Below are 54,979 nucleotides of genomic sequence, written 5' to 3'. Positions count from 1 at the left end.
GACCGACTACGGCGCCTTGCCTGCCGGGCAGCGCAACATCCTGCGCGTGGTCTTCGGCAGCATGGCGCTGCGCCGCAAGATGCCCAACTGGGAGCGCGACTCGCGCTTCATCGTCGGCGCCTTCCGTGCCGACGTGGCACGCGCCGGCGCCGCTGCGCGCGTGCAGCCCATGGTGGACGAGCTGTGCCAGCTCGACCCCGAGTTCCGCGCCCTGTGGCGCGACAACGGCGTGCAGAGCGCTTATGGCGAACACCCCAAGCATGTGGTGCACCCGGTGGCCGGCCCCATCGACCTGGAGTACTCTGCCTTTGCCGTCGACGGCCGGCCCGACCTGGGCATGGTGGTCTACACCCCGGCCACGCCGCGCGACCTGGCGCGCGTGAAGGCGCTGATCGCGGCGGGCGAGGGCGCCAAGGCGGTTGCTGCCCTGCCAGCCGCGAAGCGGCCTCGCCAGATCGCACCGGCATAGCCCGGTTCTGTATCGTTCACCCAGCCAGTCCCGCCAGCCCCATCAGGAGACGAGCCAGATGACCACGCCGCCTGCCAACCCACCTGTCCACCCCAGCTTCGAGCAGTTCCAGGCTCGGTCGCTGGCCGATGGTTTCGATGAGGTGGTGGTGCGCGAATGGGCGCCCGATGCGGTGGTCCCCGAGCACCGCCATGACTTCGGTGTGAGCGCCATCGTCGTGCAGGGCGAGATGTGGCTCAGCTGCGCAGGGCGGGAGCGCCACCTCGTGCCCGGCGACACCTTCGCGCTGTACCGCAACGAGCCGCATGCGGAGCGCTATGGGGCGCAAGGGGCGACGTACTGGGTGGCGCGGCGCAATGCGGTGGGCTGAGCGACAGACAGAGGGGCTTTCAGCTCTTGCCAAACAGCGTGTCGAGCCGTGCCTGGAATTTGCCCAGCACCTCATCCGCCGAGGTGCCTTTCAACAGATCGGGGTCGAACATGTGGTCGCCGACATAGATGAGCGCATCGTCCTTGCCTTCCCTCGCAGCCCCGCCGGCCAGGGGAAAGGTGGGGTGGAGCCTGTAGGTCTCCAGCCGAAACACCCGCCCCTGGTACGTGGTGGTGTTCACTTCGCGCGAGATTTCCAGTCGGAATCGAAAGGCATCTCCGTTGCCCGCGTGGAATGGTTCCACGTCGATGGTTCGGACCAGTTCGCTCAGTTTTCGCATGGGTTTTCCATCAGCCGGCAAAGTTGTGCTGCCGCGATTGCTCGGCGGCAAAGGATGCGATGTCGGTATGGTGCGATTGCAAGGCGTGTGTGATGGGGGCGGGGTCGCTGAGGGCGATCCGGCGCGCCCCAGCCACGGCGAACCGGCGTTCGAGGGGCTCGGTGCTTGTCAGTGCCTGGATGATCCGTTCAGCCGCATTCGGGTCGGAGTCCAGTGCAGTCACCCAACGGGTCAGCACGGCGAGTTGCTGATTCGACTGTGGGCTGATGCTGCTGGCCAACTGCGCGGTGGATGCATGGGCAATGAATCCCAGCGCCTTCCAGCGAACCGCTTCGTCGTGGTCATTGAGAAGGCCTACCGCTGTGGCGAGTAGCGCCCCGTCCCGCGGGGTTGTGCAGACGAGCACGGCGTCGAGCGCATGGGCTCGGACGTACCGTGCAGGATGGCTCAGAAGCGTCGCGAACGTGTTCAGCAATGGAGCGGCATTTGCGCCCAGTTCAGAAAGAATCCAGGTAGCGGTTTTGGCAATGGCTTCGTCGCTGCTCAAGAGCAAAGGACGCAATCGCTCAACGGGGTATCCCCTGAAGAAGGCCGCCAGCAGGTCGTGAACTGCTTGGTCGGCATGGCCTTTGGCCACGGATTCGAGGGCGCGGTCACCGCGCTCCAAGGCTTCAGGCACCATGCCTTTTAGAGGGCTTTTGGAGAGCTTTGGGGGGCGGCATCGAGGGTGTTCTCCTTCCAAGCGGTCACATATCCGTCATTCATCGAACCGGCACGCTTCAAAATTTTCTTGCTGGATCGATCGGAAGTCGATCCATCGCTGTCGAGCCGTTCCATCGGTGTCCGTGCCGGGAATCAGGAAAGCGCCGAGGTTCCCGAAAGCCGCCACGATCTTTTGCTGGTCCATCAGGTGTGCCATCTGCAGGGGAGTCTCGCCGAACTCGTTGTGCATGTCTTGCCGGGCTCCGTGTTCCATCAGCAGTGCCACAGTGTCGGCGTGGCCGCCCAGAACAGCGTAGTGCAGGGGTGTCAGCCCCAGGTCGCCGAGGGCGTTGATGTCTGCCCCCAGAGCGATGAAGGCTTCGACATCCGTTGTAGACCCGCGAAAGGCGGCCAGATGCAGAACCTGGGAATCGAATGCGCCTCGGTGGTGCACGCCTTCGATCGCATCTCCCCCCAGGAATTCAACGTGTCTTTGGTATTGCTCGAAAAGCCTGGTCATGAAAGAGCGCAATGGGCGCCTGTGTGGTCGGGATTCTTACGCGGCGGCGGGTGGATGACGCTGTGGGCTGGTTCCCACGGATGGAACGCTTTGCGTTGGCAGACAGCAAGCTTTCCTGTCCCGGCTTTGCGTGCTTTTTTCACCCGCCAGTGTGCCCGGCCTGGCCCTGCCAACTGTTGCTCCCCCGCCTCATCCCCTGCAAATCCGCCCCGTCTTACGAAAAAACACGCTTTCCCTCTTGTCATTTTCCATAATTATGAGAAATTACACCCATGCGAGAGCAAAGCCAGCGTTTGCCGTCATTTGATGGCACGTTGGCGGCAAAAGCCGGTCCCTGGATCTGAGGGCCGGTGGCTGATCACCTGGAGTTCGCCTGAACATGCGCCTGGTATCCAATTCCCTGCACGACGAAGTCGCCTCGCGGCTGCGGGAGGAGATCTTTGCCGGGCAGCTCGCGCCGGGCAGTTTTCTTGACGAGGTGGCGCTGTGCGAGCGGCTCGCGATCTCGCGCACGCCGCTGCGCGAGGCGCTCAAGGTGCTGGTGGCCGAGGGCCTGCTGCGCCATGAGCCGCGGCGCGGCTGCTTCGTGGCCGAGGTCACGGCACGCGACCTGGACGAGATCTTCCCCGTGATCGCGCTGCTTGAAGGCCGGGCCGCGCACGAGGCCACGCGCCATGCCAGCGCCGCCGATGTGGCCGCGCTGGAGGTGCTGCACCAGCGCCTGCAGGCCCATGCGGCAGCCGGGCGCATCCCCGAATACTACGAAGCCAACCACGCCATCCACGAGGCCTTCATCACCCTGGCCGACAACCGCTGGCTGGCCCAGGTGATTGGCGACCTGCGCAAGATCCTGCGCCTGGCGCGGCTGCAGCAACTGCACGCGCCCGGGCGCCTGCAGCAGAGCCTGGCCGAGCACCTGGCGGTGTTTGCCGCCCTGAAGGCCCAGGACTGCGATGCCGCCGAGGAGGCCATGCGCACCCATCTGCTGCGCCAGCGCGAGGCCCTGCGCGACGTAGCCCGCACCCAGCAATCGAGGTTGACACGATGAACATGAACACCGCCCCCGAATGGATCGCCCGCAGTGTCTCGCGCCTGCGCTCCGCTGCCCCGGCCAGCGACAACAAGGCCCCGGGAGACAAGCCCGCGCGAGCGGCGGCCGACAAGGCCAATGTGACCGACGTGGTGGCCAAGGTGGCCGCGCCGCGCTCCACCAACGAGCGCCTGGCGGCCACGCTGCGCCGTGGGCAGGAGGCGCTGTCGCCGCGTGCCCTGCGCCGCCTGCTGGCCGACCTGCAGGAGGTGGTGGCCCCGCAGGTCAGCGAGATCGAGGGCGGGCGCCGCGCCCAGGGCGTGGCCCAGTGGTACGCCGCGGCCGATCCCGAGGAGCGGCGCGACATGTGGCTGCTGCTGTGTGAGCAGTTCGCACCCGATGCCACGCGCTTCAAGTCGGCGCGCCAGCGCTACGAGGCCGCGGCCGGCACAGCCGAGGAAGGCCAGGCCGAGATCAGCCTGCGCCGCGCCCTGGTGTCGCCGCGCACGCGGCTCTTGCAGCGCTTTGCGGTGTTCCCCGAGGGCATGCGCTTTCTGGTGGACATGCGCGCCGAGCTGCTGCCCCTGCTCAAGGCCGACAAGCGCCTGCTGGCGCTTGATGCCGAACTGGAGCACCTGTTCTCCACCTGGTTCGATGTGGCCTTCCTGGAGCTGCGCCGCCTGTCGTGGGATTCGCCCGCCTCGCTGATCGAAAAGCTCATCAAGTACGAGGCGGTGCACGACATCCGCAGCTGGGCTGATGTGAAGAACCGGCTGGACAGCGACCGCCGCTGCTACGGCTTCTTCCACCCGCGCCTGCCCAACGAGCCGCTGATCTTTGTGGAGGTGGCGCTGGTGGACCACATCTCGTCCAGCATCACCCCGCTGCTGGACGAGGCCGCCGCGCCGGCCGATCTGGCCAAGGCCACCACGGCCATCTTCTACTCCATCAGCAATACCCAGAACGGGCTGCGCGGCGTGAGCTTCGGCGACTCGCTCATCAAGCATGTGGTGGAAACGCTGAACGCGGAGTTCCCGCGCCTGCGCACCTTTGCCACGCTCTCGCCCATCCCCGGTTTTCGCAGTTGGCTGGGCAAGCATGCAGCGGCCATGCTGGAGAAGCTGGACGACAAGCGCCGCGCCGAGCTGGGCCGCGCCGTGGGCTTCGAGCCGCCGCAGGCCGCGCACCTGCTCACCGCGCTGGAAAAGCCGCTGGATCTGGAGCCCCGCTCGCCCGTGCGGCAGATGCTGCTCGAATGCGCGGCGCACTACCTGGCGCGCGAGCTGGCCGAGGGCAAGCCCGTGGACCCGGTGGCGCGCTTCCACCTGGGCAACGGCGCACGCGTGGAGCGGCTGAACTGGGGCGGCGATCCCTCGGCCAAGGGGCTCAAGCAGTCCTACGGGCTGATGGTCAACTACCTGTATGACTTGAAGCGCATCGACAAGCATCGGGGCCTGCTGGCGCAGGGCAAGATCCCCACCTCCGGCGACATCGACAGCCTGTGCAAAAACTGATTTGAAGAACCCGGGCGTGGCGCCGGTGCCTCGGTCTGCAGGCGGTTGGTGGCAACCCCTGCAGACAGGGGGTGCATCGGTGACACCCGTGTAGTGAGCCGGCGCTACCATGCGCCTCTTGTGTGTTGGCAAATTTCATTTCATTTTTATTTTTATTTTTATAAGACAGGAGACAAGATGAAAGACAACGACCTGCAGCGCCGCGACGTGCTGCGCGGTGCCGCCGCTGCGGCTGCTGCACTGGCCTGTGGCAGCGGCTGGGCCCAGGCGTCCGCGTGGCCGAGCAAGCCGGTAACCCTGGTGGTGCCGTTCCCCGCTGGCGGGGGCACCGATGCCTTCGCCCGGCCGATGTCCGCCCAGTTCTCCAAGACCACGGGCAAGACCCTGGTCATCGACAACCGCGGCGGTGCCGGCGGAACCGTGGGCGCGAGCTTTGCGGCCAAGGGCGCGCCCGATGGCTACACCCTGTTCATGGGCGCGGTGCACCATGCTATCGCGCCATCGATGTACCCCAAGCTCGACTACGACATCGAGAAGGATTTCATCCCCCTGGCCCTGATGGCCAACGTGCCCCAGGTGCTGGTGGTCAACCCCAAGGCCGTGCCGGTGGCCAACTACCAGCAGTTCCTCGAACACGTCAAGCGCAACCCCGCCAAGCTCAACTACGGCTCGGCCGGTGCCGGCACCTCGCACCATCTGGCTGGTGAGCTGTTCAAGCAGCAGACCAAAACCTTCATCACCCACATTCCCTACCGCGGCGCGGGCCCGGCGCTGCAGGACCTGATTGCGGGCAATGTGGACATGATGTTCGACGGCCTGGGCTCGTCGGCCGCGCACATCAAGGGTGGCCGCATCAAGGCGCTGATGGTGGCCGGCAACAAGCGCAACCCTGCCTTCCCCGACGTGCCCTGCGCCGCCGAGCTGGGCCTGCCCGAGTACACCGTGACCACCTGGTACGGCCTGTGGGCGCCCAAGGGCACGCCGGCCGATATCCAGGCGCGCATTGTCGAAGAGGTCAAGCGCATCGGCACGGCCGACGAGATCAAGACCATCTGGGCCAGCAACGGCGCCGAGTACGGCTCCCTGACCCCGCAGCAGTTCGGCGCCATGGTGAGCAGCGAGGTCAAGCGCTGGGCGGCTGTGGTGAAAGCCTCGGGCGCCAAGCTCGACTAAGACAAGAACGGCGACATGCAGGCAGCAGAAGTACAAGCGAGGGCCGAGGTAGTCGTGGCGAGCGCGCCCGGCCCGGCCGGAGAGGCCGGCGTGGTGCAGGTCACGCTGCGCCATACCGGCCGGCTCAACGCCATGTCGCGCGCCATGTGGCAGCAACTGCGTGCGGTGTTCAAGGACATCCAGCGCAGCCACGGGGCGCGCTGCGTGCTGATCGAGGGCGACGGCTCTGCGTTCTGCGCGGGCGGCGACATTTCAGAGTACCCGGGCTTTCGCTTCGATGCGGCGGCGCTGCGCGAATTCCACGAAGGCGATGTCTGGGGCGGGTTGTCGGCGATGCTCGACTGCGATGTGCCCATCGTCGCCCATATCGCCGGCGCCTGCATGGGCGCGGGCGTGGAGATCGCCAGCTGCTGCGATGTGCGCGTGGCCCATGCCGGGGCGCGCTTTGGCGCGCCCATCGCGCGCCTGGGTTTCCCCATGGCGCCGCGCGAGGCGCAGCTCGTGGCCGGCGCCGTAGGCGAGGTCACCGCGCGCCAGATGCTGCTCGAAGCCGCCACTTTCAGTGCCGACGAGATGTTCGCGCGCGGCTTCCTGAGCCGTGTGGTGGCCGGCAGCGCGGAGGATGCTCGCGCCGAGGCGCTGGCCAGCGCCTGCCGCATTGCCGCGCTGGCGCCCGGCGCCGCGCGCCTGAACAAGCAGACGCTGCGCGCGCTCAAGAGCGTGCCGCCCGCGGAACATGCCCCCGACCCCTATGCCTACGCGGACAGCGCCGAGCACCGCGAGGGCATCACCGCCTTTCTGGAAAAACGCCCCCCTGCGTTCTGAACCTTTGACCCGTTGCCTACCCGGATGACCGCACCATGAGTTCCACCTCCCAGCACAACCTGTTCAGCGCGCTGCGCGCTGCCTTCCCAGCCGACCTGGCCAGCACGGCCGTGGAGACCACCAGTGCCGATGGCCAGCCGTTGCTCTATTCGTGGAGCGACCTGGACCGCGCCAGTGCCCGCATGGCCAACCTGCTCGCCTCGCTCAAGCTGCCCGAGGGCAGCCGCGTGGCCGTGCAGGTCGAGAAATCGGTCGAGGCGCTGCTGCTGTACTTGGCCACGCTGCGCGCGGGCTATGTGTTCCTGCCGCTCAACACGGCCTACCAGAGCGCCGAGATCGAGTACTTCATCGGCAACGCCGAGCCCGCCGTGGTGGTCTGCACGCCCGGCAACTTCGGCTGGGTGAGCAAGATCGCCTTCACCCAGGGCACGCAGCATGTCTTCACCCTGGGCGACGACCGCACGGGCAGCCTGCTGGAGCGCGCCGCGCACCACGGCGACGAGTTCGCGACCGTGCAGCGCCAAGCCGACGACCTGGCCGCCATCCTCTACACCAGCGGTACCACAGGCCGCAGCAAGGGGGCGATGCTCACGCACGGCAACCTGCAGTCCAACGCCGAAGTGCTCAAGGACTACTGGGGCTGGAAGAGCGGTGATGTGCTCATCCACGCACTGCCCATCTTCCACGTGCACGGCCTGTTCGTGGCCATCCACGGCGCGCTGATCAACGGCAGCAAGATGATCTGGTTCAGCAAATTCGACCCCAAGGCCGTGCTCGCCGCCATGCCGCGCGCCACCGTCTTCATGGGCGTGCCCACGCTGTACGTGCGCCTGCTCGCAGAGGCCGGGCTGAACAAGGAGGCGGCGAAGAACATGCGCCTCTTCGTCGCGGGCTCTGCGCCGCTGCTGATCGAGACCTTCAATGCTTGGCAGCAGCGCACCGGCCACACCATCCTGGAGCGCTATGGCATGAGCGAGACCATCATGCTCACCTCCAACCCCTATGCGGCCGATGCGCGCCACGCCGGCCAGACCGAGCGGCGCGGCGCCACCGTGGGCTTCCCTCTGCCGGGTGTGGGCCTGCGCGTGGTGGACGATGCGGGCAAGGCCCTGCCCGTGGGCGAGATCGGCAACATCCAGGTGCGGGGCCCCAACGTGTTCAAGGGCTACTGGCGCATGCCCGAGAAGACGGCCGAGGAGTTCACTGCGGACGGCTGGTTCAAGACTGGCGATGTGGGCAAGGTGGACGAGCGTGACTATGTGAGCATCGTGGGCCGCAGCAAGGACCTGATCATCAGCGGCGGCTACAACGTCTACCCGGCCGAGATCGAGGGCTACATCAACGACATGCCTGGCGTGGCCGAAAGCGCCCTGGTCGGCGTGCCCCACCCGGACTTCGGCGAAGTGGGCGTGGCCGTGGTCATCGCCAAGCCCGGCGCGAAGCTTGATGGCGAAGCCATCGTGGCATCGCTCAAGTCGCAACTGGCCAACTTCAAGATCCCCAAGCGCTGCTTCGTGGCCGACGAACTGCCGCGCAACACCATGGGCAAGGTGCAGAAGAATCTGCTGCGCGATCAGCACAAGGGCTTGTTCGCCTGACGGCGAAAGCTCCCACCTCTGATGATCGAAAGGGCCTGTGGGCCCTTTCTTCTTTGGAGAGTGGGCGCCTGATCAGGGCATGGCCAGCGCCACGGGATGCTGCCGTGCAAAGTCGATGAAGCTGCGCAGCGGCACAGGCACATAGCGCTGCTGCGGGTAGTACAGGTAGGGCACGCCCAGGCCCGGCGCCCAGTCGGCCAGCACGCGCTCCAGCCGGCCGGCGGCCTCGTCGGCCAGCACATAGCTCTCGTGCACATAGGCCAGGCCTGCGCCGTGCAGGGCAGCGTTCAGGGCAATGTGCGCATCGTTCACTGTGAGCGGGCCGCGCGGCACCACGCTGGCGCTTTCGCCATCGCGCGCAAAGTGCCAGGTGAACAGCGTGCCGCCCGGAAAGCGCCGCCGTATGCAGCGGTGCGTGGCCAGATCGTGCGGCGTGGCGGGCCGCCCATGCTCGGCGAAGTACGCGGGCGAGCCCACCACCGCATAGCGCTGCGGCGGGCCGATGGGCACGGCGATAGCGTCCTGCGCCAGGTCGCTGGCAAAGCGCACGCCGGCATCGAAGCCGCCCTTGACGATGTCGGTCATGGCCGCATCGGCGCTGATGTCCACCCCGATGTCCGGGTAGGCCTGCTGAAAGCGCGCCACCAGCGGTGCCAGCACGAAGTGCGCAATGGGGCCCGGTGCATTCAGGCGCAGGGTGCCGAAGGGCATGTCGCGGTAGCGGTTGAGCCGGTCCACCGCGTCGGCGATCTGCGCCAGGGCGGGCTCCAGCTGGGCGAACAGCTCCTTGCCCGCATCGCTGGGCGCCACGCTGCGCGTGGTGCGCTTGAGCAGCACCACGCCCAGCTGCGCCTCCAGCCGGCGCAGGTTCTGGCTCAGCAGCGAGGGCGTCACGCCCCGCTCCAGCGCCGCGCGGCGAAAGCTGCCATGCCGGGCCACGGCGGCAAAGACTTCGAGGTCGGCCAGGGGGATGCGGTCCATTGCGTAGCCAGGGTTCATTGTTTGTGAATGATTATGGGGCTATCGCTTGACAGTGGGCGCTTTTACAGTCGCGCCCAGCATTCAACGAGGAGCCCGAACCATGCCCATGTCCACCCGTTTCCCCCTGCGCGCAGCGGCCCGTTGCGCCACCCTTGCGGGCCTGCTCGCGCTGGCGCCCTGGTCATGGAGCCACGGCGCACCCGCCGCGGCGGCCGCCACCTGGACCACCGCTGCCCCCGCCGGTGTGGCGCGCCAGGAGCTGTACCCCGAAGTGCTGAACGGCAAGATCTACGTGGCCGGCGGCCTGCTCAGCCCCAACACCGGCTACTCGGCCCACTTCGAGGCCTACGACCCGGCCACCGATGCCTGGACGCGCCTGGCCACGCTGCCGCAGGGGCGCCACCACATGACGCTCACGGCCATCGGCGGCCAGCTCTATGGCGTGGGCGGCTTCACGGGAGGCTTCCCGGTCTGGCAGGCGCAGCCCACCATGTTCATCTACGACCCCGTGCGCAACGCCTGGCGCCCGGGCACCGACCTGGCCACGCCGCGCGCTGAGGGCATTGCCGCCGCGGTGGACGGCAAGCTCTACCTCATCGGCGGGCGCGTGCGCGCCACGCCCACGGCCAGCCATTTCGACGACCACGTGGACAGCACCCTCAACGAGGTGTTCGACCCCGTGCGTGCGCAGTGGTCAGCCCGTGCCCCCGCGCCCACGGCACGCAACAGCGCGGCCTTTGGCGTCATCGGCGGCAAGGTCTATGTGGTCGGCGGGCGCCAGTACGGCAAGAACGCCGATGGCACGGCGCGCCAGGTGAACGTGCCCACGCTGGAGGTCTATGACCCCGTCACCGACACCTGGGCCACGCGCGCGCCCATGCCCCAGGCCCAGGGCGGCCTGGCCGCCACGGTGGCCGATGGCAGGCTCTACGTCTTCGGTGGCGAGCAGTGGGTGCCCGAGCAGAAGGTGTTTGCCGACAGCTGGGTCTATGACCCGGCCACCGACCGCTGGTCTGCCCTGCCGCCGCTGCCCACGCCGCGCCATGGCCTGGGAGCCTCCACCCTCGGCAATCGCATCCATGTGTTCGGCGGAGGCCTGCGCACGGGCGGCAATGCGGCTACGGCTGTGCACGAGGTGCTGGTGGTGGACGCCGGCAGCAGGCCCTGAGGTTCAGCCCGCAGCGTGTTGCAGTGCCAGCTTCAGGTAGTGGGGCACGTGCCTGGCCGCGATGTCCTGCACCGTGGTCAGCTTGATATGGCGCCGCCCCTTGCCCTGGCCCTCCAGCACGCCATGCGGGTCGGGCAGGGCCGCGCCTTCGCTGAACTCCAGCGAGACGTGCTTCGTGTACGAGAAGATGCCGCAAAACGGCCTGGCGGCACTGAACAGAATGCCGCCGTACTTCACCTCTTCGGTGATGCTGGCATCCAGCCCCAGCACGGTCTCGCGCAAGGCCTGGACCAGGGTGTAGCGGTCCGCGTCGTGGGCGCGGATGTCTTCGAGCAGTTGGGCAACGCGGTCTGCGGCAGTGGCAACGGGCATGGGGTCTCGCCAGGGAGGGGGGATGGATACAGGCGCACATCCTGCCATGCTTTGCTGCCGGTGGGGCGGGCGACTCAGCAGGCGCCACTGGCCGAATCGCAGATCCTGGCCAGCAGCTGGATCCCCAGGTACGTGACCGCCAGCAGGGCGATCCCTTCCAGATGGATCCGCAGCGCGAAGCCCGGCTTGTGCATGCGCGTGGCCATGGTGTGCGCCATCTTGCACCATGGCAAGAGGGGGCTGAGTACCACCCCGAGGTAGGCCTTCGCTTTCCAGCCCTGCAGCACGTAGCCCCACTCCTCTTTTTTGTTGCAATGGACGATGGCACCGTGGATGGTCAGTTCCCTGTATTCCCAGAACGCCACGCCGACGATTGCCACGGCCAGGGGCACCATGATGAACAGCCAGCACGCAACCCACTGGGCATCGTGCGGGTTCCAGGTGGTCTCGTCCTGGTCTGTCGGCTCGGTGGCCCTCCCGTTCACTGCCCGCGTGGCAGCGGGGGAGGGCGCTGTTCCCCGGGTGCGGATGACTTCATCGGCGGCATCGGCCACCATGTCCAGCCAGTACGGCCAGTCGCGCACCCGGGGGCTTTCGCCCAGGGTCGCCAGGTAGACGCATTCGCGGTCTACGCTGACCTGCCGGTGCGATGCGATGCGCGCTGCCGGCAGATACCATTCGTCGGATGCCTTGGGCAGCCGGACCAGGAAGACCGTGGTGGTATCTAGACCCTCGCTGAAAAGGCCCACCGCGCTGTGCCGCAGCTCGATGGCCATCCATTCGTAGCCGCGGTGCGTGCTGCGCACGATCCACTCCGGCTGGGCATTCGCCAGCTGCACCCGCGCCCACAGCGGGTTGTCAAACGAATCGAGCAGGCCCCAGGGTGGGGATTCCTTGACCGCCATGGTCAGAGCTTTTCCAGGTCGGCGTTGTCCTGGTCTTCGCGTTGGAAATGGATGAACACCGAAACGCCAATGAGGCCGGTGAACAACAGGTTCCACACCGTGGGAACGCCGAAAACGGCCAGCCCCAGTGCGACCAGGCCCAGCGTGATGGCCGCGCGCACGGGGCTCGGGACGATCTTGAACACGGTGACGAGCAGGAGGCCTGCGATCCCTACCGCGAGTGGCCAGAGGAAGATGCTGTACAGCAGAAGGATGAAGACCTCCTGGCCCGAGGACTTGCCGGCAATCCGGCTCCAGCCCCAGTTGACCCATTGGGTTCCCACGACGTAGGCGAGGGTGGTCCAGAGGTAAGAAAGGGAGGCGGAGCGGTCCGATAGGGGCATGCGGTGCAGTCGTGGGCGGAAGTGGCTGGCGAACGTCGCCAGGGCCTGTATGCCGCACTATGTCAGCAAGCGGGAGCATCGGTGGCTTTTTGCACGGGGCCGTGGTTTTCTTGCGCACGGCCGATCCGCTGCTACCGGGAGTAGCGTGCCGTGATACGGCAGGGGGTCTGGCCGGGAGTGCAGGTGCTAACGCACCGGGGCCTCGAGCGGCAGGCCCAGCGCGAAGGTGTTGCCCTGCTGCCCACCCAGTGGCCCGTTCGCGGCCTGCCAGGCGCATTCGGCACCGATGGCCAGCGCCCGGCTGCGCACATTGGCCAGGCCCTTGCCCAGGCTGCGTGCCGGACCCGCCTCCTGTGCCGGGCCCGCATAGGGCTGGCCATCGTCGCGCACCCAGACCATCACGAAGCCGGCCTGCGTGCCCGTGGCGATCTCGATGGTGCGCGCGCCGCTGTGCTTGACGATGTTGGTCAGCACCTCTTGCAGGATGCGCAGGATGTGCAGTGCGCTCTGCGGGTCCAGCCAGGGCAGGGGCGGCACATCCTCCACGCGCCAGTGCAGTGCCAGGCCGGCGGCCTGCAGGCGCGGCCCCAGGCGAAAGCGCAGGGCCGCCAGCAGGCCCAGCAGGTCGGTATCGGCATGCTCCAGCGAGTCGATGGAGAGCTTGAGGTCTTCGATGCACTCGGTGAGCACGCGCGCCATGTCCGCCCCGGTGAGCTGGCTCTCCTGCGCCATGCGCAGCGCGCTGAGCAGCGAGGAACCGATGCCGTCGTGCATCTCCTGCATCAGGCGGCGGCGCTCGGCGTCCAGCGTCTGCTGGCGCTCCAGCGCACTGAGCTGGTGGTAGCTGGCGGCCAGTTCGGCCTCGCGCTGCGACAGGCGGCGCTCCAGCTCGGCATTGGCCACTTCCACGGCGCGAATGGCCCCGACGTACTTGCGGTAGCCGATGGCCAGGAAAGTGGCCAGCGCGCCGATGGAGGTGTAGGGGGCCAGGTAGACATGGCCCATGTCCAGCAGGTAGTTCTGCAGCAGCAGGTCGTGCACGCCGGTGGGGATGAACAGCAGCATCCACACGGCCAGCAGCCGGCCCTCCCGCGTGCCCGCGCTCCAGGCCACGCGGCTGCCCGAAACCACGGCGATGGCCAGCATGAGCAGGGCCACCGCCGTGGCCAGGGGGAGCATGGCGTCGACCTGCAGCAGCCACGGCATGGGCAGGGTGGCCACCGAGGTGAGCGACTGCAGCATGACCATGCCGCGCTCCAGCAGTGGCCGGCGCTGGCCATGGATGCGCAGGATGAACAGGTAGATGAAGACCATGGACCAGCCCAGCGCATTCAGTGTGAGCCAGCCGAACCAGGCCTCGGGCAGCAGCAGCGGCTGGTCGCCCAGCGTGAAATGCACGGTGCGCAGGCCATGCGCCAGCGAGGCGGCAAAGAACAGCAGGTAGGGTGTGTCGTGCCGGCGCACGCACCAGACGGCCAGCGCCATCAGCCCCAGGGCCAGGTACACCGCGGAGACAATGGCCAGCAGGTCCACCTGCATCCAGCTGCGCAGCCGGTAGGAGGGGAGCAGTTCGGGGACCGGGCCCATCCAGGCCGCCGACAGGGCCCCGCCGACCCCGGGCTGGCTCGCCATGCGCAGGAGCACTTCACGTGGCCTGGGCGTGTCGGGCGCCATGGCCGGTAGCTGCACCCACAGCGGCCGGTTGAAGCTGTTCCAGACCCGGCTGCCGCCGTGGGTGCCGGTGCCATGGACCCGTTGACCATCCACATACACGGCGACGTTGCCGATGGTCTGCCAGCGTGGCAGGTACAGGGCCAGTGCGGTTTCGTGTTCCCTTTGCAAGGCATCCGGCACCGGCAGCCGGTACCACACCACCTGCGGCTGGGCCGTGAGTGACCCACCGGGTTCTGCCACCGAGCGGGGCCGTGCATGGGGCAGGGCGACGGATTCGCCAGCGGTGACGTCCAGATCGTCGCGCGGTACCGTGGCCGGAGCCTCCCATCCCGCCCCAGGCTGCTGGAACAGTACCGCTTCTCCGATGCGCAGATGGCGTTGCTCCGCGTGGGCCTGTGCCGGAACCACGGCGAGCAGCAGCCACAAGCCCAGCCAGAGCACCAGTGCCACAGCCAGCATCCAGGGCCGCAGGCCCGCCTTCGGCAGCCGCTCCGGGAGGCCGCCCTTATTGCGGCAGGATGCCATGCCGCTGCGCCTCGAGGATGGCCTCTGCCCGGGTGTTCACTTCCAGCTTGGCGTAGATGCGCCGCACGAAGGTCAGCACGGTGCTGGGCGATATGCCCAGTGCAGCGGCGGTCTCCTCGGCAGTGAAGCCTTTGCTGACGCGCAGCAGAACCTCGTGCTCGCGCGGAGAGAGCGCAACCGTGGGGCGTTGCCCCGCTGCAGTGCGTGCCGCCGGGGGCAAGGCGCCCGGCTCCCGGGGTGTCTGCCGCAGGGCCGTGCGCGCCAGGATCTTGCGCGCCACCATCGGGCTGATGGGGCTGCCACCCGCATGCACGCTGCGGATCTCGTCCACCAGGCCGGGCGCGCTCGCATCCTTGAGCAGGTAGCCCATGGCGCCGGCCTCGATGGAGGGCAGCACATGCATCTCGTCGCCGAAGATGGTGCTCACCAGCACGCTGCAGTCGGGCCATTGCCGGCGCGCCGCGGTGATCACATCCAGGCCCGAGCCGTCGGGCAGGCCCAGGTCCACCAGCAGCACGTCCAGCGGCGCGCGCGGCAGCAGCGCAAGCGCCTGCTCGCGGCTGGCGGCCTGCAGCACCAGCTGCATGTCGGCCTGGCCTGCGATCGCGCGTTCCAGGATGGCCCGGGTTTTGGCGTCGTCCTCCACCAGGCCCACACGGATGGTGGCAGCGGGCAGGGGCAAGGGGGCGGCTTCGGGGGCAGCAGGCATGGCCGCAATTATGGCCAGCGGGGCGGTGCTGTCTGTCCTCAGTTCTGGGGACATACAAGCGCAAGCGAAAAACCTAGCATCCCGGCCACATCGCATGTGCCATGCCTGGTGGGGCAGGCAGAAGTGCAGCTTGCAGACATTGTCCAGAGAAAGTGAGAACTGCCATGACACGCCCTTTGCCTTGCCACCGGGTGGCCCACCCGTGCCGCGCCCTGCTGTTGGTGGTGCCCCTGCTGTGGTGGATAGGCGCAGTGCATGCGGCCGGCGCGTGCCGGGTGGCGCCAGACGGCACGGGCAACGGCAGCAGCTGGGCCCAGGCGGCGCCGCTGCAGGGCGCGCTGGCCGACGCGGCCTGCTCGGAAATCTGGGTGAAGCAGGGCACCTACCAGCCCACGGCGGGCGCCGACCGCAGCGTGGGCTTTGCGATCGACCGGCCGCTCAAGCTCTATGGCGGCTTTGCCGGCACCGAGGCTGCGCTGGCCCAGCGCAGCAGCGATGCCAGCCTGACGGTGCTGTCGGGGGACATCGGCGTGGCGGGCGATGCCACGGACAACAGCTTTCACGTGGTGGTGATTGGCGGTCTGGGCACGGATGGCAATGGCGTCTATACCAGCAGCGATACTGCCATCGATGGCTTGAGCATTCTTGGCGGCAAGGCCGACCAGGCCACTTCCGACCGCGACAAGGGCGGCGGGCTGTACTGCAATGGCTGGGGTGCCGGCAAGCAGTGCGGTCCCGCCATCACCAATGTGGTTTTTCGCAGCAACTCGGCCAGCGATGTGGGCGGGGCCATCTACCTGACGGGGTCAGGCAGCCTGGACATTGCGAAGTCCTCCTTCCTGTCCAACGCGGCGCGCTATGGTGGCGCCATCCGCGTGGCAGGCAGGGGCACTGCGGGCAGCAATGCCACGGCCATCGCGCAGTCCACCTTCTCGGGGAACTCGGCTTCCCAGCAGGGCGGTGCGCTGTACCTTTCGGGTGACGCTTTTGCGGTCACGCAGTCCACCTTCACCGCCAACACCGCCCAGTGGGGGAGTGCGGCCGTGGTGGCCAACGGTGCAAGCCTCGGCGGCAGGTTCGAACAGTCCACGTTCAGCGGAAATTCGGCCAGCGACCGGGCCGCGATCCGTGTGCTCGATGTGGGGCCCATCGCGTTCGCCCAACTGAGCTTCAGTGCCAATGCGTCGCTGTGGCAGGGGGCGGCCATCTACATTGACGCTGGCAACAGCCATTCCATCGCGTCTTCCATCTTCGGCAAGGGGGGCGCCTCGTCCCAGCCCCAGGTCTTTATCAAGAATGGCTCCACGGTCCCCGTCCAGCGCAGCATCGTGGAAGGGGGCTGCCCGGCCCGCGTGACCTGCACGGACACCATCGACGCCGATCCCCTGCTGCAGCCCCTGGCCGACAACGGCGGCAGCACGCACACCCTGCTGCCGGGTGCGGGCAGCCCGGCCATCGACGTGGCGGGCTCCTGCTCCGCCCAAACCACCGACCAGCGCGGCCTGGCGCGCAATGTGCACGGCGCCTGCGATCTCGGCGCGGTCGAGCTGCAACCGCCTGGCGCCCCCACAGCGATCGCCGCCACGGCTGGCACGGAGCGGGCCAGCGTGTCATGGACCGCCCCTGCCAGCGACAGCGCCATCACCGGCTACACGGTGGCTGCCGTCGAGGACGGTACCAAGACCTGCACCGCCAGCACCGGCAGCCCGGTTGCCACGGCCTGCACGGTGACAGGCCTGGCCAGCGGCCGGGCCTATACCTTCACCGTGGTGGCGTCGAGCGCCCAGGGTGCGGGTGCAGTCTCGGTGGCCAGTGCCGCGGTCACGCCCACGGCCGCGGCGGTCGATCCGCTGCCGCCATCCCCCAGCCTGCCCGTGACCGGCCCCGGCACCACGACCATCACCGACCCCGCGTTGCCCGTGGTGGTGGGCCCGGGCGCCGGTGGTGGCACCATTGTTGTTCCGGGCACTGGCACTTCACCGGTCACGCTGCAGGTCACGATCAACGGCCAGGCATTGCAGGTGCAGGCCAACCCGGGCACGCAACTGCGCGTGGCCCAGGTCAACGGCCAGAGTGTGCTGGTGCTGGTGGTGCTGGAGGGCTGGGCGTCCATGACCGCCAGCGCCGAAGGCCAGCCCATGGCGCTGGCGGGGGATGTGCTGCTCAGCGCAGGCCGTGCCGGTACGGCCATCGAGGCCCAGCCGCTCACGGTGGCGGTGCTCACCGGGGCTTTGCTGCCGCCCCAGGGCAGCCTGCCCCAGCTGGGGCGCATGGGACTGCAGTCGGGTGAGAGGCTGCAGGTCAACGCGCAAGGGGCCGTGGTCTCCATTACGCTGGGCTCGCTCAAGGGCGATACCTCGCAGCCCGGCGATCCGATGGTGTTTGGCAACCTGCCGGCCTCGATCACGGTGGACGGCAAGGCGTTTGCCCGCCTGAGCGGCCCGCTGGCGCGCCTGTCTGGCGTGAACCTGGCCCAGGGGCTGGAAACCACTGCCTCGGGCGTGGTGCTGGTGCGCGACGGGGGCCAGGTGTTCCAACTGCTGCCCGCCATGCCCATCACCATCGACGCGACACAGCCCGATGGCCTGGCCTTCACCCCCTTGGGCCTGCTGCGCTGGGTGCGCGGCGGGGTGGTGGTGCAGTTTGCGCCGGCGGTGGCAGACCTTGCCGGCCTGGCGGGTGCCGTCACGGCGCTGCTGCCCGATGCGCAGACCAAGCTGGGTGCCGAGGGCGTCATCCAGCTGCGCACCGGTGGCCGCACCTACGTGCTCAGACCGGGCTGGACCGGTGCGGGACCGGCGGCAGGTTCACCCCGGATCGGTGTGGACGAACAAGGCCACATCTTCTTCCAGGCAGGGGCCGGCCCCCGGCAGTTGCTGTTGCCGGCACTGCTCAATGCCACCCAGGCCCAGGCGATTTTCCAGGTGGCCATCCCGGGCGCAGGGCTGACGGTGCAAACCGCATCCAGCGAAGGCGCCTTCACGGTGGCCCTGGGGGGGCAGACTTGGCGGCTGGTGCCGCAGTGGGTGCTGCCCGAGGGCAGTGCGGCGCAGGTGCCCGCACCGGCTGCGAACTGGTGGCTGGGCGGCGATGGGCTGTTGTACCTGAGGCTGGGCAGCCAGGTGCAGGGCGTGCGCGTGGCGCCTTGAAGGGGCAGGGCCCTGCGCCGCCATGGGCGGCTTCCCGGGCACAACCCGGAGCGCCTGAACGCATCCTGGCCCATGCCGGCGGCCTGTCCTTGTCACAAGTTCTAGGGACATACAGAACCGCTGGCGATCGGTAGCATGCAGGCATTGCCATGAATCCACTTCCTGTCCTGCGACGCCTGCTGCCCCGCCTGCAACGCCACCTGTTGGCGCTGTCGGGTGACATGCGCCGGTTTTGGCTGCTTTTTCTGCTCTGGGCGCTGGCCATGGCCGCCTCCCTGCTGGCCGGGCCTGTGGGGAGCCTGCAGGATGCGGCGCTCCCCGGCCTCAGCCCGCCCGCGCATAGCGCCCCGGCGCCAGCCCCACGTGGCGGCTGAAGGCCGTGCTGAAGGTACTGGCCGAGCCATAGCCCACGCGCTCGGCCACCTCGGCAATCGCCAGGCCCTGCTCGCGCAGCAGGCCCTTGGCCAGGGCCATGCGCCAGGCCAGCAGGTATTCCATGGGCGGCATGCCCACGGCGCGTGCAAAGCGCTCGTAGAAGGCCGAGCGCGACAGGGCAGCCGTCTGCGCCAGCTGGGCCATGGTCCAGGGGCGGGCCGGGCTGGCGTGCATGTGGCGCATGGCCTCGCGGACGCGCGCATCGGCCAGGCCGCGCAGCAGGCCGGGCGGCGCTTCGTCGCCCGATGAGGTCGATCGCAGGGACTCGATCAGCAGCAGCTCCACCAGGCGCGACAGCACCAGCTCGCGGCCCGGGCGGTCCGCCGCCGATTCCCGGCTGACCAGTTGCACCAGCGCCTGCAGGTGCTCGACCCCGCGCACGTGCATCAGCGCCGGCAGCAGCGAGACCAGCAGGGCCGCGTCGGGCGAGCCGAAGACGAAGTAGCCCCCCAGCAGGCGCACATCGGGCGGTCCGTCCTGCTCGCCATGGCGCAGCTCGGTGGTGGGCACGGATGCCGTCTTCGGGTCGATGAAACGCGGTGCCGCCGGTTCGGCCCCGCACATGGTGAAACCCGGCGTGGCGGGCAGCAGCACGAAGTCGCCTGCCATGAGGGTGATGGCGTCCTGTCCGTCCACCGCCAGCTGGCAACTGCCCTGCAGCACCACGCAAAAGCTCGGGTGCCCGAAATCCGCGTAGCGCACGGCCCAGCGGCCTGCGCCGCTGATCGCCTTGGAGAACACGGCGCGGGGTTGCAGGAGGGCAATGACTTCGGCAAGGGGATCGTTCATGGCAGGACGATTGCAAACAAAAACCGGATTTTCCATTGTGGATGGTCCGGTCATTGGTCCCTATCGTGGAGGCCTTGTCAACCCACCCTTTGCTTTTTCTTCAAGGAACCCACCACCATGACCTCCACCGTTCTCATCACCGGCTGCTCCTCGGGCTACGGCCTGGAAACCGCGCGCCACTTCCATGCCCAGGGCTGGAACGTGATCGCCACCATGCGCAGCCCGCGCGCCGACCTGCTGCCCGGCGGCGAGCGCATGCGCGTGCTGCCGCTCGATGTGACGCGCGCCGACAGCATTGCCCCCGTGCTGGCCGTGGCAGGGCCCATCGATGTGCTCGTGAACAACGCAGGCATCGGCCTGCTGGGTGCCTTCGAGGCCACGCCCATGGCGACCACGCGCGAGCTGTTCGAGGCCAACACCTTCGGCGTGATGGCCATGGCCCAGGCCGTGCTGCCGCAGATGCGCGCGCGCCGTGCGGGCACCATCGTGAACGTCACTTCCAGCGCCACCCTGGCGCCCATGCCGCTGGTGGCGGTATACACCGCGAGCAAGACGGCCATCGAGGGCTTCACGGCCTCGCTGGCCCATGAACTCGAAGCCTTCAACGTGCGTGTGAAGCTGGTGCAGCCGGGCTATGCGCCGTCCACCCGCTTCACCGCCAACGGCAGCGAGCGCATGGCGGGCCTGATCCCCGAGGCCTATGCGCCCTATGCCCAGAGCGTGTTCGCATCCTTTGCGCAGTCCGGTGCCGTGACCACCGAGGTCGACGTGGCCGAGGCCGTATGGCAGGCCGCCACGGACGCAGGGGCGCAATTGCGCTTTCCCGCAGGGGCCGATGCCGTGGCGCTGGCCCGCGCGCAGGTGCGGTAAGGGCGGCTGGCGACCCCCTCTGTGGCTTGGTGCTCTGGCCGTTTGTGGCACCATGCGCCGCGGGCCGGTGGGAGAGGACGGTGAGGCCGCCCGCGACCACAGACACAAATAACGAGGGGGCAAAAAAGATGGCAAAGACCAAACCAGCGCTGCTGGCTGCAATGTGCCTTGCATCCGGTGGGGCACACGCATCGGACATGGGGGCCCTGGCCTACATGCTGGGCTTTCAGTTCATCTACCTGGCATGGCCGCTGCTGCTGCCGGCCTTCTTCATCCGCAGCTACCCGCCGGGCGCCAGGTCTTATGCCATTCTGGTGGGGCTGGTCTATGCCGTCATCGGTTTTGTGCGCCTGCCGTTTTCCATCGTGGGCATAGTGGCGCCCTGGCTGGAAGTGCCCTTCCTGGGCATGGTGCTGGTCTTTGGTGAGCAACTGGTGGCGCTGGTGCTGTCGGTGCTTGCCGTCCGCATGTATGGCAAGGCGCTGGTCGGGGCCCTGCTGGCGCTCGGGGCGCCGGGCTGACACCTCGGCGGTTGCTTGTCGTGCCGTATACCAGCCTTGCCAGGCTGGCGCGGAGCATGTAGCCAATCTACAGGCAAATGCCTGGGCCGCTACAGCCTCTGGCGCACGCCGGGTGCTATTCTTTGAGCCAGCATTTTCAGGAGCATCCCTTATGGCAGTAGAAAAAGTAGCCCTTGTCACCGCCGGCGGCAGCGGCATGGGCGCGGCCGCCGCGCGCAAGCTAGCGGCAGACGGTTACCGCGTGGGCATCCTGTCCTCGTCGGGCAAGGGCGAGGCGCTGGCCGCCGAGTTGGGTGGCCTGGGCGTGACCGGCTCCAACCAGTCTGTGGACGATCTCGCACGGCTGGTGGACGAGGCCATGGCCCGCTGGGGCCGGGTGGATGTTTTGGTCAACAGCGCCGGCCATGGGCCACGTGCCCCGGTGCTGGACCTGACGGACGAGCAATGGCACACCGGCATGGATGTGTACCTGCTCAACGTGGTGCGCCCCACGCGCCTGGTCGTGCCGCACATGCAAAAGCAGGGCGGGGGCAGCATCATCAACATCTCCACCGCCTGGGCGTTCGAGCCGAGCGCGATGTTCCCGACCTCGGCCGTGTTCCGTGCCGGGCTGGCGGCCTTCACCAAGCTGTTCACCGACACCTATGCCAAGGACAACATCCGCATGAACAATGTGCTGCCCGGCTGGATCGACAGCCTGCCCGAGACCGAAGCGCGGCGCGAGACCGTGCCCCTGGGGCGCTATGGCAAAAGCAGCGAGATCGCCGCGACCATCGCCTTCCTGGCGTCGGAGGGCGGGGCTTACATCGCCGGGCAGAACCTGCGCGTTGACGGCGGGCTGATGCGTTCCGTCTGAGCCCGGCTCATGCCGCCACGGCACGGCCTGCCGGCGGCATCTGCATCTGCTCCATGGGCGCTGCCGGCAACCAGCGGCACGCCACCACGCCCAGCAGCGCTACGGCTGCGGCACAGCCCCACACGGCCTGCAGCGCGTGCGGCCCCGCCTCTGCCAGGGCGGCGGGATTCCCAGCCACCAGCGTGCGCATCATCTCGGCGAAAAGCGTGGTCAGCAAGGCCACGCCCACGGCGCCGCCCAGGCTGCGCAACATCACCGGCACGGCCGTGGCAATGCCCATGAGCGGCATGGGCGATGCGCGCTGCGACACCATGGTGATGATGGGAAACAGCACCCCGATGCCCGCACCCAGGGGCAGCAGGCAGGCCGACAGCACCAGCGGCTGGGCGGGCGCCCACTGCATGCCCGCGGCCAGCAGCGCAAAGCCCAGCACCACCAGTGCGCTGGCCAGCATGCCCATGTTGCGGGCTGGCACGCGGGCACGCAGCAGGCGCCCGCTGGCAATGGCGGCACCCGTGACCCCGGCCATCAGCGGCAGCAGGTGCCAGGCGGCCGTGGTGGGGGCCAGGTGCAGGGCGGTCTGCAGGTAGGCGGGCATGAAGACCACGGCCGCATACAGCGCCACCCCGGTCACCAGGCCGATGGTGGAGGCCGCTGCATACACGGGCCGGCCGAACAGCGACAGTGGCACCAGCGGGTGCGCAGCCCGGCGCTGGCGCAGCAGGAAGGCCGCGGTGCACAGCGCGCAGGCCGTGCCCAGCACGGCGGCGGACAGCCAGTCGGGCAATTGCAGGCGCTCGTGCTGCGTCATCAAGAGGGCGCTGCACAGCGCGCCGGTGAGCAGCAGCGCGCCCAGGTGGTCGATGGGCGTGCGCGGCCCGGTGGGCTGGTGCGGCAAGGTCCTGGCGAGCACGGCAAATGCCAGCAGCGCCAGGGGCACGTTCAGGCCAAAGGCCCAGTGCCACGACAGGTGCTCGGTGAGCCAGCCACCCGTGAGTGGGCCGAACATGGTGGCCACGCCGTACACCGCACCCAGCAGCGACTGGTAGCGCCCGCGCTCCTGCAGCGGGAACATGGAGGCCACGGTCAGCATGGTCAGCGTCATCAACCCCCCGCCGCCCGCCCCCTGCAGCGCGCGCGCCAACACCAGCTGCAGCATGCTCTGGCTGAGCGCGCAGGCCAGCGAGCCCGCGAGGAACAGGCCGATGGACAGCAGCAGCATGGGCTTGCGCCCGTACACATCGGCCAGCCGGCCATAGAGCGCAATCACCACCGTGGCGGCGAGCAGGTAGGCCGAGAAGGTCCAGGCCGGCGGCAGCGTGCCCGGCAGGTCGCGCGCGATGGAGGGCAGGGCGGTGGACAGGATGGTCTGGTCCAGCGCGGCCAGCACCAGCATGAGCATCAGCGCTGCCATGGTGAGCGCAATGCTGCGGCGGGTGGGCGGGGTGGTCGAAGTCGTGGTCGTCGTCATGGCCGGCAGTGTCCCGGTTGGGATGAATTCTGTACAGTGCAATGATCTGAATATACAGTTGCACCGTATGAAAACCTATGACCTCAATCTGCTGGTCGCGCTCGATGCCTTGCTGGCCACCGGCAGCGTGACGGCCGCGGCCGAGCGTGTGCACCTCTCCACCCCGGCCATGAGCCATGCGCTGGCCCGCATCCGCGAGGTGTTCGGCGACGCCATCCTGGTGCGCGCGGGCCGCCAGCTGGTGCCCACGCCCCGCGCGTTGGCCCTGGCCGAGCCGGTGCGCCAGTTGCTGGCCCAGGCCCGGGCGCTGCAGTCGCCCGGCGAAGGGCCGGGCGGCCTGGCCCAGGTGCGCCGGCATTTCGTGGTGCGTGCGCCCGAGGGCATGGCCGTGGTCTACGGCGCGGCGCTGTCGCAGGCCATTGCGCAGCAGATGCCGCTGGCCAGCCTGCAGTTTCTGGCCGAGAGCCACAGCGACCCCGCTGCACTGCGCGAAGGCCGGGTAGACCTGGACGTGGGTGTGTTCCGCAGCCGCGACCCCGAGGTGGAGTGGCAGGCGTTGTCGCAGCAGCAGTTGGTGGGCGCTGCGCGTGCAGGCCATCCCTTGCTCGCCAAGCCCCTGACCCCGGCGCGCCTGTCTGCCGTTCGCCACGTGGGTGTGACCTTGCGGCCTGGGGAGCCGAGCACGCTGGACGATGCGCTGGCTGCTTTGGGGTTGGAGCGCATGGTGGCCTTGCGCGTGCCCAGTGCGTTTGCTGCGCTGATCGCGGCGGCGCGCTCGGACCTTGTGGCCTGTGTGCCGGAGCGGGTCGCGCGGGGGATGTCGGCCTCGCTCAGGCTGGAGGTGTTTGCCTTGCCGCTGGCCTTGCAGAGCGATACGACGCGGATGGCTTGGCATCCGCGGTACAGCGCGGATGCGGCGCATCGGTGGTTGAGGGAGTGTTTGTTGAAGGTGTTGGAGGATCCGTTGATCAAGGGGCCGGATGTAAAGGCTCCTCGTCGGCGGCGGCAGTAAGCTTTGTTGGTCTTGGTTGCCGCATGCCTTTGCATGGGGCGGGAGCCGGGATGTGCGCCCGGCGGCGCAGTAACTTTCTCTTGGGCCGCCAAGAGAAAGTCACCAAAGAGAAGGCGGCCCCCAGTCTGCGTCCCCCGTTCGCCCTGTCGGGCGAACGGAGGCAACCTGCGGTGCTCGGAACTGGGGTGGCATCGCAGAACTCGCTGCGTTCTTCGAACTTCGCTCAAACATCTGCGATGAGCTAGACAACGAAGCGTGTGTGTCCTTCGGCACACACGCCCACCCCAGTTCCTGCGCTCCTCGGCGCAGCCAGCAGGGGTGGGGAGCGGGGACAAAGACGGCTGCTGCTTTCGCAGCTGCGCTGGGTGTCGGTTACGCGCTGCGCGCTGCCGACGCAACTGGCGCGGCGGCCCTGCCCAGGCCAAGCGCAGCGAGGCAGATCGGGCCGAGCGAAGCAATGGCCCGTGTCGGTATCCACCCCCTTCTGACCGTGCCGAGAAGCGCAGGGCCTGGGGTGAGCGCGTGCCGAAGGACACGCGCATCGTCATCTGGCTCGCCGAAGCTGTTTGACCGGAGCTGCCTTAAAGAGGCAGCGCAGGGAGTTCTTCGGCGCCACCCCAGGACCGAGCATCGCAGGCTGCCCCCTCGCCCCCGGCGAGGGGGACACGGGCAGCGGGGTCGTCTTTTCTTGGCCTACCTTCTTTTGACGAAGCAAAAGAAGGTAGGTGCGCCGCCGGGCGCACATCCCGGCTCCCGCCCGCGATCAAGGCATGCAGCAACCTTGGAGACCAACCTGCGCCCGGGAGCGGTGCAAAAAAAAGCTACCCCCGCAACAACTCCGCCACTACCCCCGCCACAAACCTCACCCCCGCATCCTGCTGCCTGCGCGCATGCCACGCCACATGCAACGCAAACCCCTCCACCGCCACCGGCGGCTCGAACACCGCCAGGCCGGCAAACGCACCGTCGTCGTCGCCTGTCGAAACAGGCAGGCACCGGCGCGGCACCATGGCGATCAGGTCGGAGCTGGCCAGCAGCGGCGGCACCAGCAGAAAGCTGGGCACGACCACGCCCACACGCCGCGTGCGCTGCAGCGCCAGCAGCGCCTGGTCCAGCGCGCCGCGTGTCTCGCCCCGGCCCGAGACCAGCACATGCGGGTACTGCAGCCAGCGGTCCAGGTTGAAGTCCTGCGCGGCCGGGTGGCCGGCGCGCATGCACACGGCGTACTCCTCGCGCAGCAGCTCCTCGCGGTGAAAGCTCGCGTCCACCACGGGGAAGACCGACACCGCCAGGTCCAGCCGGCCGCGCGCCATGGCGTCCAGGGCGTCGGCCGCGCCGTGCCAGGGTTCCACCACCAGGGCGATGCCCGGAGCGCTTGCGGCCAGGCGTGCATGCAGCGGGCCCACCACCATGACGGCGGGGTAGTCGGCCATGACGATGCGCACGGTCTGGCGCAGGGTGGCGACGTCCACCTGGGGGTGCGGGTCGATCACGCGCGCGGCGTCGGCCAGCAGGCGGGTCAGGGGCTCGCGCAGGGCCTCGGCCTTGGGCGTGAGGCGCATGCCGCCCCGGGCGCGCTCCAGCAGCGGGTCGCCGAAGAGGTGGCGGCAGCGCTCCAGCGCGTTGGACATGGCCGGCTGCGACAGGCCCAGCCGCTCGGCCGCGCGCGTCACATGGGCCTCGTCGAGCAGGGCCTGCAGCACCACCAGCAGGTTGAGGTCGATGCTTCGTAAATTCATGGAATCAATGAATCGATATACGAATTATCCGTTGGATTAATTATCGCCCGGATCGCATCCTCGGGGCATCCACCCAACCAACCGGAGTTCCTGATGACCGATACGACACCGACCACCACCCACAACGCCCCCGTCCGCACCATCGACACCCTGGTGCTGCTGTTCCACCCGCGCTTTGCGCAATCCGCCACCAACCGGGCGCTGACCGATGCGGCTGTGGCCGTGCCGGGCGTGCAGGTGGTGGACATGGCGGCGCTCTACCCCGAGGGCCGCGCCATCGATGGCGATGCCGAAGTGCGCCGCCTGCTCAGCGCGCGCCGCGTGGTGCTGCAGTTCCCCGTGCAGTGGTATTCCACCCCGCCGCTGCTCAAGGCCTGGCAGGACGCGGTGCTGACCCGCATGTTCTACATGGCCTATGCCAGCGAAGGCCGGCACCTTGAAGGCACGCCCTTGCTGGTGGCAGCCACGGCCGGCAATGTGCCCGAGGCCTACACCCCCACGGGCCAGAACCTGTTCTCCCTGGCCGAGCTGCTGCGCCCGCTGCAGGCCACGGCACACCGCTGCGGCCTGCCCTGGGCCGAGCCTTTCCTGGTCTACCGGGCCGGCAAGATGGATGCGGCACAACTGGCCGGCGAGGCGGCGCGCTATGCGGCGCGGCTGCGGGCCTGGGGTGCGGGGGCGCGGGCGGGTGCTGCCGCAGGCGCCGGGTGCGCCGAGACGCTGGAGGCCACTGTGTGAGCTAGGCCGATTTCTGCAGCCAGAACAGAAAGCCCATGCATGCCAGCATGACGAGGATGCCGACCGCGACGAAGCGGAACGAGGCGTTGGCCGGCTGCTCGTCGTCCTGCTCCTCGTTGAGTTGGCGACGGGCATACAGCGCCACGGCCATGAAGACGATGCCGCCCAGGGCCCAGCCCCAGGATTTGCCCGACGCTGCCACGATGAAGCTCGCGATGGCCATGGTGAATAGCCAACCGACGAAGGCCGTGCGTCCCATGCTGTTCTCTCCCGCTTTGTTATTGCTGTGCGGGATCTTAGAGCCTGTTCAGGCCTGCGCCCGAGCAACGCGGCGGCCGAGGCAGTTCAGCGCTGCCGCTCCAGCAGGGCCGCCAGGCCGGCGGTGGCGGCCTCGGCATCCTGCGGCGAGGTCGCGCCGGACACCCCGATGCCGCCCACGCACTCCCCGCCGAGCACGATGGGAATGCCGCCCTCCAGCAGGCTCATGCCGCTGACGGACAGGAAGCCGCTGCGCCCCGCGGTCAGCAGTTCTTCGAAGAAGCGGGTCTCGCGGCGCGACAGGGCCGCGGTGCGCGCCTTGGCCAGCGCGATCTGCGCCGACAGCGGGCTGGCACCGTCCTGGCGCACAAAGCCGAGCAGGTGCCCGCCAGCGTCTGCCACCGCGATCGACAGCTTCCATTGCTGCTGGCGTGCATGGGCACTGGCGCTGGCCAGGCAAGCGGCCACATCGTGTTCGTCGAGCGTGCGGGAGGGGTTCATGGCGTGTTGCGGTCCTGCTCTGTGGAAGTTCGTCATTGGGGCTGGAAGCCGGCCTCGCGGGCCAGCCGCTCGTAGACCAGCCGGCTGCGCTCCACGCGCTGGCCGAGTTCTTCGGGCGTGCCCACGCTCGCGCTGACACCCAGGCTGGCAATGCGTTCCGAGAACGCGGCCGAGGCCGCCACCTTGGCGAGCGCGGCGTGGTATTGCCGCAGCAGCGCGGCCGGCGTGCCGGCAGGCGCGAACAGGGCGGTGAACATGACTTCCTCCAGGCCCTTGATGCCCAGCTCGGTGTAGGTGGGCACCTCAGGAAAGCGCGGCAGCCGCGCGGGCCCGTTGACGGCCAGCAGGCGCAGCTTGCCCGCCTCCACATAGGGCAGCAGTGCGCCCACGCCGCCGATGCCCGCGGGCACCTGGCCGGCCGCCACGTCCTGCACCAGGGGCGCATCGCCGCGGTAGGGCACGGCGGTGAGGCGGGCCCCCGCCGCGCGCCCGATCACGCTGACCGCGAACTCGGGCGCGCTGCCCGGTGCGGGCACGCCGATGCTGGCGCGTCCCGGGCCGGCCTGCGTCCAGGCCGTGAAGTCCTTCAGGCCGCCCGCAAGGGGGCCGGTCACAGCGGGGTTCACGGCCAGGGCGTCGGGGTTCACGGTCACCAGGCCGATGGGCGCGAAGTCCTTCGCCACGTCGAAGCCCGGGTTCAGCACCGTCACGGGAACGATGGCCACGGTATGGGCGTTCGAGAGAAACAGCGTGTTGCCATCGGGCCGGGCCGCCTTGAGCACCTGGGCCGCGATCTGGCCGCCCGCACCGGCGCGGTTCTCCACCACGACGCTGCGGCCCAGCTCCTGCTGCAGGCCGAGCGCCAGCTGGCGCGCGATCACATCGGTGGAGCCCCCGGGTGGAAAGCCCACCAGCAGGCGCAGGGGCGTACCCTGGGCCAGGGCCGCCGTGGTGGCAAGCAAGAGCAGCAGCCCGCAGGCCAGCGAACGCAGGGGGGGCAAGAAGTTCATGTTGGGTGGCTCCGGTGGATGGCGACCAGGGATGCGCAGACATGCGCGATGTTCGAGGTGTTGATGCCGGCCACGCAGATGCGGCCGGAGGACACGGCGTACACGCCCGAGTGCACGCGCAGCGCGTCGATCTGCGCCGGGGAGAGGCCCGTGTAGCTGAACATGCCGCGCTGCTCGAGCAGGTAGTCGAAGCCCTGCGCGGGCAGCGCCTCGCGCAGCATGCCGTGCAGGGCGCTGCGCACCTGGCGCATGCGCTCGCGCATGGCACCGAGCTCGGCACGCCACTGCGCGTTCAGGGCCGCATCGCCCAGGATGGTGCGCACGATCGCCGCGCCCGGGGCGGGCGGGCAGGAGTAGGAGCGCCGGATGGCCCGCTTGAGCTGGCCGAGCACGCGGGCCGCATCGCCGGCCGGCGCGTACACGCTGAGCGCCCCCACCCGCTCGCCATAGAGCGAGAAGATCTTCGAGAACGAACTCGCCACCAGGCAGCCGATGCCGCGGCGCACGCATTCGCGCACGGCCCAGGCGTCTTCGTCCACGCCCTGGGCGAAGCCCTGGTAGGCCATGTCGAAGAAGGGCAGCAGCCCGCGCTCAGCGATGGTGTCCAGCAGCAGGCTCCACTGCGCCCGCGTCGGGTCGACCCCAGTGGGGTTGTGGCAGCAGGGGTGCAGCAGCACCACGCTGCCCGCCTTCAGGCCCTGGAGTGCGCGCACCGCGCCCTCGGCATCGAAGCGGCCGCTTTCGGGCGCGTAGTAGGGGTAGTGGCGCACCCCAAAGCCCGCGCCTTCGAAGATCGCCGCATGGTTGGCCCAGGTCGGGTCGGGCATCCAGATGGCGGCATCGGGCAGCGCATCCTTGAGGAAGTCGGCGCCGAGCTTCAGCGCCCCGGTGCCGGCCACCGCCTGCACCACGGTGAGGGCCGGGGCCGTGGCCCGGCCAGCCTCGCCAAACACCAGGTCGAGCACGGCGGCGCGGAAGGCGCCATCGCCCTCGGTGGGCGGGTAGACGCTGGGTGCGCCGGCCTGTGCCAGGGTGGCGCGTGCCGCGCGCACCGCGCCGAGCTGGGGCACACGCCCCGCGTCATCGCAGTAGATGCCGATGCCCAGGTTGACCTTGGCGGGGCGGGGATCGGCCTGGTAGGCCTCGAACAGCCCCAGGATGGGGTCATCGACGGGGGGAGGGAGTTGATCGAACATGGTGTGTGATGGAGGTACCGGTCGGTGCGGTGGGTTCAGAGCTGGGTCCGCATGGACCACAGCTCGGGGAAGAAGCGGTGGTCGACGATGCTGCGCAGCCAGCCCACGCCGGCCGAGCCGCCCGTGCCGGCCTTGAAGCCCAGGATGCGTTCCACCGAGACGAAATGCCGCCAGCGGTACTGCGAGAAGGCGTCGGCGAGGTCGGTGAGCGCTTCGCCGAGCAGGTACAGGTCGTTCTCCGGCGTGGGGTCGGCATAGACCTGCAGCCAGGCCGCCTCGACGCCGGGATGCACCACCCAGGGCGCGGACCAGTCGCGCTCCAGCACCTCGGGCGGCATGGCGATGCCGCGCCGGTGCAGCAGCGCGAGCACGGCGTCGTAGAGGCTGGGCGCGTGCAGCGCGCGCTCCATGTAGGGCCAGACATCGGGGTTGTTCTCATGCGCTCGCGCCAGCCGCTCGGACTTGTTGCCCAGGATGAACTCGACGTGCCGGTACATGTAGGACTGCTGGCCCGAGGCAATGCCCAGGGTGTTGCGGAACTGGTTGAAGCCGTGCGGCGTGATGGTGGAGAGCACGTCCCAGGTCTTGCCCAGAAACTCCAGCAGCGCATGCGCGCGGGGCACCAGCTGCAGTGCGCCCGCGACATCGTCGGCCTGGATGCGCGCCTGCATGTTCAGCAGCTCGTAGTGCAGGGCCTTGAAGGTCAGCTCCTTGCAGTGCGTGATGCACAGGAAGACCATCTCGTCGTGGCCCTCGCTGCGCATGTGCTGGATGCTCAGCAGCAGGTCGTTGCGCTGGTGTTCCAGGTAGGGGTTGCTCGCGCCCTCGAAGCGGAGCAGGGGTTCGCCCTCGGTCTGCTGCACGGTGGACGCGCGCTGCGCGTTGTCGCCGCGGGCGATGGGTTTCACCAGCGACAGTTCGAGCGCCGGGTCGCGCACCTCGGGCAGGATTCGTTTTCGAAGGGGGGTCGTCATGCTCATGCTTCCTGGGGCCCGTGCACCGTGCCGGCCCATGGCTGGCGATTGTTCGGCAGGCGCATGCCGGGCTCAACCTCCGGGACACCGGATTTGGGCACCGAGCGTCCGCCGTACCGCGCGCACCCGCCGGCATGACAGCGGCCCCGGGCGGACGGCATAAACTGGGGCATGCAACGCCCCACGAGCACCACGCCGGACGACCTGATCAGCCTGGTCCTGGGCACCTTGCGCACCGACCGTGCGGTGACCGCGCGCTTTGCGCTCACCGCGCCCTGGGCGCTGCGCTCCGAAGGGGTCGAGGGCCTGCTGCTGCGCGTGTGCACCGGCCAACCCTACTGGATCCAGATGGACGGGCAGGCCGCCGTGCAGGTGCAGCCGGGCGACATCGTGATGCTGCCGCAGGGCGGGCCGCACCTGGTCGCCTCGGCCCCGGGCCTCGAGGCCGTGCCGTTTCGCACCCTGCTGCAACAGCATATGCGGGGCGCGCACGGCGACCATCCCATCACCTTCGCGCACGGCGGCGAAGGGGATGGAACGGGCAGCGGCGGTGTGACCGAACTCTTCTCGCTGCACCTGTGGATGCCCAGGCACCAGGGCGCCTCGCTGCTGTCCTGGATGCCGCCGCTGATCGTGCTGCGCGCGGCCGACATCGCCACCACGCGCAGCCTGGCGCTGACCACCGGCGCGCTGGTGGATGAAACCCTGGCCCAGCGCCCGGGCTGGCAACTGGCCACGGCGCGCATGGCCGACCTGCTGCTGGTGCATGTGCTGCGCGAGCACCTGCACAGCGGCCCGGCGGACACCCAGGGCTGGCTCAACGGCGTGCGCGACAAGGCCATCGGCAAGGCCCTGGCGCAGATGCATGCCCACCCCGAGCTGCCCTGGTCCGTGGCCAGCCTCTCGCGCGTGAGCAACCAGTCGCGCTCGGTGTTCAGCGAGCGCTTTGTCGAGCTCATGGGCACCACGCCGCTGCGCTACCTCACCTCGGTGCGCATGGGCATCGCGCGCCAGCAGTTCCTGCAGGGCGAGGGCGATGTCTGGCGCGTGGCGCAGGCGGTGGGCTACAGCTCGGAGAAGGCCTTCTCCCGCGCCTTCGAGCGCTGGTCGGGGTCCACGCCGAGCCAGTGCATCAAGACGCGGACGATCGGTGCCCAGATCCGGCGCCCTGAAGGTTGAAGCGCCCGGGCGACTGCCCAAGAATCGGCGGCTTCATCACCGCTGGCTCTGCTGCGTTTTTCCCCATGAACAAGAAAGTCCTGATCGTTGGTGCCGGCATCGCCGGCTGCTCAGCCGCACTGGCGCTGGCCCGCACCGGCTGGCATGTCACCGTGATCGAAAAGCAGCCGCAGTGGCGCTTTCAGAGCTCGGGCATCTTCGTCTACAGCAACGGCCTGCAGCACTTTCGCCAGATCGGCGCGATGGAGCCCCTGGTGCAGGCGGGCTTTGCCATCGCCTCGGGCCGCAACCGCTACCTGGACCCGGATGGCCGCCCCATCGTCGATGTGGCCTACCCCGCCCTGGGCTCGCCGCCCGCCCCGCCCATCCTCGGCATCAAGCGCGCCGAGATGCACCGCGTGCTCTCCGGGCTGCTCACGGCGCTGGGCGTGCCGGTGCAGTTGGGCACCACGGTGCAGGCGCTGCAGCACCACGGCAGCGGCGTGCGGGCCTGGTTCTCCGACGGCAGCACGCACGACGCCGATCTGGTGATCGGGGCGGATGGCATTCGCTCGGGCGTGCGCGCGCTGCTGTGGCCCAGTGTGCAGCCGGGCTACTCGGGCTTCGGCGTCTGGCGCAGCGTGCACCAGCGCCCGGCCGGGCTGGTGGACAAGGTCATGATGATGGGCCTGGGCAAGCGGCTGGGGATCATGCCGATCTCGCACGAGAGGCTCTACCTTTTCGGCACCGTGGCCGAACCCGAGGGCCGCTGGATAGACCCGGTTCTGTGGCCCGAAACCATGCGCGCGCGGTTCGCTGAGTTCGGCGGGCCGGCGCGCCCCTTTCTCGACGAACTCTCGGCGCACAGCGAGGTGCTGTACACCGCCGTCGAGGAGGTCGTGATGCCGCTGCCCTGGCACCAGGGCCGGGTGGTCCTGATCGGCGATGCCGCGCACGCCTCCACGCCCTTCATGGGGCAGGGCGGCGCCCTGGCGGTGCAGGATGCGGTGGTGCTGGCCCGGCTGCTGGCGCAAGAGCCCTCGCTGCCCGCCGCGCTGGCCGCCTTTGGCGAGCGCCGCATGCCGCTGTGCCGCTTCGTGCAGGAGGCCTCGCACCGCGTGGGGCGCGCCGGTGCCGAGCAGGACCCCGTGCGGCATGCACAGGCGATGCAGGCCTTTCCCGCCCACGCGCAGGCGCATGTGGACGAGTTCTACCGCCGGCTGCACGAACTGGACGCGCCGGTCTGAGCCGGCTGGGCAGGGTTTTCCCCGGGGCCGTGTTGCCGACCCTTTATCATTCTGTGAGAACCCTTTGCCCATTTCGCCGTCCAACCGCCCCTGATGACCACTGCCGCCTCCCCTGTCTCACCCGCTGCCCAGCAAAAACCCAACCTTTTCGTGCGCGTGCTGCGCGTGCTCATGTCCCGGGTGGCCCGGGTCACGGTGATCGGGGCCGAGCACCTGGACGGGCCGGGCGGCAAGATCGTGGTGTGCAACCACACAGGCTGGGCCGATCCGCTGTGGGTGGGCTATGCCGCGCTGCCGCGCAAGCTGCACCAGATGGCCAAGAAGGAGTTGTTCGAGACCAAACTGGGCGCCTGGTTCGTGGGCTCGGGCGGCGGCTTCCCGGTGGACCGGGGCAGCCCTTCGACAGCCACCATCCGCCAGGTGGTCTCGCTGGTCAACGAGGGCCAGCTGGTGCTGATCTTCCCGGGTGGCACGCGCAACACCGAGAACGCCGAGGCCAAGCGTGGCGCCGCCACCATCGCGCTGCGCGCCAAGGGCCAGATCGTGCCCGCGCACTACGACGGCCCGGGCGAGATCCGCGCCAGCCACTTCTTCACGCGCCCGCGCATCCGCATCACCTTCGGTCCCCCCATCGTGCTGCCGCCCGACGCCACGGCGAACAAGGAATCGGCGCTGGCGCTCACGGCGACGATGGACGAGGCCATGAGGCGCGTGGCGGAACAAGGCCCCGCCTGAGGCGTGCTGACTCAGGCCAGAAAGCGTTCCGCCAGCCGGCTCCAGAACGCCGCCCCCACCGGCAGGTTGCCATCGTGGAAGTCATAGCGCGGGTTGTGCAGCCCGCGCCCGCCCTCTGAGGGGCCGTTGCCGATGCGCACCAGCGCGCCGGGGCAGGCCTGCAGCATGTAGGCGAAATCTTCGCTGCCCATCATGCGCTGGAACTGCGCCTCCACCCGGTCCGTGCCCACCAGCTCGCTGGCCACCTCGGCGGCCAGGGCGGTGGCAGCGGCATCGTTTTCCAGCACCGGGTAGCCTTCGATGTAGCGGACTTCGGCCCGGGCGCCGTAGCCTTCGGCCGTGGCATGCACCAGGGCGGTGATGCGCTTTTTGAGCAGGGTGCGCACGGCGGCGCTGAAGGAGCGCACGCTGACGCCGATCTCGGCCTCGGCCGGGATCACGTTGAGCGCATCGCCCGAGCGCAGCCGGCCCACCGTGACCACGGCCGATTCATTCGGGTCCACGTTGCGCGAGACCACGGTCTGCAGCGCCATCACCGTGGCGGCGGCCGCCACCAGCGGGTCCACCGCGAGGTGGGGGCGCGCCGCATGGCCGCCCACGCCGGTGATGGTGATGAACACCCGGTCGCCCGCCGCGAGAAACGGGCCCGGCCGCACCAAAAAATGGCCCTGCGGTGCACCCGGGTGGTTGTGCATGGCGAACACCATGTCGCAGGGAAAACGCTCGAACAGCCCGTCGGCCACCATGGCCTTGGCGCCGCTGTCGAAGCCGCGCTCTTCGGCCGGCTGGAAGATCAGGTTCAAGGTACCGGAAAAGCGCCGCGTCGCCGCCAGATGCTGCGCCGCGCCCAGCAGCATGGCGGTGTGGCCATCGTGGCCGCAGGCATGCATGCAGCCGGGCACGCGGCTGGCGTAGGGCAGGCCGGTCTCCTCCTGGATGGGCAGGGCGTCCATGTCGGCGCGCAGGCCCAGGCGCTTGCTGCCCTGGCCCACGCGCAGCTGGGCCACCAGGCCGGTCTGGCCGATGCCGCGCGTGACCTCGTAGCCAAAGGCCTGCAGCTTGCCGGCCACGAAGTCGGCCGTGCCGTGCTCGGCAAAGGCCAGCTCGGGGTGCTGGTGGATGTGGCGGCGCCAGCCGGCCAGCTCGTCCTGCCGGGGCGCCAGGTCGTCGATGCGGGTGAGTTCGGGCAGCAGGCGCGTTGTCGTCGTCATCAATTGGAGTCCAGCTCGATCTTGTTGTCCCGCGCAATGCGCTGGTAGAAGGCAATGCGCTCCGCGATTTCCTTGCGGTAGGCCGCAGGGTTGATATCCTGGGGCACCATCATGCCCTTGTCCACCCACACGGTCTGGGTGGCCGGGTCGGTCACGATCTTGCGCGTGGCGGCGTAGAGCTTTTGCACGATGGCATCGGGCGTGCCCGCGGGCGCGGCCAGGCCGTTCCACGAGGTGAGGTTCAGGTCGGGCAGCTTGAGCTCGGCAAAGGTCGGCACGTCGGGCAGCTGCGGCACGCGGGTGGGCGAGGCCACGGCCAGGGCGCGCAGCTTGCCGTTCTGGATGTGGGTCAGGTTGGACGAGAGGTTGTTCCAGGTCAGCTGGATCTGGCCGCTGAGCAGGTCGTTGAGCGCCACGCCCGCGCCACGGTAGGGGATGTGCGTCATCGGGAACTTGGCCTGGTTCTTCAGCAGCTCCATGCTCAGGTGCGACACCGAGCCCGTGCCCGCACTTGCATAGTTGAGCGCCGTGGGATTGGCACGCGCGTGCTTCACGAGCTCGTCGAAGCTCTTCACGTGCAGCCCGGGGTGGACCAGCAGCACATTGGCCAGGCGGCTGATGAGGGTGATGGGCGCGAAGTCCTTGACCGCGTCGTAGGGCAGCTTGGGGTTCACCGCAGGGTTGACCACATGGGTGCTCTGCGAGGTCACGATCAGCGTGTAGCCATCGGGCGCGGCCTTGGCCACATAGGTCGAGCCGATGGCGCCGCCCGCGCCGCCGCGGTTGTCCACCACCACGGGCTGGCCCAGGCTGCGCGCCAGGCGGTCGGCGATGAGCCGGCCCGACACATCGACCGAGCCGCCCGGCGTGAACGGCACCACCAGGCTGATGGCGCGCGTGGGGTAGGGCGCGTCGGCGGCCAGGGCCGGCAGTGCCAGGCCGGCAGCGGTGGAGGTGAGGAACTGGCGGCGGTCGATGGTCATGGTGGTGGTGGGCAGTGGGTTGGGAATGGGCGAATGCTAGGCATTGCCAGCCCGTGCATCAAACGACAAAATCGTGGTTTGTGATAACACAATGTCATCACCTCCTGCTCTGCATGCGTCCATGAAACTGCGCTCCCCCTCGCTGGTCGAACTCCATGCTTTCCTGGCCGTGTGCCGGCTGGGCAGTTTCCGCCAGGCGGCCGAGGACCTGTGCGTGACCCAGGCCGCCGTGAGCCGCGCCGTGCAGCGGCTGGAGCAGCACCTGGGCGACTGCCGCCTGTTCGAGCGCTCGCCCCAGGGCGTGGTGCTCAGCGAGCGCGGGCGCGAGTTGCGCCAGCTGACTGAGCGGCATGTGATGGCGCTCGAATCGGCCACGGCGCTGTTCGTGGCGCCGCGCGCACCGGGCAAGCTGCGGCTGTCGGTCATCCCCACGCTGGGCACCAAGTGGCTGCTGCCGCGGCTGCCGCGCTTCCAGGCGCGCCACCCGGGCCTGGATATCGAGATGCGCCAGTTCCGCCATGACGAGGACTTCAGCCGCGACGACGTGGATGTCTGGATCGACGTGAAGCGCCCGCGCCGGCGCTGGCCCGCGCGGCTGCAGGCCACCTACCTCATGGGGCGCGACATCGTGCCCGTGTGCGCGCCGCAGGTGGCGCCGCGCCTCAAACGCCCGGCCGACCTGGCGCGCGAGGTGCTGCTGCACCACACCAACTTCCCCGACAACTGGGCGCGCTGGGCCCAGGCGGCCGGCCTGCAGCGCGAACTGAAACTGGGCCCTGGCTACGACCTGAGCATGAACCTGATCTTCGCGGCCAAGGAGGGCGTGGGCATCGCCATCACCCAGCCCTGCCTGATCGAGCGCGAGTTGCAGACGGGCGAGCTGGTGATCCCCTTTGCGCTGCCTGTGTCCACGGGGCGCGGCTATTTCCTGTGCATCGACAAGGACCGCCCGGCCACGCCGGGGCAACTGGCCTTCATCGAGTGGGTGCAGGAGGAGGCCCGGCAGATGGCCGAACCGGTACCGCGTTAGCCCTGGGTCGTGCCGAAACGCGGCACCGCCTGCGCCCACCACAGCCGCCAGCGCATGCCCCAGCCGGGCGTGTAGCCGCTGGTCGCAAAGCGCACATCGCCGCGCGCATCCACCACCACCAGGGCCGGCACCACGCGCACACCCCAGGCGCGCGACAGCTCGGCCTGCGGGTCCACGGCTGTGGGCCAGGGCATGCCGCGCTGGCGCTGCACCTGGGCTACGCGCGTGGCGTTGCCGGACTGCATGGCAATGCCCAGCACCGGCCAGTCCCCAGACAGGCGGGCCACAGACGGTTCTTCGATCTTGCACACCGGGCACCACTCGGCCCAGAAATGCAGGGCCACCGCGCGGCCCGGGTGCCGGGCGCGCCATGCGGCCAGCGTGGTGGTGCTGCCGTCGGCCAGGGTGATGGCGGCGTCCGGGGCCGGGCCCGAAGGCAGGTCGCGCGTGCGCCAGGCATCCACGCCGGCCACCACCAGCAGGGCCAGCAGCAAGGTGGCCAGGTGTCCGCGCCAGCCGCGGCGCAGCGACGCCCAGGCGCGGCGGGGCAGGGTGGAGAGGGTCAGCGCAGCACTTCCAGCAGCCTGTCCAGGCCACCTTCGTTGATGGCGACCTTGGCCTGGGCGCGCACGGTGGGCTTGGCGTGGTAGGCCACCGACAGGCCGGCCGCGCCCATCATGGGCAGGTCGTTGGCGCCATCGCCCACGGCGATTGCCTGCGAGGGCGCAATGCCCATGAGCGAGGCCACTTCGAGCAACGTGCGGCGCTTTTCGGCACCGTCGCAGATGTCGCCCCAGGCCTGGTCCACCATGCGGCCGGTGAGCAGGCCGTCCTGCACCTCCAGCATGTTGGAGCGGGCGAAGTCGATCCCGAGGCCCGCCTTCACGCGGTCGGCAAAGAAGGTGAAGCCGCCCGAGACCAAGAGCGTGGTCAGCCCTGCGGCCTTGGCGGCGCTGACCAGCTCCTTGGCGCCGGGGTTGAAGCGCAGGCGCTCGCTGAACACCTGCTCCATGTGGGCCACGGTCACGCCCTTGAGCAGGGCCACGCGCTGGCGCAAGCTTTCCTTGTAGTCGGTGATGATGCCCTGCATGGCCGCCTCGGTGATGGCGGCCACCTCGGCCTTGCGGCCGGCGGCATCGGCGATCTCGTCCACGCACTCGATGTTGATCAGGGTGGAGTCCATGTCGAAGGCGATCAGCTTGTAGCTCGACAGGGACAGCGGGGCGTCAATGCCCTGGACGACGAGGCCAGGGGCGAATTCGGTGGCGTTTTTCATGGCAAATGCGGGTGTCTGAACCTGCAATGGTATCCCCATGGGGGGGCGCCACCCGGTTGGCCCCATGCTGCGCAGGCATAGCTCCCAGTGCATGCGCCCCATGGCAGGACAATTCCGTTTTTGTCATAGTACAAAGCATGACTTTTCCCCTGATCCCTGAACGCCGGGCCTTCCTGCTGCTGGCTGCAGCCGCCACAGCCTGTGCGAGCGCGGCCGCGCAGCCCGCCGACAAGCGCCCCATCCGCCTGGTCGTGCCCTTCGGCCCCGGTGGCGTGGCCGACCTCACGGCGCGCACCGTGGCGCAGAAGATGACCGAGGCCACGGGACAGCCCATCGTGGTGGACAACAAACCCGGCGCGGGCGGCATCGTTGCGGCCGATGCCGTGGCCAAGGCCGCGCCCGATGGCCGTACCTTGCTGCTCATGTCCAACGGCAATGCGGTGAGCGCCGGCCTGTTCAAGAGCCTGCCGTTCGACCCGGTCAAGAGCTTCACGCCCGTGTCCCTGCTGGGCAGTTTCGACATCGCCCTCATCGCGGGCGGCAAGTCGCGCTTCAAGGACATCGCGGCCCTCATCGCCCATGCCAAGGCCCACCCCGGCCAACTCAACATCGGCAGCATCAACATCGGCAGCACCCAGCACCTGGCGGCCGAACTTCTCAAGCGCAGTCTGGGCATCGACGTGGCCATCGTGCCCTTCAACAGCAGTGCGGCCGTGACCAGCGCGCTGCTGGGCGAGCAGGTGGATGCTGCTGTCGAGATCCTGGCGCCTGTGCTGCCGCAGATCAGCGCCGGCGCGCTGCAGGCCCTGGCGGTGATGGGCGAGAAGCGCTCGACCGCGCTGCCGAATGTGCCCACCGTGGCCGAAAGCGGCGCGCCAGGGTTCAATGTGGCCTCGTGGAATGCCTTTGCCGCACCGGCCGGCACGCCGCAGGACACCATTGCGCGGCTGAACAGGGACACCAACGCCGCGCTCAACGCGCCCGAGGTCAAGGCCCGGTTGTTGCAGCTCGGCGTGCAGGCCAGCGGCAGCACGCCCCAGGCGCAGGCGGACTTCTATGCGCGCGAGATCAAGCGCTGGTCTGACGTGATCCAGCAGGCAGGGATCCAGAAACAGTAGGCACGAGGGCGGTGCCGGCCCAGGCGACCAGCGCATCGGCAATGCGCCCGGGCTGGTCCTCGGGCGCCAGGTGGCCGGCGTCGCCGCAGGCCTGCACCGTGAGGCAGGCGATGTGTTCGCGGCACCAGGCCTCCATCGCCGGGCCTATCATCAGCGTGGGCGAGCCGGTGAAGGTGAGCAGCAGCTTGGGTATGGCGTTCGAGCTTGCCAGCCAGTCGCCATAGGCCTCGACCCGTGCCACCACGTCGGCGGGTGATCCTTCGATGGGCATGGCGCGCGGCCAGGCCAGCAGCGGGCGCCGGCTTGCGGGCGTGGGGTAGGGCGCCTCGTACACCGCACGGTCGGCCGCAGCCAGGGGAGTGAGCACCGTGGCCGCGAGCGAGCCCGCCAGGAACTGGTTCTGTTCCAGCGCCAGTTGCTCGCCCAGGCCCGGCGTGCGAAACGCCTCGAAACGCGGCCGCGCCGCGGCGGGAAAGTCCGCCCAGGCCATGGGCTTGACGATGGTCTCCATGAAGGCGATGCCGCGCACCCGGTGCGCATGCCGGCGCGCCCAGTCGAAGGCCAGCGACGCCCCCCAGTCGATGCCCACCAGCACCACGTCCTGCAGGTCCATCGCATCGAACCAGGCGGCCAGGTAGCGCGCATGGTCGTCGTAGCTGTACGCGATCTCGGGCTTGCCCGATTGGCCCATGCCGATCAGGTCGGGCGCGAGGCAGCGGCCCAGCCCCTGCACGCCTGGCAGCACCTTGCGCCACAGGTGCGATGACACAGGGTTGCCATGCAGAAACACCCAGGTCGGGCCGGCGCCCGGGGTGCCAGTGTCTGTGCAGTGCATGTGCGAGCCGAGAACGGAAACGGCGGGCATGGGGCAGTCCTTCGAAAGTGGTAAGGTACCTGTCTAGTTTATTGAAATAGACAGGCGCCTGTCAAGTATCGCCATGGACCCATCGATCACTTCCACCACCCCCGGCTCGCTGGGCGTGTTGCTGCGTCTGCTGCACCAGCAGTTTGCGGGCGCGGTGGACGAGGCCTTGGCCGAGGCCGGCTTTGGCGACGTGCGCGCGGCCCATGCCAGCGTGTTCACCTTTGTGCCGCCCGAGGGCATGCCCGTGAGCGAGCTCACGCTGCTGGCACGCGTGCGCAAGCAGTCCATGGCGCAGACGGTGGACGAGCTCGAAAAGCTCGGCTATGTGGAGCGCCGCCCCAGCCCCACCGACAAGCGTTCGCGCCTGGTGTTTCTCACCGCGCGGGGCCAGCAGATCCGCCCACTCGCCATGGCCGCGGGCAGCCGCACCGAGGCGCAGTGGGCCGCCCTGGTGGGCGCGGGCGAACTCGATGCGATCAAGGGTGGGCTGGCGCGGCTGCTGGGGCAGTTGCGGGCGTGAGCGGCCCTGCCGCCGCTCGCAGCGCGTGGATGGCGCGCAGTTGCCCCTCCAGCCCCGGCGCATCGGCCGCAAAGGCGCCGTCGAGCGCTGCCGTGCCCACGGTGAACCCGGCGGCACTGCCCGCCCCCACGGCGGCAATGCGTTCGGCCCGGTCGATGGAGCCGGCCACCACCACGGGCTTGTTCACCGCCGCGCACACGGCCGCAATGAGCGCTGGTACCTCGCCCGCATCACCTGCGAAGCGGTAGGCCAGCAGGTCCAGCCCGTGCACGCCGTCCAGCGCGGCGATGCGGCGCGCGCTGGCCACGATGTCCTGCACCGTGCCCTGCAGCACGCTGGGGTGGCCCACCACGGCGCCGGCAAACGGGTAGTAGCGCAGGGGGCTGCCGGCCAGCAGCGGCAGCACCGCCTCGGGCCGGGTGCCGCCCATCAGCACGTCCACCCCCAGCGCCAGCGCGGCGCGGGCCGATGCCAGCTCGCTGGCTGCGTCCAGGCTCACCACCTCCAGGTAGCTCTGCGCGCCGCCTGCATGGATGGCATTGGCCAGGCGCTGCAGCTCGGGCCAGGGCAGGCCGATGTCCTTGAAGCCGATGTGCCGCACCCCCGCAGCCAGCACGGCGGGCAACTGCTCCAGCGCGTCGGCAATGGTCCGGTCGTGCCGTGTGAGCATGAAGATGAAGTCGGGCAAGGCCGGCTGCGCCGCCACCAGGGCCGCAGCCTGCTGCACCGCATGCCCCAGGCTGGCCGCATCGGCCCGGCCCGTGCCCGCAATGTCGAAGGCCGTGCCATGGTCCACCGAGGTGCGCACAAAAGGCAGGCCCACGGTGATGTTCACGCCCTGGTCCACGCCCAGGTACTTCACAGGGATCAGGCCCTGGTCGTGGTACTGCGCCACCACGATGTCGAAGGCGCCCTGGCGTGCGCGCATGAACACCGTGTCCCCGGGCCAGGGGCCCGTGGCGTCAATGCCCTCGGCCCGCGCCGCGGCAATGGCCGGGGCGATGATGTCCCGGTCTTCATGGCCGAACAGCCCGCCCTCGCCCGCATGCGGGTTGAGCCCGGCCACGGCCACGCGCGGCTGCGCCACGCCAAAGCCCAGGCAGGCGCGGTGCGCCAGGCGGATGGCGCGCAGCTCGCTCTCCATCGTCACGGCAGCAAGGGCCTCGCGCAGCGCCAGGTGGATGGACACCAGCAGCACGCGCAGCTCGCCATTGGCCAGCACCATCGCGAAGTCGCTCGTGCCCGCGCGCTCGGCCAGCATCTCGGTGTGGCCGGGGTGCTGCACGCCCGCGGCGCGCAGCGCCTCCTTGTGCAGCGGCGCGGTCACGATGCCGGCCACCCGGCCCGCCAGCGCGAGGTCGATGGCGCGCTGCACGCAGGCATGGGCGGCGGCCCCGGCACGCGCATCCACGCGGCCCAGGGGCAGGTCGGCTGGCAGCGGTGCGCAGGCCTGCAGCAAGGGCAGGGCGCCTTGGGCGAGTGCTTCATGCAGGCCCTCCAACTGGTCCCCCACGCGGTACACCTGCAGCGGTGCGCCTACCAGGGCGATGGCGCGCTGTAAGGCACCTTCATCGCCCACCACCACATGGGGCGGCTTGTTCACGCTGGCTGCCATCGCCCATTGGGCAATGATCTCGGGGCCGATGCCGGCCGGGTCGCCCATGGTGATGGCCAGGGGCAAGGGATTCTTCGTGTGCATTGGTTTATTGCATGACAGTCAAAAGGATGCTGGACTGTGCCTTTTGAACAGCAGGAAGAAAATCGATTTGATCTCATGCATGATTGAGCAAAGCTCAATCAATTGGTCAACAAGCCATGCCGCAAGACACCCGCCTGCCTCCGCTGTCCGCCCTGCGCGCCTTCGAGGCTACCGTGCGCCATGGCAGCGTCTCGCGCGCCGCGCGCGAACTGCACCTGACCGATGGGGCTGTGAGCCGCGCCGTGCGCGAGCTGGAGGGCGAGCTGGGCTTTGACTTGTTCCAGCGCAGCAGCCGCGCCGTGGTGGCCACGCCCACGGCCCAGGTGCTGGCCGAGGATGTGGCCGCTGCGCTCGACCGCCTGCGCGCGGCCCTGGCGCGTGCGCGCCGCACGGCCGGGCCGGGCCGGCCGCTGGTGCTGTCGTGCGAGCCCACCTTGCTGATCCGCTGGCTCATCCCGCGCCTGGCGCAGTTGCAGGCCGCCATCGGCAGCGAGCGCGAGCTGCGCCTGGTCTCGGCCGGCGGCGTGGTGCATTTCGAGCGCGATGGCATCGACCTGGCCATCCGCCGCAACGACTTTGAGCCCGGGGACGGGGTGCTGGCCGAGCCCTTTGTGCAGGAGCACATCGGCCCGGTGTGCCGCCCCGGCCTGGAGGCCGATCTGCAGGGCGTGCTGCTGCACACCGCCACCCGGCCGGGCGCGTGGGACGACTGGGCGCGCTTGTCCCACAGCGCCCTGCAGCCCACGCGCGCCATCCGTTTCGAGCACTTCTACCAGAGCCTGCAGGCCGCAGTGGCCGGCGCGGGCGTGGCCATCGGCCCGCTGGCCCTGGTGGCCGATGACCTGGCCAGCGGCGTGCTCGTGGCACCGCGCGGCTTTGTGGCCGATGGCAGCTGCTACCAGCTCATGGCACCGCGCGCGGGCGTGCCGGGGGAAGGCGGTGATGCCTTCCACACCGTGCTGGCATGGCTGCGTGCGGCCTGCGCAGACTTGCCCTTTGCCGCTCCATCCACCGTGGGCAAACGGCCACAATCCCCCAAAAGAAGTACCAAGGCACGGGCTCCCGGGCGCATATGATTTCTGCACAACATGCACCGAGGGAGGTTGAGGATGGCAAGGCACACGCAAGCTGGGGCGGCAGGGACTGGCGCCCCCGCCCCGATCAACCGCCGGCAGGCCACGGCCGCGCTGCTGGCCGGCGCCGCCGCACCGTTCACGGCAGGGGCGCAGCAGGACGCCGCAGCGCCTGCATCATCCGCTGCATCGGCCGCAAGCACCACCCCGGCCATCACCCTCTGGCCCGGTGACGACTGGGCCGAGAGCACGCCCGAGGCTCAGGGCATGGACTCCGCCGCTCTGGCCAAGCTGGTCGATTTTGGTGCCGCGCAGGGCATGGACAGCCTGCTCGTCACCCGCCACGGCAGCCTGGTGGCCGAGGCCTTCTACGCGCCCTACCGCGAGGGGCTCAAGCACGCCGTCAATTCCACCACCAAGGGCGTGGTCGCCACGCTCACCGGCATGGCCATCCAGGACGGGCTGATCGCCTCGCGCGATGCGCCCGTGCTCGACTTCTTTGGGGAAGAAGGCCGCAAGATCGCCAACGTCGATGCCGCCAAGAAGGCCATGACCTTGGGGCACCTGCTGGACATGACCTCGGGCCTGGACTGGATTGAGCCGCTCAGCGATGCCGTGCCCGAGACCATGCTGCAGTTGGGCCGTTCGCGCGACTGGCAGGGCTTTGTGCTCGACCGGCCCATGGCCCAGGCACCCGGCGCGGGCTTCAACTACAACAGCGGCAACACGCATCTGCTCTCGGCCATCCTCGCGCACAAGACCGGGGGCGGCACCCTGGCGTACGCGCAAAAGCGCCTGTTCGGCCCCCTGGGCATCACCGATGTGCGCTGGAAGAAGGACCCGCAGGGGCTGGAAATCGGCGGCTGGGGCCTGTACCTGCACCCGCGCGACATGGCGCGCATCGGTTATCTGTACCTGCGTCGGGGCCAGTGGAACGGCCGCCAACTGCTGCCCGCGGCCTGGGTGGAGCAGGTGTTCCATCCCACCGTGGACATGGGCTTTGGCACCAATGCGCCCGCTTTCAAGTACGCCAACGGTTGGTGGAGCATCCCATCCAAACGCGCGTTCTTCACGGCCGGCTTCAACCGCCAGCTCATCGTGGTGCTGCCCGATATCGACGTGGTGGTCGCCGTCACCGGACGGCGCCATTACCCGCTGCCCCTGTTCATCGACCACATCACCGCCGCCGTGCGCTCGCGCGAGCCCCTGCCGGCCGACACGGGTGCGCAAGACCTGCTGGCCGCCCGCATCCGCGACGCCGGGGTGGAAAAGCCCGGCCCCCAGCCCTTGGGTGCCACGCCCGAGCTGGCTGCCACCGTCTCGCGCAAGGCCTGGCTGCTGGAGCGCAACCCTCTGGGCCTGCAGCGCCTGGTGCTCGACCTCACGCCGGCCAACCCGCGCTACGAGGTGCGCTTCGACCCCGGCCGCCCCGACCTGCCGCGCGAGCCGGTGGCGGGCCCCCTGGGCCTGGACGGCAAGTACCGCACCGCCCCCCAGGGCCCCAACGCCGTTGTCGCCGTCAAGGGCCATTGGCTCGATGCGCAGACCTTCCAGTTCATCTCGCGCTCCGTGGCCGATGGCGAGGTCAACGTGCTCACGCTGAAGTTCGAGGGCGGGGGCACGGCGGTGAATGTGGGGGTGGAGAACAACTGGGGATTCCGGGGGCAGGTGCGGGGGCGAGTGGTTTAGTCGTGCCGAACGTAGCTACCGATGTGGTTTGTTCGGTGGAAAGGTTGAGGTGTTGGCGAAGCGTCTGTTGTGTTGCCGAAGTTTCTACCCTCGGCACATCCGATAGTTACTGGTGTGGGATAGCGATGTTGGAAGGTTATTTTGAGTTTGACGAAATTGGCAACCTCGCTATACGATTTGCGGGATTGTGATTTTACGGTGTTTTTTGTAACGGTGAATTTTATTATTAATGACCCTTATGAAGGGTGGGTTGAGGGGTTAAAGACTTTATGATGCATGAGAAGTTGCAGGAGATTCGTCGTGATTTGGCTCGCCTGAGGACGGTTACCGTAACGCTGCCGAATATATTTGCATTTAAAGATCATGATATTCATGATTTTGATCGTTTTCTTTCTTTTTTTGAATGGGATATATTTGAATGCCCGGTGAGGATTGATCTTACTCAGTGTACGACGGCAAACTATCAGGCGCTTTCCTTGCTTGTGCTTTATGCTTGGCAATTGAGGGAGCAAGGATGTCGCGTAACATTTATAGAATCAAATGAAAAGCTTGGCGCAAGCTCGATGTGGAAGAAGATGGGTGCGCGAGGGCTTTTTTCTGTGCTTCCTCATGCGGGTCAGCGCTTTAAGGGTGATCCTCTTAAGCCTCTCTTTGCTGTACGAACTTCTGATGACTTTAGGCAAGTCATTGCAACTGCAGAGTCTTATACAAAGGGATTTAACGTTGAGTATATGGAAACTTTGCGTTATGTGCTTGGAGAGCTTCTTTATAACACCATGGAGCATGGTAAGGTCTATGGCTCAAATGCTTTGAAGAGTATAAGAATTCCATCGATTGTTCAGTTTACATGGTATGCGAGAAGAAATGAGATTCAGTTTATTATTGCAGATATTGGGATTGGAGTTAAAAAGCACATAGAGCAGGCGTATCCTGGGCAAGAATCTGATGAGGATGCAATTAAATTGGCCCTGCGTCCTAAGGTTTCTGGGACATTTGGTAAAAATGATCCTTATAGAAACAAGGATAATGCGGGAATGGGTCTATTTATTTCCTCTAATATTGTTAGGCGTCTCAATGCGGATATGCATGTGGTCTCGGGAAATGGTCTTTCTCATATTTCTCCTCGAGATGTAACGGGTAGAACTATAAAAAATAAGTGGCCAGGGACATTTGTGTTGGTTACGCTGAGGATTGATGATAATCCGGAGTTTGAGTTGCATAAAATAATGCAAGATTTTCGTCGCGCTGCAAATGAAGAGTTAAAAAATGCAGATTCATCTGAGGCTGAACAAAAATTCTATTTTGGTGTGAATAACTATTTTGGTTCTCATGCGGAGGAAAAGGAGGCTGCAATTAAATTTAGAGATAATAAGCTTTTTCCTGCAATTCGAGAGGGGAAAATGTCTTGGTCGATTTCTCTGATGTTAAGAGCGCGCCGCATAGTTTCTTAAGTGCGCTCTTTGCTTCTCCTATAAAGTCTTTGGGCTTGGCTGCATTTAAAAGAATTAAAATTACAAATGCAACCCCGGAGATAAGAGAGACAATAGATTTTATTTTTGACGACAATACATAAAATGGCTTGATTTTCGACGGGGAATGTGTCGTGACTGCTAAGTTTGACCCGCTTGAGGTATTTTCGTCCCGCCTGCGCGGCCTCCAATCCACCGCCCGCGAACTCCCCGACACCCCGGTCGAAATCCGCGGCCAGCTTCCCCCGTGGCTGCTGGGCGGCAGCCTGCTGCTCAATGGCCCGGCGCTGTGGGACCTGCCGCACGGCAGCTATGGGCACTGGTTCGATGGCCTGGCCATGCTGCACCGGGTGCGGCTGATGGGCGGCGGGCAGGGCGTTGCGGGCGGGGCCAGCGCCAGCTACCGCAGCCGTTACCTGCAGACCGAGGACCTGCGCGAGAGCCTGGCGGCGCGCAAGCCGGCGCGCGCGGCCTTTGGGACGCCGGACCCGGCGGGCTTCTTCACGCGGCTGCGCCAGTTGCGCCACCCCAAGGTGACGGACAACGGGGCGGTGGTGATGGCGCGCATCGGCTCGCAGTGGGTGGCGCAGACCGAGACGCCGCTGCTCACCAGCTTCGACCCCGACACGCTGACCACCACGGGGCGCATCGTGTACGACGATGACGAGGTGGTGCACGTGGCCTCGGCCCACGGCATGACCGATGCGCAGGGTTGCTACTGGAACGTGGGCCTGGAGATCGGGCCCAGGTGCACCTACAAGCTGTTCCGCATCGCCCCGGGCCGCCGCACGCGCGAAGTGCTGGCACGCTGGTCGGTGCGCCAGGCGGGCTACCTGCATGCGTTTGCCATGACGCCCACGCACGCCATCGTGTGGCAGCCGGCGATGCGGCTCAACGCGATCAAGCTGGCGCTGTCGGGCAAGGGTTTTATTGACAGCTTTGCCTGGAATGCGGCCCTGGGCTCGCAGATCGATGCGGTCTCGCTCGCCGACGGCAGCGTGCGCAGCTGGGCCGTGCCGGCGATGACCGGCTTTCATGCGGTGCAGGCGTTTGATGAGGGCGATGACGGCACCCTGGTGCTGGACCTGTGCACCAACGACGGCCCCGAGATCTTTGCCGCGCTGCAGATGGAGCGCCTGCGCGCCGGCCAGCCCGTGGGCGTGCCGCACAGTGTGCAGCGCTACCGGCTGGAGCCCGGCCGCAGCGAGGCGCAACCCCAGACGTTGGTGCAGGGAGCCAGCGTGGAACTGCCCTCGGTGCACGGCGCCTACTGGGGCAAGCAGCGCTCGCGCCACGCCTGGTTCGCAGGCTTCGACCCTGATGGGCAGGCCCCCATGTTCGACCGCACGGTGAAGCTCGACCTCGACGGCGGCTGCATTGCCGGCACCTGGAAGCGCGAGGCCGCCGTGCAGATGGAGCCGCTGTTCGTGGAGCGCCCGGGTTCGACCGCCGAAGACGATGGCGTGCTGCTGGTGCCCACGCTGGCCGAGGGCGACGCCGGCACGGTGGTCGGCGTGATCGACCCGGCCCGCATGCAGTGCCTGGCCACGCTGCACCTACCGCAGGTGGTGCCCTTCGGCTTCCACGCGGCGTGGAAGCCTGCGGCCGGGGCGGGTGTGCCCCGGTGACGGCACGGCCGCGCATGGACCGCCTGGCCCCGCATCTGCTGTGGATCGACTGCGGCGCCGCCGCGCTGGCGGGGGTGCTGGTCTTGCTGTTCACGCCCTGGCTGGCGGGGTTGCACGGGCTGCCGCAGGGGCTGCTGCAAGGCATTGGCGCCGTGAACCTGCTGTATGGCGCTTATTCTTTCTCGCTGGCGGTGCGCAGGCGCCGGCCACTGGCGCTGATTGCGCTGCTGGTGGTGGCCAACGGGGCCTGGGCCCTGGCCTGCCTGGCCATGGCGCTGCGGTTTGCCGGCAGTGCCACGGGGTTCGGGTTGGCGCACCTGGTGGGCGAGGCGCTGTTCGTGGGCGGGCTGGCCGCCTGCGAGTGGCATTGGCGCGGGCGGCTGGCAGGGCGCTGAGCCGGCTTCATTTTTTTCCATCGGGGAGCATAGCGATCATGGGCATGCGGAACATTGCGGCGGCATTTCTTCTCGGGCTTTGTGCATGGGCGGTGCATGCGGCCACCTACGAACCTGCGCTGGACCTCACGCTTCCGGACGAGATCGGCGGACTGCCGTTGGCAGGCCGTCAGGAGTTTCCCCAGAAAGTGCTGGGGGTTGGTCTGGCCTACAAACACGACCATTTGTTGGGTTCGGTTTTCATCTACACCGCGGGTTTGCGGTCGTTGCCGTCGGGCGCTGACTCCCAGGTGGTTCGCAGGCACTTTGCCCAGGTCGTCGCGGACGTCAAGCAACTGCAGGCCGATGGAAAGTACCATGCAGTCACCTTGGTGGGGCCCTCTGAGCAAACCACCACCTACCCAGGTTGCGGGCCCCAGTTCCTGGTACGGGAGTTCATCTTGGTCATGGACGATGGCATCACACGCTCCTCGCAGGCCTACTTGACCGTTGTCAACGGGAATTTCGTGAAATTGCGGATCACCGATCGGGGCGGCGCCACCAATTTCCAGCGCGATGCCGAGCGCTTTGTATTGCAGTTGCGCAAGCTGCTGGGCAAGTGCCCCGCCTGACAGGAGATCCACCATGGTTTTGATGAAGCGGATTGCTGTCCTGGTTCTGGGCATGGCCTTGGCCGTTCCCTCGATGGCCGGGGAGGACAGCGAGTCCCATGTCAGCCGCCCGGGCCTGTTCTTCGCCTGGCTGGCGCCCGACGATGGCGCTGTCGTCGTCCGCTCCGACGACGCGGCCCAGCTGCGCGACCTGGCCCGGCACTGCAATGCCGGCCGCGAGGTCTTTGCCCTGCAGGGCGGCGCGAAGTACCGGTGCCGGATCGAGGTGTCCAAAAGCCCCTCGGGCGCAGAACAGTGGGATGCCGTCAGCGCCACGGTGCAGGGCGGCGGCGCCAGGTCGGACACCGAGACCCGGCAGTACCGGCTGTTTTCCACGCAAGCCCCGCGCACCGCCCGCTGGACCACGCGCCGCATTGCGGCCACCGAGGTGCAGGCCCTCGAGCGCCTGGGCGGCGCGGCGAAGAAACCCGCGCAGTTGGGCGCCGCGACCGTGGTACAGCGGCCGGGCGGCCAGGGCCTGGCCATCCTGGTCCCGGGCCAATGGGTCGAGGACCGCGATGCGCACTACCGCGCGCGCAGGCACCATGTGTTCACGCAGGACCGCAGTGGTGGCCGCTATGCCTACCGGGGCGAGGTGCCGGCCCAGCCGGCCAGCTTTGTCGATATCGATGGCGCAGACCTTCCGGGGCTGGTGGTCAGCGAGGGCTGCGATGGCTGGTGCATCTCGCTGTGGAGTCTTGCGGGCGGTGGGCTGCGGCAGGTGGGGCGGTTTGGCGGGCATTGACCGCTTGCATATCCTGCAAGCAGTGGGGCTATGCTGCCCGGGCCTGTGCACTACGATGGCCGCCACCGTGAACGGAGTGTTTCCATGTTCAGTTTTCTGACCGACATCGTCGTTGGCTTCTTCGAGTTCGTGATGGACGTCGTGCTGTTTCGCCGGCAGCGCCGCCACCGTGGTCACAGGGAGCGCAGCCTGGCCGAGGACGCCGCCGATGTCGCGCACTTCGACTTCGTCACGCTGGTGCTCATCTCCATCGTGAGTGCCGCCCTGGTGCTGGTGCTGGCCTTTGTGGTTGGCGTACCCGTGGGCTGGAGCGTGGCCATTGGCATTGCGGTGGGCGTGGCCTGGGGGCTGTGGCGCTATTCGCAACTGCTGCAGCGCGAGTAGGGTCTCGCCACCGCGCAGATCGGCGAAAATCGGTCCGACTGCACCTCTCTTTTCCCAGGCTTTTGTGGCGCCCATTTCCACCCAGGGGTTCATCCTCACCCGCCACTGGCGCGACACCCCAGCAGGCACCGAGATCGAGTACTGGCTGGCGACCGATGGCGGCCCACTCAAGGTGCTGCTGACGGCGCAGACCTCGGTGGCCTTTGTCGAGGCACGGCACCGGGGCACGGTGGATGCACAGCTGCTGGCCCTGCCCGATGTGCAGCTGCGCGAGCTGGGGCTCAAGACCTTCCAGCAGGAGCCCGTGCTGGGCGTCTATGCCAGACAGTTCAAGCAGCTGGGGCGGCTGGCGCGCTCGCTGCAGCAGCTGGGCATCACGCTGCTGGAGGCCGATGTGCGCCCGCACGAGCGCTACCTGATGGAGCGCTTCATTACCGCCGGGGTGGTGGTGGAGGGCGGGCGGCTGGAGGACGGCGTGCGCATGGACTGCAAGCTGCTGCCCGCGCCCGGCTACCGGCCGGCGCTCAAGGTGGTGTCGCTGGACATCGAGACCAGCCAGCACCAGGACCTGTATTCGATCGCGCTCGACGGCCTGCCTGAACGCGTGGTGTTCATGCTCGGCGAGCCGCCGGACATGCCTGCCGAGACCCCCGGCTTTGCGCTCATCTACTGCCCCACGCGCAAGGCCATGATCGAGCGGCTCAACGACTGGTTCGTGCGCAACGACCCCGATGCCATCATCGGCTGGAACGTCATCCAGTTCGACCTGCACGTGCTGCAGAAGACGGCCGACGACTGCGCCACGCCGCTGCTGCTGGGGCGTGGCGCCAAGCCGATTGCCTGGCGCACGCACCCGGGCAAGCAGGGCTACCTGTTTGCGCCCATGCCGGGCCGGGTGGTCATCGATGGCATCGAGGCCCTGCGCGCGGCGGTGTGGAGTTTTCCGTCCTTCAGCCTGGAGAACGTGTCGCAGGAGCTCTTGGGCGAGGGCAAGGACATTGGCGACGAGTACGACAAGATGGCCGAGATCGAGCGGCGCTACCAGCACGACAAGCCTGCCCTGGCGCTGTACAACATCCGCGACTGCGAGCTGGTGCTGCGCATCTTCGACAAAGCCCGGCTGCTGCAGTTCGCGATGGAGCGCGCCCACACCACGGGCCTGCAGATGGACCATTTCGGCGGCTCCATCGCGGCCTTCAGCCACCACTACCTGCCGCGCATGCACCGCCAGGGCTATGTGGCGCCCAATGTGGGCGATGTAGAGGGCAAGTCATCGCCCGGCGGCTATGTGATGGATTCGAAGCCCGGCTTCTACGACTCGGTGGTGGTGCTCGACTACAAGAGCCTGTACCCCTCGATCATCCGCACCTTTCTGGTGGACCCGGTGGGCTTTGCCGAAGGCCAGCATGGCATCGGTGCCGCGGCGCCCATTCTGGGCCCGCTGGGCACGCGCTTCTCGCGCGAGCGGCACTGCCTGCCCGAGATCGTCACCACCCTCTGGCGCGCGCGCGACGAGGCCAAGCGCGAAAAGAACGAGCCGCTGTCGCAGGCGCTCAAGCTGGTGATGAACTCCTTTGCCGGGGTGCTGGGTGCGTCGGAATGCCGCTTCTTCAACCCCCAGGTGATCTCGGCCATCACCCTGCGCGGCCACGCCATGGTGAAGGCCACGCGCGACTTCGTGGAGCAGCGCGGCTACCAGGCCATCTATGGCGACACGGACTCGATCTTCATCTGGCTCAAGCGCACCCACACCAACGAAGAGGCTCACGCCGTGGCTGCCGCCCTAGTGCACGACATCAACGCCTGGTGGACGCGCACCCTGCGCGAGGAGCAGGACCTGGAGAACCACCTCGAGATCGAGTTCGACACGCACTACAAGAAGTTCTTCATGCCCACCATCCGCGGCTCGGACGTGGGCAGCAAGAAGCGTTACGCGGGCCTGAGCGTGGACGCAGAGGGCCGCGAAGCCATGGTCTACCGCGGCCTGGAGATGGCCCGCAGCGACTGGACGCCGCTGGCGCGGCAGTTCCAGGAGGGGCTGCTGTCGCGCGTGTTTCAGGGCGTGCCGTACCGCGACTTCGTGACCGGGTACGCAAGCGCCACGCTGGCTGGCGAGAAGGACGAACTGCTCATCTACCGCAAGCGCCTGCGCCACCGCCTGGATGCCTACGTGGCCAACGTGCCGCCCCAGGTGCGCGCGGCGCGCATGGCCGACGACTACAACCTGCGCATGGGCCGCCCCCCGCAGTACCAGACGGGCGGCTGGATCCGCTATGTGATGACCCTGAACGGCCCCGAGCCGCTGGAAAGCCTCCAGTCGCCCATCGACTACGGGCACTACCTGGACAAGCAGCTGCAGCCGATTGCCGACGCCATCTTGCAACCGCTGGGCGACAGCTTTGCGGCGCTGACCTCTTCGCAGCAGGAGCTGTTCTAGCCGCTCCTATTGTGGCACCAGCCCCGCCGCCTTCACCAGCTCCGCATGCACCTTGATCTCCTGCGTGATCGCGTCCTTGAGCTGCTGGCTGGTGCCGGGCGCCACCTCCATGCCGCTGGCGGCCAGCTTGGCCTTGGTGTCGGGGTCGGCCAGGGCGGCGTGTGCGGCGCGCTGCAGGCGGTCGATGACGGGCTGGGGCGTCTTGGCCGGGGCCAGCAGGCCGACCCAGGCGGAGAGGTTCATCTCGGGCGCGCCGGCTTCGGCCATGGTGGGGATCTGCGGCAGCGTGGCGGTGCGCTGCGATGCCATCAGGCCCAGAGCATGGAGCTTGCCCGACTGGATGTGCGGCAGCGCCTCGGGCAGCACCGCAAACAGCATGTCCACGGTGCCGGCCAGGGCGTCGTTGATGGCCGGGGCGCCGCCCTTGTAGGGCACGTGCAGCAGCTCGGTCCTGGTGCGGGTGGTGAACATCAGCCCCGCCAAGTGCTGGGGGCTGCCGTCGCCTGAGGAAGCATAGGTCAGCTTGCCGGGCGTGGCCTTGGCGGCGGCCATCACGGCGGCCACGGTAGGGAATTTCTGCTTGTCCTTTACCACCAGCACCATGGGCTGGTTGACGAACTTGGTGACGGGCACGAAGTCGGCCTCGGGGTCGTAGGGCAGGGTCTTGAAGATGCTCTTGTTGGTGGTCAGGAACGAGGCCGGCGAGACCATCAGCGTGTAGCCATCGGGTGCGGCGCGCGAGACCAGCGGCGTGCCGATCTGCCCGGACGCACCGGCCTTGTTGTCCACCACGAAGGGCTGGCCCAGTTCGGCCGCCATCTTCTGCGTGACCACGCGCGCAATCATGTCGGCGCTGCCGCCCGCGGGCAGGGCCACGATGACCTTGACCGGGCGGTCGGGGTAGGGCGTCGTGCCCTGGGCCCGGGCGGTGGTGGTGGCAGTGGCCGGCGCGAGCAGGGCGCAGGCGAGGGAGGGAAGCAGGTGTCGGCGTAGCATCATGGTGCGGGTCTCCTTGGATAGGGCCTGTTTACTCCAATTTCGGGGATCGCGTTGCCCGGCCTGGGGGCTGGATGCAAGGCGCCCGTGCGCAGCAAGGTAGGCACCTTGCAAGCGCGGGCAACGCCGCAGACGGCCCCCAGGCTGGGCAACCCGAAGGGAACGCCCTTGCCGGTGCGCCACTCGTCGTTGCGCTCCTTGCGTGTGCAAGGGCACACGCGGCGTCGCGCGCCTAGATTGGCGCACCGGCAAGGGCCTTCGCGACCCCGAAATTGGAGTGAACAGGCCAATCTCCACGCAAGTCCTGTACCAATGGTACGGGCGAACGGCTGTCCGCCTGTGCTCAGCAGGCGAACCCGATCGAAATCCCCCGGGTCATCAGCATCCATTGGCTGGCCGAATCCTGCATCTTCCACATCTCCTCGACAGAAACCATCGGAAGATAGTGTTCCAGCGCCTCATCCATGTCGGTGGCCAGCGCGCCTCCCGTCGCCCTGGCCATCAGGATGCGTCGCAATGCGACGCGCCAATGGCCCCGCGCCAAGCTTTTGCGCGCCATCTGCTGAAGCTGTTCCACGGTGGAGGATGGGTACGATGGCGCGCCTTCCAACGCGGAAAGCGCCTCGCACCCGTTGACAGCCACCCATCGCGTCTTCACCGGCCGAGCCGCATGTGCGGGCTCCAGGGTGCAAGGCTGGATCACGGCAGATGCAGGTGGCACGGCATCGGTACGGGGGACTGCGGAGGGAGTAAAAGGGGCAGATCGTCAGGCAGGCGACCGTTCAACGTCCAGCACGCCACGGCGGATCTGATCCTTCTCCAGCGATTCGAACAGCGCCTTGAAGTTGCCTTCACCAAAACCTTCGCGGTAGTTGCCCTTGCGCTCGATGAACT

General features: G+C 68.2%; 54 protein-coding genes and 2 pseudogenes (1 of these 56 cut by a window edge). 30 read left to right on the top strand and 26 right to left on the bottom strand.

The window, feature by feature from the left end:
* Together AC3WOH_RS29775 and AC3WOH_RS29770 are read left to right on the top strand one after the other, a co-directional pair.
* A protein-coding gene (locus AC3WOH_RS29775; protein ID WP_492232908.1) for a helix-turn-helix transcriptional regulator crosses the window boundary here: on the top strand, positions 1-469 show its 3' portion. The gene continues 425 nt to the left of window position 1, outside the view; only the last 469 of its 894 coding nucleotides appear in the window; the start codon falls outside the window, past its left edge; the stop codon is at positions 467-469.
* A 58-nt stretch (positions 470-527) separates the two neighbouring features.
* The gene (locus AC3WOH_RS29770; RefSeq protein ID WP_492232907.1) at positions 528-839 is read left to right on the top strand and encodes a cupin domain-containing protein; all 312 of its coding nucleotides are present in this window, start codon (positions 528-530) and stop codon (positions 837-839) included.
* A gap of 19 nt (positions 840-858) precedes the next feature.
* On the opposite strand, the gene AC3WOH_RS29765 is transcribed toward AC3WOH_RS29770, so the two are convergent.
* The 3 genes from AC3WOH_RS29765 to AC3WOH_RS29755 form a co-directional block, all read right to left on the bottom strand.
* On the bottom strand, positions 859-1,179 hold the full coding sequence (locus AC3WOH_RS29765) for a hypothetical protein (protein ID WP_492232906.1): 321 nt from the start codon (positions 1,177-1,179) through the stop codon (positions 859-861).
* A gap of 10 nt (positions 1,180-1,189) precedes the next feature.
* A complete protein-coding gene (locus tag AC3WOH_RS29760) occupies positions 1,190-1,861 on the bottom strand; it encodes a hypothetical protein (RefSeq protein WP_492232905.1) in 672 nt (223 codons plus the stop codon).
* A 75-nt stretch (positions 1,862-1,936) separates the two neighbouring features.
* A complete protein-coding gene (locus tag AC3WOH_RS29755; protein ID WP_492232904.1) occupies positions 1,937-2,401 on the bottom strand; it encodes an ankyrin repeat domain-containing protein in 465 nt (154 codons plus the stop codon).
* A 379-nt stretch (positions 2,402-2,780) separates the two neighbouring features.
* On the opposite strand from AC3WOH_RS29755, the gene AC3WOH_RS29750 reads away from it, so the two are divergent.
* The 5 genes from AC3WOH_RS29750 (at position 2,781) to AC3WOH_RS29730 (ending at position 8,541) form a co-directional block, all read left to right on the top strand.
* Positions 2,781-3,449, top strand: a complete 669-nt coding sequence (locus AC3WOH_RS29750) for a GntR family transcriptional regulator (protein WP_492232903.1) — start codon at positions 2,781-2,783, stop codon at positions 3,447-3,449.
* A 2-nt stretch (positions 3,450-3,451) separates the two neighbouring features.
* Entirely contained in the window at positions 3,452-4,945 is a 1,494-nt protein-coding gene (locus AC3WOH_RS29745) for a malonyl-CoA decarboxylase (protein ID WP_492232916.1), read from the top strand.
* A 177-nt stretch (positions 4,946-5,122) separates the two neighbouring features.
* A complete protein-coding gene (locus AC3WOH_RS29740) occupies positions 5,123-6,118 on the top strand; it encodes a Bug family tripartite tricarboxylate transporter substrate binding protein (RefSeq protein WP_492232902.1) in 996 nt (331 codons plus the stop codon).
* A 15-nt stretch (positions 6,119-6,133) separates the two neighbouring features.
* The gene (locus tag AC3WOH_RS29735; protein WP_492232901.1) at positions 6,134-6,943 is read left to right on the top strand and encodes an enoyl-CoA hydratase/isomerase family protein; all 810 of its coding nucleotides are present in this window, start codon (positions 6,134-6,136) and stop codon (positions 6,941-6,943) included.
* Between the two features lie 35 nt (positions 6,944-6,978).
* The gene (locus AC3WOH_RS29730; RefSeq protein ID WP_492232900.1) at positions 6,979-8,541 is read left to right on the top strand and encodes a malonate--CoA ligase; all 1,563 of its coding nucleotides are present in this window, start codon (positions 6,979-6,981) and stop codon (positions 8,539-8,541) included.
* 72 nt (positions 8,542-8,613) lie between these two features.
* Here AC3WOH_RS29730 and AC3WOH_RS29725 read toward each other — a convergent pair whose 3' ends face one another.
* Positions 8,614-9,522, bottom strand: coding sequence for a LysR family transcriptional regulator (locus AC3WOH_RS29725; protein WP_492232899.1), 909 nt, complete (start codon positions 9,520-9,522; stop codon positions 8,614-8,616).
* A gap of 100 nt (positions 9,523-9,622) precedes the next feature.
* On the opposite strand from AC3WOH_RS29725, the gene AC3WOH_RS29720 reads away from it, so the two are divergent.
* Complete coding sequence (locus AC3WOH_RS29720) at positions 9,623-10,690, top strand: Kelch repeat-containing protein (protein ID WP_492232898.1); 1,068 nt, start codon at positions 9,623-9,625, stop codon at positions 10,688-10,690.
* A 3-nt stretch (positions 10,691-10,693) separates the two neighbouring features.
* Here AC3WOH_RS29720 and AC3WOH_RS29715 read toward each other — a convergent pair whose 3' ends face one another.
* The 5 genes from AC3WOH_RS29715 to AC3WOH_RS29695 all read right to left on the bottom strand — a co-directional run bounded on the left by AC3WOH_RS29715 (position 10,694) and on the right by AC3WOH_RS29695 (position 15,258).
* A complete protein-coding gene (locus AC3WOH_RS29715) occupies positions 10,694-11,062 on the bottom strand; it encodes a DUF1801 domain-containing protein (RefSeq protein WP_492232897.1) in 369 nt (122 codons plus the stop codon).
* A 74-nt stretch (positions 11,063-11,136) separates the two neighbouring features.
* Complete coding sequence (locus AC3WOH_RS29710; RefSeq protein WP_492232896.1) at positions 11,137-11,967, bottom strand: hypothetical protein; 831 nt, start codon at positions 11,965-11,967, stop codon at positions 11,137-11,139.
* A 2-nt stretch (positions 11,968-11,969) separates the two neighbouring features.
* Positions 11,970-12,350: a hypothetical protein gene (locus tag AC3WOH_RS29705; RefSeq protein WP_492232895.1), complete on the bottom strand. Its 381-nt coding sequence runs from the start codon at positions 12,348-12,350 to the stop codon at positions 11,970-11,972.
* 186 nt (positions 12,351-12,536) lie between these two features.
* The gene (locus tag AC3WOH_RS29700) at positions 12,537-14,474 is read right to left on the bottom strand and encodes a sensor histidine kinase (RefSeq protein WP_492232894.1); all 1,938 of its coding nucleotides are present in this window, start codon (positions 14,472-14,474) and stop codon (positions 12,537-12,539) included.
* 55 nt (positions 14,475-14,529) lie between these two features.
* A complete protein-coding gene (locus tag AC3WOH_RS29695; RefSeq protein WP_492232893.1) occupies positions 14,530-15,258 on the bottom strand; it encodes a response regulator in 729 nt (242 codons plus the stop codon).
* A 164-nt stretch (positions 15,259-15,422) separates the two neighbouring features.
* Between AC3WOH_RS29695 and AC3WOH_RS29690 the strand changes: the two genes are divergently transcribed.
* Positions 15,423-18,407, top strand: a complete 2,985-nt coding sequence (locus AC3WOH_RS29690; protein ID WP_492232892.1) for a choice-of-anchor Q domain-containing protein — start codon at positions 15,423-15,425, stop codon at positions 18,405-18,407.
* Between the two features lie 324 nt (positions 18,408-18,731).
* Here AC3WOH_RS29690 and AC3WOH_RS29685 read toward each other — a convergent pair whose 3' ends face one another.
* Complete coding sequence (locus AC3WOH_RS29685; RefSeq protein WP_492232891.1) at positions 18,732-19,631, bottom strand: AraC family transcriptional regulator; 900 nt, start codon at positions 19,629-19,631, stop codon at positions 18,732-18,734.
* Between the two features lie 117 nt (positions 19,632-19,748).
* Here AC3WOH_RS29685 and AC3WOH_RS29680 point away from each other — a divergent pair, with 117 nt between their 5' ends.
* The 3 genes from AC3WOH_RS29680 to AC3WOH_RS29670 all read left to right on the top strand — a co-directional run bounded on the left by AC3WOH_RS29680 (position 19,749) and on the right by AC3WOH_RS29670 (position 21,878).
* Positions 19,749-20,501: an SDR family oxidoreductase gene (locus AC3WOH_RS29680; RefSeq protein ID WP_492232890.1), complete on the top strand. Its 753-nt coding sequence runs from the start codon at positions 19,749-19,751 to the stop codon at positions 20,499-20,501.
* Between the two features lie 128 nt (positions 20,502-20,629).
* Complete coding sequence (locus tag AC3WOH_RS29675; protein ID WP_492232889.1) at positions 20,630-21,022, top strand: hypothetical protein; 393 nt, start codon at positions 20,630-20,632, stop codon at positions 21,020-21,022.
* 151 nt (positions 21,023-21,173) lie between these two features.
* On the top strand, positions 21,174-21,878 hold the full coding sequence (locus AC3WOH_RS29670; RefSeq protein ID WP_492232888.1) for an SDR family oxidoreductase: 705 nt from the start codon (positions 21,174-21,176) through the stop codon (positions 21,876-21,878).
* A gap of 7 nt (positions 21,879-21,885) precedes the next feature.
* Here the strand turns inward: AC3WOH_RS29670 and AC3WOH_RS29665 are convergent, their stop codons facing one another.
* A complete protein-coding gene (locus AC3WOH_RS29665) occupies positions 21,886-23,349 on the bottom strand; it encodes an MFS transporter (protein ID WP_492232887.1) in 1,464 nt (487 codons plus the stop codon).
* Positions 23,350-23,416: 67 nt separating this feature from the next.
* Between AC3WOH_RS29665 and AC3WOH_RS29660 the strand changes: the two genes are divergently transcribed.
* Entirely contained in the window at positions 23,417-24,361 is a 945-nt protein-coding gene (locus AC3WOH_RS29660; protein WP_492232886.1) for a LysR family transcriptional regulator, read from the top strand.
* A gap of 821 nt (positions 24,362-25,182) precedes the next feature.
* Here AC3WOH_RS29660 and AC3WOH_RS29655 read toward each other — a convergent pair.
* Positions 25,183-26,100, bottom strand: coding sequence for a LysR family transcriptional regulator (locus AC3WOH_RS29655; protein WP_492232885.1), 918 nt, complete (start codon positions 26,098-26,100; stop codon positions 25,183-25,185).
* A 93-nt stretch (positions 26,101-26,193) separates the two neighbouring features.
* Here AC3WOH_RS29655 and AC3WOH_RS29650 point away from each other — a divergent pair, with 93 nt between their 5' ends.
* The gene (locus tag AC3WOH_RS29650; protein WP_492232884.1) at positions 26,194-26,838 is read left to right on the top strand and encodes an NAD(P)H-dependent oxidoreductase; all 645 of its coding nucleotides are present in this window, start codon (positions 26,194-26,196) and stop codon (positions 26,836-26,838) included.
* A 1-nt stretch (position 26,839) separates the two neighbouring features.
* Here AC3WOH_RS29650 and AC3WOH_RS29645 read toward each other — a convergent pair whose 3' ends face one another.
* The 5 genes from AC3WOH_RS29645 to AC3WOH_RS29625 all read right to left on the bottom strand — a co-directional run bounded on the left by AC3WOH_RS29645 (position 26,840) and on the right by AC3WOH_RS29625 (position 30,777).
* Positions 26,840-27,097, bottom strand: a complete 258-nt coding sequence (locus AC3WOH_RS29645) for a hypothetical protein (RefSeq protein WP_492232883.1) — start codon at positions 27,095-27,097, stop codon at positions 26,840-26,842.
* Positions 27,098-27,183: 86 nt separating this feature from the next.
* The gene (locus AC3WOH_RS29640) at positions 27,184-27,597 is read right to left on the bottom strand and encodes a GlcG/HbpS family heme-binding protein (RefSeq protein WP_492232882.1); all 414 of its coding nucleotides are present in this window, start codon (positions 27,595-27,597) and stop codon (positions 27,184-27,186) included.
* A 32-nt stretch (positions 27,598-27,629) separates the two neighbouring features.
* Positions 27,630-28,607 carry a tripartite tricarboxylate transporter substrate-binding protein gene (locus tag AC3WOH_RS29635; protein WP_492232881.1) on the bottom strand — a complete coding sequence of 326 codons (978 nt, stop codon included), beginning with the start codon at positions 28,605-28,607 and terminating at the stop codon, positions 27,630-27,632.
* A complete protein-coding gene (locus AC3WOH_RS29630) occupies positions 28,604-29,803 on the bottom strand; it encodes an amino acid aminotransferase (RefSeq protein ID WP_492232880.1) in 1,200 nt (399 codons plus the stop codon). Before AC3WOH_RS29630 ends, AC3WOH_RS29635 begins: the two co-directional genes overlap by 4 nt.
* A gap of 35 nt (positions 29,804-29,838) precedes the next feature.
* Entirely contained in the window at positions 29,839-30,777 is a 939-nt protein-coding gene (locus tag AC3WOH_RS29625; RefSeq protein ID WP_492232879.1) for a tryptophan 2,3-dioxygenase, read from the bottom strand.
* A 171-nt stretch (positions 30,778-30,948) separates the two neighbouring features.
* Here AC3WOH_RS29625 and AC3WOH_RS29620 point away from each other — a divergent pair, with 171 nt between their 5' ends.
* The 3 genes from AC3WOH_RS29620 (at position 30,949) to AC3WOH_RS29610 (ending at position 33,917) form a co-directional block, all read left to right on the top strand.
* Entirely contained in the window at positions 30,949-31,956 is a 1,008-nt protein-coding gene (locus tag AC3WOH_RS29620; protein WP_492232878.1) for an AraC family transcriptional regulator, read from the top strand.
* Between the two features lie 65 nt (positions 31,957-32,021).
* Complete coding sequence (locus AC3WOH_RS29615) at positions 32,022-33,182, top strand: FAD-dependent oxidoreductase (RefSeq protein ID WP_492232877.1); 1,161 nt, start codon at positions 32,022-32,024, stop codon at positions 33,180-33,182.
* A gap of 93 nt (positions 33,183-33,275) precedes the next feature.
* Positions 33,276-33,917 (top strand): lysophospholipid acyltransferase family protein, encoded by a 642-nt coding sequence (locus tag AC3WOH_RS29610; protein ID WP_492232876.1) that lies wholly within the window; start codon positions 33,276-33,278, stop codon positions 33,915-33,917.
* Positions 33,918-33,928: 11 nt separating this feature from the next.
* On the opposite strand, the gene AC3WOH_RS29605 is transcribed toward AC3WOH_RS29610, so the two are convergent.
* A complete protein-coding gene (locus AC3WOH_RS29605) occupies positions 33,929-35,128 on the bottom strand; it encodes a M20 aminoacylase family protein (RefSeq protein ID WP_492232875.1) in 1,200 nt (399 codons plus the stop codon).
* Positions 35,128-36,111, bottom strand: coding sequence for a Bug family tripartite tricarboxylate transporter substrate binding protein (locus AC3WOH_RS29600; RefSeq protein ID WP_492232874.1), 984 nt, complete (start codon positions 36,109-36,111; stop codon positions 35,128-35,130). Before AC3WOH_RS29600 ends, AC3WOH_RS29605 begins: the two co-directional genes overlap by 1 nt.
* Before the next feature lie 121 nt (positions 36,112-36,232).
* On the opposite strand from AC3WOH_RS29600, the gene AC3WOH_RS29595 reads away from it, so the two are divergent.
* Positions 36,233-37,141 carry a LysR substrate-binding domain-containing protein gene (locus AC3WOH_RS29595; RefSeq protein WP_492232873.1) on the top strand — a complete coding sequence of 303 codons (909 nt, stop codon included), beginning with the start codon at positions 36,233-36,235 and terminating at the stop codon, positions 37,139-37,141.
* Here AC3WOH_RS29595 and AC3WOH_RS29590 read toward each other — a convergent pair.
* Both AC3WOH_RS29590 and serB read right to left on the bottom strand, forming a co-directional pair.
* Positions 37,138-37,635, bottom strand: coding sequence for a redoxin domain-containing protein (locus tag AC3WOH_RS29590; protein WP_492232872.1), 498 nt, complete (start codon positions 37,633-37,635; stop codon positions 37,138-37,140). The genes AC3WOH_RS29595 and AC3WOH_RS29590 overlap by 4 nt on opposite strands.
* A gap of 68 nt (positions 37,636-37,703) precedes the next feature.
* A complete protein-coding gene (serB, locus tag AC3WOH_RS29585) occupies positions 37,704-38,417 on the bottom strand; it encodes a phosphoserine phosphatase SerB (RefSeq protein WP_492232871.1) in 714 nt (237 codons plus the stop codon).
* A gap of 137 nt (positions 38,418-38,554) precedes the next feature.
* Here serB and AC3WOH_RS29580 point away from each other — a divergent pair, with 137 nt between their 5' ends.
* On the top strand, positions 38,555-39,535 hold the full coding sequence (locus tag AC3WOH_RS29580; RefSeq protein ID WP_492232870.1) for a tripartite tricarboxylate transporter substrate binding protein: 981 nt from the start codon (positions 38,555-38,557) through the stop codon (positions 39,533-39,535).
* Here AC3WOH_RS29580 and AC3WOH_RS29575 read toward each other — a convergent pair.
* Positions 39,486-40,400 carry a haloalkane dehalogenase gene (locus AC3WOH_RS29575; protein WP_492232869.1) on the bottom strand — a complete coding sequence of 305 codons (915 nt, stop codon included), beginning with the start codon at positions 40,398-40,400 and terminating at the stop codon, positions 39,486-39,488. The genes AC3WOH_RS29580 and AC3WOH_RS29575 overlap by 50 nt on opposite strands.
* Before the next feature lie 73 nt (positions 40,401-40,473).
* On the opposite strand from AC3WOH_RS29575, the gene AC3WOH_RS29570 reads away from it, so the two are divergent.
* A complete protein-coding gene (locus AC3WOH_RS29570; protein ID WP_492232868.1) occupies positions 40,474-40,920 on the top strand; it encodes a MarR family winged helix-turn-helix transcriptional regulator in 447 nt (148 codons plus the stop codon).
* A gap of 706 nt (positions 40,921-41,626) precedes the next feature.
* Here the strand turns inward: AC3WOH_RS29570 and pdxA are convergent.
* A pseudogene (pdxA, locus tag AC3WOH_RS29565) lies at positions 41,627-42,619 on the bottom strand (4-hydroxythreonine-4-phosphate dehydrogenase PdxA); the annotation flags it as partial.
* Between the two features lie 116 nt (positions 42,620-42,735).
* Here pdxA and AC3WOH_RS29560 point away from each other — a divergent pair.
* The 10 genes from AC3WOH_RS29560 (at position 42,736) to AC3WOH_RS29515 (ending at position 53,089) form a co-directional block, all read left to right on the top strand.
* A complete protein-coding gene (locus tag AC3WOH_RS29560; protein ID WP_492232867.1) occupies positions 42,736-43,695 on the top strand; it encodes a LysR family transcriptional regulator in 960 nt (319 codons plus the stop codon).
* Positions 43,696-43,728: 33 nt separating this feature from the next.
* Positions 43,729-45,381, top strand: coding sequence for a serine hydrolase domain-containing protein (locus tag AC3WOH_RS29555; RefSeq protein WP_492232866.1), 1,653 nt, complete (start codon positions 43,729-43,731; stop codon positions 45,379-45,381).
* Between the two features lie 272 nt (positions 45,382-45,653).
* A complete protein-coding gene (locus AC3WOH_RS29550; protein WP_492232865.1) occupies positions 45,654-46,832 on the top strand; it encodes an ATP-binding protein in 1,179 nt (392 codons plus the stop codon).
* A complete protein-coding gene (locus AC3WOH_RS29545; RefSeq protein WP_492232864.1) occupies positions 46,787-46,954 on the top strand; it encodes an STAS-like domain-containing protein in 168 nt (55 codons plus the stop codon). The genes AC3WOH_RS29550 and AC3WOH_RS29545 overlap by 46 nt, the downstream gene beginning before the upstream one ends.
* A gap of 30 nt (positions 46,955-46,984) precedes the next feature.
* A complete protein-coding gene (locus AC3WOH_RS29540) occupies positions 46,985-48,478 on the top strand; it encodes a carotenoid oxygenase family protein (protein ID WP_492232863.1) in 1,494 nt (497 codons plus the stop codon).
* Positions 48,479-48,492: 14 nt separating this feature from the next.
* Positions 48,493-48,873 carry a hypothetical protein gene (locus AC3WOH_RS29535; RefSeq protein WP_492232862.1) on the top strand — a complete coding sequence of 127 codons (381 nt, stop codon included), beginning with the start codon at positions 48,493-48,495 and terminating at the stop codon, positions 48,871-48,873.
* Positions 48,874-48,911: 38 nt separating this feature from the next.
* A complete protein-coding gene (locus AC3WOH_RS29530; RefSeq protein ID WP_492232861.1) occupies positions 48,912-49,484 on the top strand; it encodes a hypothetical protein in 573 nt (190 codons plus the stop codon).
* Between the two features lie 13 nt (positions 49,485-49,497).
* On the top strand, positions 49,498-50,268 hold the full coding sequence (locus tag AC3WOH_RS29525) for a hypothetical protein (protein WP_492232860.1): 771 nt from the start codon (positions 49,498-49,500) through the stop codon (positions 50,266-50,268).
* A gap of 84 nt (positions 50,269-50,352) precedes the next feature.
* The gene (locus AC3WOH_RS29520) at positions 50,353-50,652 is read left to right on the top strand and encodes a hypothetical protein (RefSeq protein ID WP_492232859.1); all 300 of its coding nucleotides are present in this window, start codon (positions 50,353-50,355) and stop codon (positions 50,650-50,652) included.
* 64 nt (positions 50,653-50,716) lie between these two features.
* Entirely contained in the window at positions 50,717-53,089 is a 2,373-nt protein-coding gene (locus AC3WOH_RS29515) for a DNA polymerase II (RefSeq protein ID WP_492232858.1), read from the top strand.
* A gap of 6 nt (positions 53,090-53,095) precedes the next feature.
* Here AC3WOH_RS29515 and AC3WOH_RS29510 read toward each other — a convergent pair whose 3' ends face one another.
* From AC3WOH_RS29510 to AC3WOH_RS29500, 3 genes and pseudogenes are all read right to left on the bottom strand, one after another.
* Positions 53,096-54,088: a Bug family tripartite tricarboxylate transporter substrate binding protein gene (locus AC3WOH_RS29510; protein ID WP_492232857.1), complete on the bottom strand. Its 993-nt coding sequence runs from the start codon at positions 54,086-54,088 to the stop codon at positions 53,096-53,098.
* A 340-nt stretch (positions 54,089-54,428) separates the two neighbouring features.
* A complete protein-coding gene (locus AC3WOH_RS29505) occupies positions 54,429-54,662 on the bottom strand; it encodes a hypothetical protein (RefSeq protein WP_492232856.1) in 234 nt (77 codons plus the stop codon).
* A gap of 189 nt (positions 54,663-54,851) precedes the next feature.
* Positions 54,852-54,979, bottom strand: a pseudogene (locus AC3WOH_RS29500) (4-hydroxyphenylpyruvate dioxygenase); the annotation flags it as partial.

This window comes from Acidovorax sp. FW305-C-20-28 (assembly GCF_058783375.1).
The sequence above is the reverse complement of the archived record's forward strand: the minus strand, read 5'-3'. Positions and strand labels throughout refer to the sequence as shown.

Bases quoted from the DNA above. Each gene is read 5' to 3' on its own strand.
- AC3WOH_RS29770 (WP_492232907.1), top strand. From the start codon at position 528: ATGACCACGCCGCCTGCCAACCCACCTGTCCACCCCAGCTTCGAGCAG.
- AC3WOH_RS29765 (WP_492232906.1), bottom strand. From the start codon at position 1,179: ATGCGAAAACTGAGCGAACTGGTCCGAACCATCGACGTGGAACCATTC.
- AC3WOH_RS29760 (WP_492232905.1), bottom strand. From the start codon at position 1,861: ATGGTGCCTGAAGCCTTGGAGCGCGGTGACCGCGCCCTCGAATCCGTG.
- AC3WOH_RS29755 (WP_492232904.1), bottom strand. From the start codon at position 2,401: ATGACCAGGCTTTTCGAGCAATACCAAAGACACGTTGAATTCCTGGGG.
- AC3WOH_RS29750 (WP_492232903.1), top strand. From the start codon at position 2,781: ATGCGCCTGGTATCCAATTCCCTGCACGACGAAGTCGCCTCGCGGCTG.
- AC3WOH_RS29745 (WP_492232916.1), top strand. From the start codon at position 3,452: ATGAACACCGCCCCCGAATGGATCGCCCGCAGTGTCTCGCGCCTGCGC.
- AC3WOH_RS29740 (WP_492232902.1), top strand. From the start codon at position 5,123: ATGAAAGACAACGACCTGCAGCGCCGCGACGTGCTGCGCGGTGCCGCC.
- AC3WOH_RS29735 (WP_492232901.1), top strand. From the start codon at position 6,134: ATGCAGGCAGCAGAAGTACAAGCGAGGGCCGAGGTAGTCGTGGCGAGC.
- AC3WOH_RS29730 (WP_492232900.1), top strand. From the start codon at position 6,979: ATGAGTTCCACCTCCCAGCACAACCTGTTCAGCGCGCTGCGCGCTGCC.
- AC3WOH_RS29725 (WP_492232899.1), bottom strand. From the start codon at position 9,522: ATGGACCGCATCCCCCTGGCCGACCTCGAAGTCTTTGCCGCCGTGGCC.
- AC3WOH_RS29720 (WP_492232898.1), top strand. From the start codon at position 9,623: ATGCCCATGTCCACCCGTTTCCCCCTGCGCGCAGCGGCCCGTTGCGCC.
- AC3WOH_RS29715 (WP_492232897.1), bottom strand. From the start codon at position 11,062: ATGCCCGTTGCCACTGCCGCAGACCGCGTTGCCCAACTGCTCGAAGAC.
- AC3WOH_RS29710 (WP_492232896.1), bottom strand. From the start codon at position 11,967: ATGGCGGTCAAGGAATCCCCACCCTGGGGCCTGCTCGATTCGTTTGAC.
- AC3WOH_RS29705 (WP_492232895.1), bottom strand. From the start codon at position 12,350: ATGCCCCTATCGGACCGCTCCGCCTCCCTTTCTTACCTCTGGACCACC.
- AC3WOH_RS29695 (WP_492232893.1), bottom strand. From the start codon at position 15,258: ATGCCTGCTGCCCCCGAAGCCGCCCCCTTGCCCCTGCCCGCTGCCACC.
- AC3WOH_RS29690 (WP_492232892.1), top strand. From the start codon at position 15,423: ATGACACGCCCTTTGCCTTGCCACCGGGTGGCCCACCCGTGCCGCGCC.
- AC3WOH_RS29685 (WP_492232891.1), bottom strand. From the start codon at position 19,631: ATGAACGATCCCCTTGCCGAAGTCATTGCCCTCCTGCAACCCCGCGCC.
- AC3WOH_RS29680 (WP_492232890.1), top strand. From the start codon at position 19,749: ATGACCTCCACCGTTCTCATCACCGGCTGCTCCTCGGGCTACGGCCTG.
- AC3WOH_RS29675 (WP_492232889.1), top strand. From the start codon at position 20,630: ATGGCAAAGACCAAACCAGCGCTGCTGGCTGCAATGTGCCTTGCATCC.
- AC3WOH_RS29670 (WP_492232888.1), top strand. From the start codon at position 21,174: ATGGCAGTAGAAAAAGTAGCCCTTGTCACCGCCGGCGGCAGCGGCATG.
- AC3WOH_RS29665 (WP_492232887.1), bottom strand. From the start codon at position 23,349: ATGACGACGACCACGACTTCGACCACCCCGCCCACCCGCCGCAGCATT.
- AC3WOH_RS29660 (WP_492232886.1), top strand. From the start codon at position 23,417: ATGAAAACCTATGACCTCAATCTGCTGGTCGCGCTCGATGCCTTGCTG.
- AC3WOH_RS29655 (WP_492232885.1), bottom strand. From the start codon at position 26,100: ATGAATTTACGAAGCATCGACCTCAACCTGCTGGTGGTGCTGCAGGCC.
- AC3WOH_RS29650 (WP_492232884.1), top strand. From the start codon at position 26,194: ATGACCGATACGACACCGACCACCACCCACAACGCCCCCGTCCGCACC.
- AC3WOH_RS29645 (WP_492232883.1), bottom strand. From the start codon at position 27,097: ATGGGACGCACGGCCTTCGTCGGTTGGCTATTCACCATGGCCATCGCG.
- AC3WOH_RS29640 (WP_492232882.1), bottom strand. From the start codon at position 27,597: ATGAACCCCTCCCGCACGCTCGACGAACACGATGTGGCCGCTTGCCTG.
- AC3WOH_RS29635 (WP_492232881.1), bottom strand. From the start codon at position 28,607: ATGAACTTCTTGCCCCCCCTGCGTTCGCTGGCCTGCGGGCTGCTGCTC.
- AC3WOH_RS29630 (WP_492232880.1), bottom strand. From the start codon at position 29,803: ATGTTCGATCAACTCCCTCCCCCCGTCGATGACCCCATCCTGGGGCTG.
- AC3WOH_RS29625 (WP_492232879.1), bottom strand. From the start codon at position 30,777: ATGACGACCCCCCTTCGAAAACGAATCCTGCCCGAGGTGCGCGACCCG.
- AC3WOH_RS29620 (WP_492232878.1), top strand. From the start codon at position 30,949: ATGCAACGCCCCACGAGCACCACGCCGGACGACCTGATCAGCCTGGTC.
- AC3WOH_RS29615 (WP_492232877.1), top strand. From the start codon at position 32,022: ATGAACAAGAAAGTCCTGATCGTTGGTGCCGGCATCGCCGGCTGCTCA.
- AC3WOH_RS29610 (WP_492232876.1), top strand. From the start codon at position 33,276: ATGACCACTGCCGCCTCCCCTGTCTCACCCGCTGCCCAGCAAAAACCC.
- AC3WOH_RS29605 (WP_492232875.1), bottom strand. From the start codon at position 35,128: ATGACGACGACAACGCGCCTGCTGCCCGAACTCACCCGCATCGACGAC.
- AC3WOH_RS29600 (WP_492232874.1), bottom strand. From the start codon at position 36,111: ATGACCATCGACCGCCGCCAGTTCCTCACCTCCACCGCTGCCGGCCTG.
- AC3WOH_RS29595 (WP_492232873.1), top strand. From the start codon at position 36,233: ATGAAACTGCGCTCCCCCTCGCTGGTCGAACTCCATGCTTTCCTGGCC.
- serB (WP_492232871.1), bottom strand. From the start codon at position 38,417: ATGAAAAACGCCACCGAATTCGCCCCTGGCCTCGTCGTCCAGGGCATT.
- AC3WOH_RS29580 (WP_492232870.1), top strand. From the start codon at position 38,555: ATGACTTTTCCCCTGATCCCTGAACGCCGGGCCTTCCTGCTGCTGGCT.
- AC3WOH_RS29575 (WP_492232869.1), bottom strand. From the start codon at position 40,400: ATGCCCGCCGTTTCCGTTCTCGGCTCGCACATGCACTGCACAGACACT.
- AC3WOH_RS29570 (WP_492232868.1), top strand. From the start codon at position 40,474: ATGGACCCATCGATCACTTCCACCACCCCCGGCTCGCTGGGCGTGTTG.
- AC3WOH_RS29560 (WP_492232867.1), top strand. From the start codon at position 42,736: ATGCCGCAAGACACCCGCCTGCCTCCGCTGTCCGCCCTGCGCGCCTTC.
- AC3WOH_RS29555 (WP_492232866.1), top strand. From the start codon at position 43,729: ATGGCAAGGCACACGCAAGCTGGGGCGGCAGGGACTGGCGCCCCCGCC.
- AC3WOH_RS29550 (WP_492232865.1), top strand. From the start codon at position 45,654: ATGCATGAGAAGTTGCAGGAGATTCGTCGTGATTTGGCTCGCCTGAGG.
- AC3WOH_RS29535 (WP_492232862.1), top strand. From the start codon at position 48,493: ATGGACCGCCTGGCCCCGCATCTGCTGTGGATCGACTGCGGCGCCGCC.
- AC3WOH_RS29530 (WP_492232861.1), top strand. From the start codon at position 48,912: ATGGGCATGCGGAACATTGCGGCGGCATTTCTTCTCGGGCTTTGTGCA.
- AC3WOH_RS29525 (WP_492232860.1), top strand. From the start codon at position 49,498: ATGGTTTTGATGAAGCGGATTGCTGTCCTGGTTCTGGGCATGGCCTTG.
- AC3WOH_RS29520 (WP_492232859.1), top strand. From the start codon at position 50,353: ATGTTCAGTTTTCTGACCGACATCGTCGTTGGCTTCTTCGAGTTCGTG.
- AC3WOH_RS29510 (WP_492232857.1), bottom strand. From the start codon at position 54,088: ATGATGCTACGCCGACACCTGCTTCCCTCCCTCGCCTGCGCCCTGCTC.